The 56,651-nt window shown below is 49.1% G+C and carries 54 protein-coding genes (1 of these 54 running past the window's edge); 23 read left to right on the top strand and 31 right to left on the bottom strand.

Going from position 1 to position 56,651, the window contains the following annotated elements:
• Positions 1-586, top strand: partial view of an L-piperidine-6-carboxylate dehydrogenase gene (gene amaB, locus JUB14_RS22830; protein WP_207509177.1) — the 3' portion only. It extends 941 nt beyond the left edge of the window; the window shows 586 of its 1,527 coding nt (coding positions 942-1,527); the start codon falls outside the window, past its left edge; its stop codon occupies positions 584-586.
• Between the two features lie 89 nt (positions 587-675).
• Here the strand turns inward: amaB and JUB14_RS22825 are convergent, their stop codons facing one another.
• Positions 676-1,377, bottom strand: coding sequence for a hypothetical protein (locus tag JUB14_RS22825; protein WP_207509176.1), 702 nt, complete (start codon positions 1,375-1,377; stop codon positions 676-678).
• 447 nt (positions 1,378-1,824) lie between these two features.
• Between JUB14_RS22825 and JUB14_RS22820 the strand changes: the two genes are divergently transcribed.
• The gene (locus JUB14_RS22820; RefSeq protein WP_207509175.1) at positions 1,825-2,070 is read left to right on the top strand and encodes a YtxH domain-containing protein; all 246 of its coding nucleotides are present in this window, start codon (positions 1,825-1,827) and stop codon (positions 2,068-2,070) included.
• Positions 2,071-2,189: 119 nt separating this feature from the next.
• On the opposite strand, the gene JUB14_RS22815 is transcribed toward JUB14_RS22820, so the two are convergent.
• Positions 2,190-2,897, bottom strand: coding sequence for a hypothetical protein (locus JUB14_RS22815; RefSeq protein WP_207509174.1), 708 nt, complete (start codon positions 2,895-2,897; stop codon positions 2,190-2,192).
• Between the two features lie 115 nt (positions 2,898-3,012).
• Positions 3,013-3,732 carry an SAM-dependent methyltransferase gene (locus tag JUB14_RS22810; RefSeq protein WP_207509173.1) on the bottom strand — a complete coding sequence of 240 codons (720 nt, stop codon included), beginning with the start codon at positions 3,730-3,732 and terminating at the stop codon, positions 3,013-3,015.
• 183 nt (positions 3,733-3,915) lie between these two features.
• On the opposite strand from JUB14_RS22810, the gene JUB14_RS22805 reads away from it, so the two are divergent.
• Both JUB14_RS22805 and JUB14_RS22800 read left to right on the top strand, forming a co-directional pair.
• Entirely contained in the window at positions 3,916-4,353 is a 438-nt protein-coding gene (locus tag JUB14_RS22805; RefSeq protein WP_207509172.1) for a hypothetical protein, read from the top strand.
• Positions 4,354-4,415: 62 nt separating this feature from the next.
• Positions 4,416-4,841, top strand: coding sequence for a hypothetical protein (locus tag JUB14_RS22800; RefSeq protein WP_207509171.1), 426 nt, complete (start codon positions 4,416-4,418; stop codon positions 4,839-4,841).
• Between the two features lie 64 nt (positions 4,842-4,905).
• Here JUB14_RS22800 and JUB14_RS22795 read toward each other — a convergent pair whose 3' ends face one another.
• The gene (locus JUB14_RS22795) at positions 4,906-5,676 is read right to left on the bottom strand and encodes an alpha/beta fold hydrolase (protein ID WP_207509170.1); all 771 of its coding nucleotides are present in this window, start codon (positions 5,674-5,676) and stop codon (positions 4,906-4,908) included.
• A gap of 62 nt (positions 5,677-5,738) precedes the next feature.
• Entirely contained in the window at positions 5,739-6,782 is a 1,044-nt protein-coding gene (gene selD, locus JUB14_RS22790) for a selenide, water dikinase SelD (protein WP_207509169.1), read from the bottom strand.
• 360 nt (positions 6,783-7,142) lie between these two features.
• Here selD and JUB14_RS22785 point away from each other — a divergent pair, with 360 nt between their 5' ends.
• Complete coding sequence (locus JUB14_RS22785; RefSeq protein WP_207509168.1) at positions 7,143-10,415, top strand: TonB-dependent receptor; 3,273 nt, start codon at positions 7,143-7,145, stop codon at positions 10,413-10,415.
• Between the two features lie 85 nt (positions 10,416-10,500).
• Here JUB14_RS22785 and JUB14_RS22780 read toward each other — a convergent pair whose 3' ends face one another.
• Complete coding sequence (locus JUB14_RS22780) at positions 10,501-11,424, bottom strand: patatin-like phospholipase family protein (RefSeq protein WP_207509167.1); 924 nt, start codon at positions 11,422-11,424, stop codon at positions 10,501-10,503.
• Between the two features lie 309 nt (positions 11,425-11,733).
• Between JUB14_RS22780 and JUB14_RS22775 the strand changes: the two genes are divergently transcribed.
• Positions 11,734-12,708 carry a polyprenyl synthetase family protein gene (locus JUB14_RS22775; RefSeq protein WP_207509166.1) on the top strand — a complete coding sequence of 325 codons (975 nt, stop codon included), beginning with the start codon at positions 11,734-11,736 and terminating at the stop codon, positions 12,706-12,708.
• 12 nt (positions 12,709-12,720) lie between these two features.
• Here JUB14_RS22775 and JUB14_RS22770 read toward each other — a convergent pair whose 3' ends face one another.
• Positions 12,721-13,452, bottom strand: coding sequence for a fatty acid desaturase (locus JUB14_RS22770; RefSeq protein WP_207509165.1), 732 nt, complete (start codon positions 13,450-13,452; stop codon positions 12,721-12,723).
• Positions 13,453-13,615: 163 nt separating this feature from the next.
• Between JUB14_RS22770 and pafA the strand changes: the two genes are divergently transcribed.
• Positions 13,616-15,292, top strand: a complete 1,677-nt coding sequence (pafA, locus tag JUB14_RS22765) for an alkaline phosphatase PafA (protein ID WP_207509164.1) — start codon at positions 13,616-13,618, stop codon at positions 15,290-15,292.
• A 126-nt stretch (positions 15,293-15,418) separates the two neighbouring features.
• Here pafA and JUB14_RS22760 read toward each other — a convergent pair whose 3' ends face one another.
• The 3 genes from JUB14_RS22760 to JUB14_RS22750 form a co-directional block, all read right to left on the bottom strand.
• A complete protein-coding gene (locus JUB14_RS22760) occupies positions 15,419-15,856 on the bottom strand; it encodes an NfeD family protein (protein ID WP_207509163.1) in 438 nt (145 codons plus the stop codon).
• Between the two features lie 65 nt (positions 15,857-15,921).
• On the bottom strand, positions 15,922-16,833 hold the full coding sequence (locus tag JUB14_RS22755) for an SPFH domain-containing protein (RefSeq protein WP_229368167.1): 912 nt from the start codon (positions 16,831-16,833) through the stop codon (positions 15,922-15,924).
• A gap of 187 nt (positions 16,834-17,020) precedes the next feature.
• A complete protein-coding gene (locus JUB14_RS22750) occupies positions 17,021-18,163 on the bottom strand; it encodes an acyl-CoA dehydrogenase family protein (protein WP_207509162.1) in 1,143 nt (380 codons plus the stop codon).
• A 296-nt stretch (positions 18,164-18,459) separates the two neighbouring features.
• Between JUB14_RS22750 and JUB14_RS22745 the strand changes: the two genes are divergently transcribed.
• The 3 genes from JUB14_RS22745 to JUB14_RS22735 all read left to right on the top strand — a co-directional run bounded on the left by JUB14_RS22745 (position 18,460) and on the right by JUB14_RS22735 (position 21,719).
• A complete protein-coding gene (locus JUB14_RS22745; protein WP_207509161.1) occupies positions 18,460-19,797 on the top strand; it encodes a UDP-glucose dehydrogenase family protein in 1,338 nt (445 codons plus the stop codon).
• Positions 19,798-19,833: 36 nt separating this feature from the next.
• Complete coding sequence (locus JUB14_RS22740; RefSeq protein WP_207509160.1) at positions 19,834-20,823, top strand: UDP-glucuronic acid decarboxylase family protein; 990 nt, start codon at positions 19,834-19,836, stop codon at positions 20,821-20,823.
• Between the two features lie 290 nt (positions 20,824-21,113).
• A complete protein-coding gene (locus JUB14_RS22735; RefSeq protein ID WP_207509159.1) occupies positions 21,114-21,719 on the top strand; it encodes a DUF4136 domain-containing protein in 606 nt (201 codons plus the stop codon).
• 96 nt (positions 21,720-21,815) lie between these two features.
• Here JUB14_RS22735 and frr read toward each other — a convergent pair whose 3' ends face one another.
• The 5 genes from frr to dusB all read right to left on the bottom strand — a co-directional run bounded on the left by frr (position 21,816) and on the right by dusB (position 25,684).
• Positions 21,816-22,376, bottom strand: a complete 561-nt coding sequence (gene frr / locus JUB14_RS22730; RefSeq protein ID WP_207509158.1) for a ribosome recycling factor — start codon at positions 22,374-22,376, stop codon at positions 21,816-21,818.
• Between the two features lie 40 nt (positions 22,377-22,416).
• Positions 22,417-23,139: a UMP kinase gene (gene pyrH / locus JUB14_RS22725; protein WP_207509157.1), complete on the bottom strand. Its 723-nt coding sequence runs from the start codon at positions 23,137-23,139 to the stop codon at positions 22,417-22,419.
• 61 nt (positions 23,140-23,200) lie between these two features.
• On the bottom strand, positions 23,201-23,701 hold the full coding sequence (locus JUB14_RS22720; protein WP_207509156.1) for an acyl-CoA carboxylase biotin carboxyl carrier protein subunit: 501 nt from the start codon (positions 23,699-23,701) through the stop codon (positions 23,201-23,203).
• 40 nt (positions 23,702-23,741) lie between these two features.
• A complete protein-coding gene (locus tag JUB14_RS22715; RefSeq protein ID WP_207509155.1) occupies positions 23,742-24,689 on the bottom strand; it encodes a DMT family transporter in 948 nt (315 codons plus the stop codon).
• Entirely contained in the window at positions 24,686-25,684 is a 999-nt protein-coding gene (gene dusB / locus JUB14_RS22710; RefSeq protein ID WP_207509154.1) for a tRNA dihydrouridine synthase DusB, read from the bottom strand. Before dusB ends, JUB14_RS22715 begins: the two co-directional genes overlap by 4 nt.
• A 132-nt stretch (positions 25,685-25,816) precedes the next feature.
• Between dusB and JUB14_RS22705 the strand changes: the two genes are divergently transcribed.
• The 4 genes from JUB14_RS22705 (at position 25,817) to JUB14_RS22690 (ending at position 28,731) form a co-directional block, all read left to right on the top strand.
• A complete protein-coding gene (locus tag JUB14_RS22705; protein ID WP_207509153.1) occupies positions 25,817-26,776 on the top strand; it encodes a CPBP family intramembrane glutamic endopeptidase in 960 nt (319 codons plus the stop codon).
• Between the two features lie 41 nt (positions 26,777-26,817).
• Positions 26,818-27,039, top strand: a complete 222-nt coding sequence (locus JUB14_RS22700) for a putative signal transducing protein (RefSeq protein WP_207509152.1) — start codon at positions 26,818-26,820, stop codon at positions 27,037-27,039.
• Positions 27,011-27,844 carry a phosphatidate cytidylyltransferase gene (locus JUB14_RS22695; RefSeq protein ID WP_207509151.1) on the top strand — a complete coding sequence of 278 codons (834 nt, stop codon included), beginning with the start codon at positions 27,011-27,013 and terminating at the stop codon, positions 27,842-27,844. Before JUB14_RS22700 ends, JUB14_RS22695 begins: the two co-directional genes overlap by 29 nt.
• A gap of 155 nt (positions 27,845-27,999) precedes the next feature.
• Positions 28,000-28,731, top strand: a complete 732-nt coding sequence (locus tag JUB14_RS22690; RefSeq protein WP_207509150.1) for a carboxypeptidase-like regulatory domain-containing protein — start codon at positions 28,000-28,002, stop codon at positions 28,729-28,731.
• 3 nt (positions 28,732-28,734) lie between these two features.
• Here JUB14_RS22690 and JUB14_RS22685 read toward each other — a convergent pair whose 3' ends face one another.
• On the bottom strand, positions 28,735-29,538 hold the full coding sequence (locus JUB14_RS22685) for a UDP-2,3-diacylglucosamine diphosphatase (protein ID WP_207509149.1): 804 nt from the start codon (positions 29,536-29,538) through the stop codon (positions 28,735-28,737).
• A gap of 327 nt (positions 29,539-29,865) precedes the next feature.
• Between JUB14_RS22685 and JUB14_RS22680 the strand changes: the two genes are divergently transcribed.
• A complete protein-coding gene (locus JUB14_RS22680; RefSeq protein WP_207509148.1) occupies positions 29,866-30,741 on the top strand; it encodes a hypothetical protein in 876 nt (291 codons plus the stop codon).
• 88 nt (positions 30,742-30,829) lie between these two features.
• Here JUB14_RS22680 and JUB14_RS22675 read toward each other — a convergent pair whose 3' ends face one another.
• Entirely contained in the window at positions 30,830-31,327 is a 498-nt protein-coding gene (locus tag JUB14_RS22675) for a DUF4494 domain-containing protein (RefSeq protein WP_207509147.1), read from the bottom strand.
• 171 nt (positions 31,328-31,498) lie between these two features.
• On the bottom strand, positions 31,499-31,699 hold the full coding sequence (locus JUB14_RS22670) for a DUF2188 domain-containing protein (RefSeq protein WP_207509146.1): 201 nt from the start codon (positions 31,697-31,699) through the stop codon (positions 31,499-31,501).
• Positions 31,700-31,886: 187 nt separating this feature from the next.
• On the opposite strand from JUB14_RS22670, the gene JUB14_RS22665 reads away from it, so the two are divergent.
• Together JUB14_RS22665 and JUB14_RS22660 are read left to right on the top strand one after the other, a co-directional pair.
• Positions 31,887-33,713, top strand: a complete 1,827-nt coding sequence (locus tag JUB14_RS22665) for a hypothetical protein (protein WP_207509145.1) — start codon at positions 31,887-31,889, stop codon at positions 33,711-33,713.
• 55 nt (positions 33,714-33,768) lie between these two features.
• Positions 33,769-34,398, top strand: coding sequence for an LEA/WHy family protein (locus JUB14_RS22660; RefSeq protein WP_207509144.1), 630 nt, complete (start codon positions 33,769-33,771; stop codon positions 34,396-34,398).
• A 15-nt stretch (positions 34,399-34,413) separates the two neighbouring features.
• Here JUB14_RS22660 and JUB14_RS22655 read toward each other — a convergent pair whose 3' ends face one another.
• A complete protein-coding gene (locus tag JUB14_RS22655; protein ID WP_229368165.1) occupies positions 34,414-35,763 on the bottom strand; it encodes a PQQ-dependent sugar dehydrogenase in 1,350 nt (449 codons plus the stop codon).
• A 134-nt stretch (positions 35,764-35,897) separates the two neighbouring features.
• The gene (gene msrA, locus JUB14_RS22650) at positions 35,898-36,569 is read right to left on the bottom strand and encodes a peptide-methionine (S)-S-oxide reductase MsrA (protein WP_207509143.1); all 672 of its coding nucleotides are present in this window, start codon (positions 36,567-36,569) and stop codon (positions 35,898-35,900) included.
• A gap of 320 nt (positions 36,570-36,889) precedes the next feature.
• Here msrA and JUB14_RS22645 point away from each other — a divergent pair, with 320 nt between their 5' ends.
• Both JUB14_RS22645 and JUB14_RS22640 read left to right on the top strand, forming a co-directional pair.
• On the top strand, positions 36,890-37,420 hold the full coding sequence (locus JUB14_RS22645; protein WP_207509142.1) for a gluconate 2-dehydrogenase subunit 3 family protein: 531 nt from the start codon (positions 36,890-36,892) through the stop codon (positions 37,418-37,420).
• A 47-nt stretch (positions 37,421-37,467) separates the two neighbouring features.
• Positions 37,468-39,183, top strand: coding sequence for a GMC oxidoreductase (locus JUB14_RS22640; RefSeq protein ID WP_207509141.1), 1,716 nt, complete (start codon positions 37,468-37,470; stop codon positions 39,181-39,183).
• 225 nt (positions 39,184-39,408) lie between these two features.
• Here the strand turns inward: JUB14_RS22640 and JUB14_RS22635 are convergent, their stop codons facing one another.
• Positions 39,409-40,002 (bottom strand): YceI family protein, encoded by a 594-nt coding sequence (locus JUB14_RS22635; RefSeq protein ID WP_207509140.1) that lies wholly within the window; start codon positions 40,000-40,002, stop codon positions 39,409-39,411.
• Positions 40,003-40,080: 78 nt separating this feature from the next.
• A complete protein-coding gene (locus JUB14_RS22630; RefSeq protein WP_207509139.1) occupies positions 40,081-42,624 on the bottom strand; it encodes a TonB-dependent receptor domain-containing protein in 2,544 nt (847 codons plus the stop codon).
• Between the two features lie 347 nt (positions 42,625-42,971).
• Here JUB14_RS22630 and JUB14_RS22625 point away from each other — a divergent pair, with 347 nt between their 5' ends.
• Positions 42,972-44,012: a sensor histidine kinase gene (locus JUB14_RS22625; protein ID WP_207509138.1), complete on the top strand. Its 1,041-nt coding sequence runs from the start codon at positions 42,972-42,974 to the stop codon at positions 44,010-44,012.
• Positions 44,009-44,749 carry a LytR/AlgR family response regulator transcription factor gene (locus JUB14_RS22620; protein ID WP_207509137.1) on the top strand — a complete coding sequence of 247 codons (741 nt, stop codon included), beginning with the start codon at positions 44,009-44,011 and terminating at the stop codon, positions 44,747-44,749. Before JUB14_RS22625 ends, JUB14_RS22620 begins: the two co-directional genes overlap by 4 nt.
• A 54-nt stretch (positions 44,750-44,803) precedes the next feature.
• Here the strand turns inward: JUB14_RS22620 and JUB14_RS22615 are convergent, their stop codons facing one another.
• The 3 genes from JUB14_RS22615 to mgrA form a co-directional block, all read right to left on the bottom strand.
• Positions 44,804-45,640, bottom strand: a complete 837-nt coding sequence (locus JUB14_RS22615; RefSeq protein WP_207509136.1) for an ATP/GTP-binding protein — start codon at positions 45,638-45,640, stop codon at positions 44,804-44,806.
• Positions 45,641-45,866: 226 nt separating this feature from the next.
• Positions 45,867-47,105 (bottom strand): PQQ-dependent sugar dehydrogenase, encoded by a 1,239-nt coding sequence (locus JUB14_RS22610; RefSeq protein ID WP_207509135.1) that lies wholly within the window; start codon positions 47,103-47,105, stop codon positions 45,867-45,869.
• Between the two features lie 66 nt (positions 47,106-47,171).
• A complete protein-coding gene (mgrA, locus tag JUB14_RS22605; protein ID WP_207509134.1) occupies positions 47,172-48,191 on the bottom strand; it encodes an L-glyceraldehyde 3-phosphate reductase in 1,020 nt (339 codons plus the stop codon).
• A 182-nt stretch (positions 48,192-48,373) separates the two neighbouring features.
• Between mgrA and JUB14_RS22600 the strand changes: the two genes are divergently transcribed.
• Positions 48,374-48,961: a Crp/Fnr family transcriptional regulator gene (locus JUB14_RS22600; protein WP_207509133.1), complete on the top strand. Its 588-nt coding sequence runs from the start codon at positions 48,374-48,376 to the stop codon at positions 48,959-48,961.
• A 48-nt stretch (positions 48,962-49,009) separates the two neighbouring features.
• Here the strand turns inward: JUB14_RS22600 and JUB14_RS22595 are convergent, their stop codons facing one another.
• From JUB14_RS22595 to fumC, 6 genes are all read right to left on the bottom strand, one after another.
• Positions 49,010-49,912, bottom strand: coding sequence for an NAD-dependent epimerase/dehydratase family protein (locus JUB14_RS22595; protein WP_207509132.1), 903 nt, complete (start codon positions 49,910-49,912; stop codon positions 49,010-49,012).
• 73 nt (positions 49,913-49,985) lie between these two features.
• Positions 49,986-50,714, bottom strand: a complete 729-nt coding sequence (locus JUB14_RS22590; RefSeq protein WP_207509131.1) for an aspartate/glutamate racemase family protein — start codon at positions 50,712-50,714, stop codon at positions 49,986-49,988.
• Positions 50,715-50,718: 4 nt separating this feature from the next.
• Complete coding sequence (locus JUB14_RS22585; RefSeq protein WP_207509130.1) at positions 50,719-51,036, bottom strand: hypothetical protein; 318 nt, start codon at positions 51,034-51,036, stop codon at positions 50,719-50,721.
• A 205-nt stretch (positions 51,037-51,241) separates the two neighbouring features.
• Positions 51,242-51,601: a hypothetical protein gene (locus JUB14_RS22580; protein ID WP_207509129.1), complete on the bottom strand. Its 360-nt coding sequence runs from the start codon at positions 51,599-51,601 to the stop codon at positions 51,242-51,244.
• Positions 51,602-51,676: 75 nt separating this feature from the next.
• Positions 51,677-53,029 carry an amidohydrolase family protein gene (locus JUB14_RS22575; protein ID WP_207509128.1) on the bottom strand — a complete coding sequence of 451 codons (1,353 nt, stop codon included), beginning with the start codon at positions 53,027-53,029 and terminating at the stop codon, positions 51,677-51,679.
• Between the two features lie 158 nt (positions 53,030-53,187).
• Positions 53,188-54,591: a class II fumarate hydratase gene (gene fumC / locus JUB14_RS22570; protein ID WP_207509127.1), complete on the bottom strand. Its 1,404-nt coding sequence runs from the start codon at positions 54,589-54,591 to the stop codon at positions 53,188-53,190.
• Between the two features lie 195 nt (positions 54,592-54,786).
• Here fumC and JUB14_RS22565 point away from each other — a divergent pair, with 195 nt between their 5' ends.
• Positions 54,787-55,887: a BamA/TamA family outer membrane protein gene (locus JUB14_RS22565; RefSeq protein WP_207509126.1), complete on the top strand. Its 1,101-nt coding sequence runs from the start codon at positions 54,787-54,789 to the stop codon at positions 55,885-55,887.
• Positions 55,888-56,651 lie beyond the last annotated feature (764 nt).

The following is a 56,651-nucleotide window of genomic DNA, read 5'->3' as shown; positions in this document are numbered from 1 at the left end:
ACTAGCCAAGGCGTACTCCCAGCTTCGGATTGGAAATCCGCTGGATGAAACCAATCACGTAGGTCCCCTTATTGATAAAGCCGCCGTAGAAGGCTACCAGGCTGCGGTGGAAGAAGTTAACAAAGCGGGAGGCCGCTTTGTGGTAGAGCCCCGGGTACTAGAAGGCGCGGGCTATGAGTCAGGCTGCTACGTAACACCCTGTATAGCCGAGGTAGAGAATCAGTACGCCATCGTGCAGCACGAAACTTTCGCCCCCATCCTGTACCTGATCCGGTATAGTACCATTGAAGAGGCCATTGAGCTGCAGAATGGCGTTCCGCAGGGACTGTCCTCGGCTATATTCACCCTCAGCATGCGGGAGTCGGAGCTGTTCCTGTCGTACGCCGGCTCCGACTGTGGCATTGCCAATGTCAATATAGGGACTTCCGGGGCGGAGATCGGCGGAGCCTTTGGTGGAGAAAAAGACTCCGGCGGCGGGCGCGAATCCGGCTCCGATGCCTGGCGCGCCTACATGCGACGGCAGACCAATACCATTAACTATAGTACCACTTTGCCTCTGGCACAAGGGATTAAGTTTGATATTTAGTACTTCGTAATACTTTCTAAATAAGGAGAGCCTCCCGGCCTGGTGCTTAGCACTTACCGGGAGGCTCTTTCAGTACCGCGTAGCTTTTACTACTTGATCACCGCTTTGATCTTATCGTAATACAGGGTAGTTTTTCCTTCGAACCCGGAGTCGGTACCTACGCACAGCCAGATCTCGCCGTTGGCGTTAGGCTTTACCGAAACAGGCACCTCGCCGGTAGTACGCTTTACCAGCTTGTAGACAAAGTCTTCCACGCCGTTGCTGACGTTGCCAATAACGACCATTTCTTTGCCGCCGTTGGCCTGCTGGCCTTTGTCAATGGTCACCGTGTAGAAGTCGCCTTCCAGCTTCTTGACGGGCTCATTGGGCGAAGCACCGGCTTTCAGGTACACCGAGCTACCGGGTGATCCACCGATCCCTACGCTGTTGGCGGGGTAGTCGGTACCCAGGTCGATCTCATACGATACTTTGTAGGTACGGTTAGGATCGAGGCCGGTTACCTTTCTTTTCAGGAACATAAACATATCGTCACTGCGGTTCATGCCTTCAATCTTCATGGCCTTCTTAGAGGCATCAAGGGCGGTAGGAAGCGAAGCCCGTTCCAGCTTGAACTCCATGATGGAGTCCTGCGCAGTGGAGTAATCGGTAAATCCACCGGTCCATTCGTCTGTACCGGTTTCAAAGTCTGAAATAATTGTTTTTTCGGCATCAACTGTGTCTTCCTGGTTGTCACAAGCTGATAGACTTACTACTGCAAGGGCGGTGAAGCCCAACCACATCCATTTCTTCATGGCGTTGAGTTGTTTGTTGAGTTAGGTTATTAAAAAATTTAAAGAACTACCTAAAAGACTCGGACCATAGGGGGGAGGTTGGAATAGCAGGTCAAAAAAAATTACACTATTTTATAAGACGTTGACTATCTGACCTGGTGCAGGACAAAATTTTTAGGCGGTAAAAGAAGGGGAACAGGAAGGTAACTCCTCCGGGATTACTCATTGCAGTTGGGAGGTAGCGAGGGAAAATGGCCTCAGGTAGCGGCGGAGTATCCTTAATGACACCAGGTCAAACAGCAGTAGTACCGCGCCCTGCTAATCGTGGCAGTTAGCTGGCCGCTGAAACTGTAATGCTACAAGCTGAGGGAGATCAGTTTGTAAACTAACCGGCGTCAGCAGAAACGCGGCACCGGCACCGGATATTTGTAGTCGATCATACGCATAAACCATAATCAGATTATTCCTATGAAAACAAGTAACATACTAGTAGGTATAGCATTGGCCGCAGCGGCCGGAGTAGCCATCGGAGTACTGGTCGCTCCCGAAAAAGGTCAGAGAACCAGACGAAGAATTAAAGAAAAAGGGGAGGACTTGCTGGATGACCTCCAGCACGAATATGACCGATCGGTCAGGCAAATCAAGCGTAAGGTGGAGACGGTGTATGATACGGTAACCTCAGAGATAGGTCAATTGGAAAATACCACCGCCTGAGCCACCCGACATAGATTAGTGGCCTGTAATCCTGATGAATATCCTCCGACAGTTCACCAGGATTACAGGTTTTGCTTACTCCTGACTGTATTTTTTTAAATATATACGCCCGGTAACGATTAGCGTAGTATAGCCGTAACCTGGTCGTAGTAGAGGATCGTCTTTCCTTCAAAGCCCGAATCAGTACCTACTACCAGCCAGAGTTCGCCGTTGGCATTGGGCTGTACCTGTACCGGATTTTGTTCGTTGCTACGTTCGATAATCTGATACTCCTGCACATCTTCACCGGCTCCCACATGGCCTAGTACCGTCATTTCGTTGCCACCCTGGGACTGGCCTCCCTTGTCAATATTGATCATGTAGTAGTTATCTTCCAGGTACTTCACGGGTTCGTCGGGCGAGGCTCCCGCTTTCAGAAATACCGAAGTGGCCGGTGAGCCGCCAATCCCCACACTATTAGTGGCGTAGTCAGAGGCTAGTTGTATTTCGTAGTATACCGAGTAGGTACGGGAAGGGTCCAGGCCGGTCAGCTTCTTTTTAATAAACATAAATAAGTTGTCGCTCAGGTTACGGCCCTCTATTTTCAGGGCCATCCGGTCCTGGTCCAGCGGGGCAGGCAAGGAAGAATGACTCAGGTCAAACTCCATCCGTCCGTCCATAGAAGTAGAGTACTCCGCAAAGCCGCCTGTCCAGCCATCCGGGCCGTTTTCAAAATCGGAGGAAACCACCATTTGGGCGGGTACCTCATTGTCTTTGGGAGCGCAGGCTATTATAATCATCAAGAGTAGCAGGGGGCTACTCCACATCCATTTCTTCACGTTCTTCATAGTTGTAGGGTTAAATGGTAAATATTAAGTACCCTTATTATCCCTAAAATACTATTCCTTTAGCAGCTACGACAGGTGGTCCTATCGGACCTGAACGTGATAGTGAACGAATAGATTAGCCCAATATAAAGATAGTCGGCTTCTTGTGCAGATCCGGCTTTTGCTGCTTCCATGACTTGACCGGAAGAGTCCGGATCAGCTCATCCGGAGCCGTGAGGTGGCAGGCTATACAGAGGCGGGTGTCGGGGTGGCAGGCCTCCAGGACTGCTTCCAGCAGTTGATTGTTCCGGAAGGGAGTCTCCATGAATAGCTGCGTCTGGTGGCGCTGGCTGGCTTCCCGTTCCAGTTGCTGGATGGTCTTGCGGCGCTGTACTTTATCAATGGGCAGGTACCCATGAAAAGCGAAGGACTGTCCGCTCATACCCGAGGCCATCAGGGCCAGCAGGATGGACGAAGGCCCCACCAGCGGGACTACCGTATATCCCAGCTGATGCGCCAGCCCCACGGCTACCGCGCCGGGATCGGCCACACCCGGACAACCCGCTTCGGAGATAATACCGGCCGTACTACCAGCTGGTAGCTGGCGGAGTTGCTCATACGTATCAAATTTGGGAGTATCTTTGGTCAGCTCAAAAAATGTCAGCTCATCAATGACCTTACCCAGCCTGAGGCTACTGATAAAGCGACGGGCCGTGCGCACATTCTCCACAAAGAAGTAGTCTACCTGCCTGATTACCTCCAGTACCTGGGGGCTGAGTACCTGATGAGCAGTACCTTCGGCCAGTACAGTAGGGATGAGGTAGAGGGTAGTGGTGGGTGTCTGTTGAGCGGGCATATAGAGATCAGATAGTAGATGATACCAAATAAGTTTGCAAAGGTAAGGCTTCTGCATCGAAGGCTGGCACGTTACTTTGGCTATTGTACGAGTGATGGCAGGCGGAATAACTACACTATTGACTAATCCAATTCCAACCAATCAGGGGTTAGCGGTCTCTTACTTATATAAACCTGGTGACGTATGAAGTATATCAACTATATAATATTTGTCCTGCTGATATGGGGATGCACTACTAAGGAGGATGTATCTCCGGAAGTAGTAAAGCCTCTGGTAGGTACCTGGCGAGTGGCTGCTTATGAGAAGACTGTTAACGATGAGATGGAATGGGTTGAACTACCGATTGAGAATACCTATAAGCTGCAGTTCAGAGAAGATGGAGTAGTACTTGACGAAGCGGGGCTACCCATCTGCTGCGGGCCATCGGCCTTGCGTATCAACGGAACTTTGTTTCAAATAAAGCCTGCCACTTCCTTGCCCGACAACCCTACCTGCCAGTTGGTCAATTGTGCCATTTGTGAAGTCTGGGACATTACTTTAAATCAGGGAGGGCAGGAGTTTATCTTTGAATGCCCTTCATTAGGCAGTTCACATAAAACAAGATACGTACGTAGTAATTAGGTGATACTACTCCACCCGCTCTGTACATATTTTGGCTTTAAAATTCACTGACAAATCAATCAATGAAGTATATCAGGTATGCACTGCTGGTTCTGCTAATTGGAGGATGTGCAGATAGAAACGTTTCACCGGAGTTGATAAAGCCGCTGATGGGGCAGTGGAAACTGGTGGCGCATGAGCAGACACTGAATGGTGTAACCCAATGGGTAGATGTGCCCAATGATCAGAAAAATACCCTCCATTTTAGGTATGACGGAGTAGTGCTGAACGATAAGGGGCTGCCCAAATGCTGTGGCCCCTCCGCTCTCAGGATAGATGGTCAGCACTTTAAGATTGAGCCTAAGGAGCCACTACCCAATAATCCTGACTGTGCGCTGATCTTTTGTGGTACCTGTGAAGAATGGAATATTCTGGTACAGGGCGATGAGTTTATACATAGCTGTCCGGAGAGCCAGTCTGGCAGAAGCCGATATATACGGGTTAAGTAATAAGGAAGCCCCTGTCTGGAAGACCCCACCAGTAGGTAGGACCTTCCAGGCAGGGCCTGTGTACTTATTTTTTCAGGAAGCTGATCAACGACTCCACAAAAGCTTTGGGTTGCTCTGCGTGAATCCAGTGACCTGCTCCCGCAATGGTATCCAGCTCTGCATTAGGGAAGATTTCCTGAATCATATCCCAATCCGAATCCAGTACGTAGTCTGATTTTGCCCCGCGCATAAATAGGGTAGGAGCGGTAACGGCTTCGGTAGCAGTAACAGGTACCCCTACCTTTTCGATGTCCCGGGTCAGCACCCGTAGGTTAAATCGCCACTCGAAGCTATCGTCTTCCTTGCGGTAGAGGTTTTTGAGCAGAAACTGTCGTACACCCAAGTTAGGCTCGTGTTGAGCAAATACCTCATCTGCCTGATTCCGGCTCTCCAGTTCATGCAGAGGCACCGCGTTTAGCCCTTTCAGGATATCGTCGTGGTGTACCGGGTAGGCTTTGGGCACCATATCTACCACGACCAGTTTATCAAAAGTACCCGGATAGCTAACCGCGTACTGCATCACGGTTTTGCCGCCCATCGAGTGCCCTACCAGTATAGGATTCGATAGCTGCTGCTGATCCAGTAACTCTTTCAGGTCAGCCGCCATGTGTTCATAGGAAAACTCATCGTCGTGGGGCGAGCGTCCGTGATTGCGTTGATCTACAAGAAATACGGTGTAACCCTGGTCAGCGATAGCCTTACTGAGCGTAAGCCAGTTGTCCAGCGACCCGAACAATCCGTGCAGGATGATGAGGGGCTGACCTGATTCACCTACTTTTTTATAATTAAGCGTCATACGTCAATGGAGTGATAGAGTGAATGAGTAATGTGATCTAGAATCTTTCTCCCTTTCCTCCTCTAACTAATATACACCACCTTTTCACGAGGGGCAACCAGTTGACCAATAGGTTCGGCCTCAATGCCATATTCAGCTAGGGTCTTCTCCACCTGCTCACGTTCGGCCGGATCAACGGCTATCAATAGGCCACCACTGGTCTGGGGATCGGCCAGGATGTAGCGCTGAATTTCGCTCAGCTCAGCAACCTTGTGCCCGTAACTGTTCCAGTTGCGCGTGGTACCACCCGGAAACGACTTCTGGGCCAGGTACTCCTCTATATAAGGTAGTTTAGGTACTTTATCGAAGGAGACTTCGGCAGTGAGGCCGCTTCCGCCTGCCATTTCAATCAGGTGGCCCAGTAGTCCAAATCCGGTCACGTCGGTAAGTGCTTTGACACCGGGTAACATGCCCAGCGCAGCGCCTACCTTATTGAGCTGTCGCATCTGATCTGGGGCGATTTGCGCATGCTCCGGCTTCAGGAGCCCCTTCTTCTGGGCAGTGGTCAGTATACCTACTCCCAGTCTCTTGGTCAGGTACAGCACATTGCCTTCGGTAGCTGTATTGTTCTGTTTGAGATGTTCCACCCGTACCTTACCGGTTACGGCCAGTCCGAATATAGGCTCGGGACTATCGATGCTATGCCCTCCTGCCAGCGGTATACCCGCTTCGGCGCAGATCGCACGACTGCCCTCCAGTACCTGCTGAGCTACCTCGGCCGGTATCTTGTCAACGGGCCAGCCCAGGATAGCAATGGCCATAAGGGGAGTGCCACCCATGGCATATACATCACTGATGGCATTGGCAGAGGCGATGCGCCCGAAGTCAAAGGCATCATCTACGATGGGCATAAAGAAGTCCGTAGTACTGATGACAGCCTCTCCATTTCCCAGGTCCAGCACGGCCGCATCATCACGGCTGTCGTTCCCAACCAGCAGGTTCTGAAACGTTTGGACGGGGGTAGTACTGTGCAGTATTTTTTCCAGTACAGAGGGAGCGATCTTACAGCCGCACCCTGCTCCGTGACTGTATTGGGTAAGTGCAAAGGAAGAAATTTCTGTATTCATAAAAAGTCGGGAAATCCGGTCAGAGATCAAAACCGGAGGATTTTTAGGTGTACTATGAGCGGGCAAAATACCACTTTATCATTGAAAAATTAGATTATATCACAAACCTTTTTTACGCTTTCAGGTTCAAACAGGTGAAATGAATTTCTTAACAAAAACTTAACATTACAAATATTGAATTAATGGGGTACTATTCTGGACTATTCCAATAGATCAACGGGTTACGATTGTTGAGATAGTATTTTAGTAGGAAGTGTGCCGTTGTTTAGTAAGTAAAAATACGCTTATTTTGCGGGCGAAAATTCAACTTATAACGTTGTGTTCAGCCTCCAACAATCTCAAACCAAATCCCAAAATCCAATGAACAGGAAAAGTTTACTTTTCAAGGCAATGGGTGCCACGCTATTTGCGTTCATGTTGTCGCTTTTGAGCGTACAATCCTTTGCGCAGGTAACGTCGTCATCCATTACTGGCCAGGTAACTGATGCTAAAGGTGAAGCGCTACCGGGTGCAACGGTAGTGGCCGTACACCAGCCATCAGGTACCCAGTATGGTACAATTACCAATGAAGCAGGACGCTATGTGTTTCCGGCAGTGCGTGTAGGTGGTCCTTATCGGGTTACTGTTACGTATGTAGGCTACACTGATTTAACCAGAGAAAATATTTCGGCCAGCCTGGGTACTGCGGCTAACGTTGACTTCAGACTAACCGACGAAGGTACTCAGCTAGGCGAAGTAACAGTAGCCGGTTCGAGAAGTGATGTATTCAGCTCGGATCGTACCGGTGCGGCTACTACCGTGACCAAAGAAGTACTGAACAGCCTGCCAACCGTAGGCCGTACGATCAGCGACTTTACGCGTCTGACTCCTCAGGGTAACGGACGTTCGTTTGGTGGTCAGGACAGCCGTCTTAACAACATTACGATTGACGGTGCCGTATTTAACAACGGTTTCGGATTGGGTGACCAGCCGGGTGCCCGTACAGGTGTAGCTCCTATCTCGCTGGATGCTATCGAAGAAATCCAGGTTAACGTAGCTCCTTTCGACGTACGTCAGTCGGGCTTTACCGGTGCTGGTGTTAACGCTGTAACCCGCTCAGGTACCAACGAAGTAACAGGTTCAGTATTCCACCTGTGGTCTAACAACAATCTGGTAGGTACTCAGGCCGGTGATCAGAAGGTAACTGTACCTAGCTTTAACAAGCAGATCACGGGTTTCCGGGTAGGAGCTCCTATCATCAAAAACAAACTGTTTATCTTCCTGAACGGTGAGTTTGAGAAGCGGGTTGACCCTGCTGACCAGAATAACTGGGTAGCTAACCGCGGCCAGGCTGGTGATAACGTAACGCGTGTACTTGCCAGCGACCTGGATGCCGTGAGCGCTCTGGTGAGACAGAAATTTGGTTACGAAACCGGTGGCTACGAAAACCTGAGCCTTAACACTACCGGTAATAAGTTCCTGGCTCGTGTAGACTGGAACATCAACCGCAACCACAAGTTCAACGTACGTTTCTCGTACCTGGATGGTGGCGCTGAGAACCTGATCTCAAACAGCTCGTCGGCTGGTGCCGGTAACCGTCGTACCAATGCCAACTCGATGTCGTACAAGAACTCAGGCTACATCCTGAACGAAGACATCGTCTCGGTAATTGGTGAATTGAACTCGACCTTCGGCAGCAAAATGTCAAACAGCCTGATCGTAGGTTTGACCAGCAACAATGAAGACCGTTCTTACCTGACACCGGGTCTGTTCCCAACCATTGACATTCTGCAGAGTGGTAGTACCTATATTTCAGTAGGTATGGATCCATTTACTCCTTACAACCTGTTGAACTACAAGACGTTCCAGTTTATTGATAACCTGTCGTACTTTGCGGGTAAGCATACTATCACCGCCGGTATCAGCGTGGAGCGCTTTACTTCAAACAATTCATTCTACTCAGCCGCTAACGGTGTGTACGTATTCAACTCACTGCAGGATTTCTACACTGCGATGAATACAAGCGACCCCGTTACCCTGAACCGCTTCCAGTATCGCTACTCGCTTCAGGGGGAGGGGCAACCACCTCTGCAGCAGATCAAAGTACTTTACCCTGGTGCCTATATCCAGGATGAGTACCAGGCTACGCCTAATCTGAAACTGACGGCTGGCCTTCGTGTGGATGTACCTATCTTCGGTAACACCGCCCTTGAGAACCCACTGGTATCGGCTTTGAACTTCCGTGCTCCGGATGGAACTACCCTGCGTACCAACACGGCTAACCTGCCCGACGCGCGCCCGCTGTGGTCACCACGCTTTGGATTTAACTGGGATGTTACCGGCGAAAAAACGACGCAGGTACGTGGTGGAACGGGTGTATTCACCGGTCGTCCTCCCTTCGTATGGATTTCTAACCAAGTGGGTAACAACGGGGTGCTGAGTGGATTCCTGGATGTACAGAATACCAGCAATTATCCTTTTGTAGTAGATCCTTCGGTGTATGCGCCTACTACTACGGATCTTTCGCGTGCTACATTTGACCTCGCTAATACGGACCGCAACTACAAGTTCCCACAGGTATGGCGTACCAACATTGCGTTGGATCAGCGTCTGCCACTCGGTCTGATCGGTACTCTTGAGTTCATCTACGACAAAAACGTGAACTCTACTATGTACTGGAACATCAACCAGAAAGAAGTAACAGGCAACTTCGCCGGACCTGATACCCGTCCTCGCTACGCTGGTACTGCTGCTGCCAACCGTCTGAACTCCAACGTGACCCGTAACATCTACCTGACCAACACCAACCTGGGTGGAGGTACGCTGATCACTGCCAAGATTGAGAAGCCGTACACAAGAGGTTTCTACGGAATGGCTGCCTATACCTACGGTAATACCAAGGACATCACCAGCGCAGGTTCAATCGCTTCTGGTTCATTCGAAGGTAACCCAATTGTAAACGGGGGTAACTTTGCGCCGCTTTCGTACTCAAACAACGACCAGCGTCACCGGGCTATCGCTTCGGTATCGTACCGGATCAACTACGGAGGCCAATTTGGTGGATCTACCCAGATTGGTCTGTTCCTGGAAGGCCGTAACCAGGGACGTTATAACTTCGTATACGCCGGTGATATGAACGGTGATGGTATCTCTAACAACGACCTGATCTACGTACCTAACAGTGCCAGCGACATTCGTTTTGCCAGCCTTACCGCCAGTGGACAGACTTTCTCTCCTGAGCAGCAGGCAGCCGCTTACGAATCATTCATCAAACAGGATCCTTACCTGAGCAGCATCCGCGGTCAGTATTCTGAGCGTAACGGTGGTATTGCTCCCTGGAGATTCACCGCTGACCTGAGCATTGTTCAGGAGATTTACCTGATGATCGGTGGTAAGCGTAATACCTTCCAGCTCCGTGGTGATATCCTGCGTGCAGGTAATGTCATCAACAACAACTGGGGTATTGGTGACAACCAGGTTAATAACCGCCCGTTGTCGTTCGTACGGGTTGATCCGGACGGAGTACCTGTATTCCGTATGGCTACTCAGCAGAAAGCCGGTCAGACGGTACTGCTGCAGGATACTTTCGTGAAGAGCGCTGGTATCAGCGATGTATGGCAGGCCCAGATTGGTGTTCGCTACATCTTCAACTAAGCGATCTTAGTACTTATAAATACGAGAGAGGCCCGCTTTGCAGCGGGCCTCTCTCGTTATGTAGATGAAGAAGTAAATGCAGTTACTACGCAGGCTTATTATTCACCTCCTCGGCCCGCTTCATGGCCTGCAGGCCTTCCTTGTAGCCTTCTACGATCAGGCGCGAAATATCTTTTTCAGTAAAGTGCTGCAGATTCAGGATCAGCGGTTCGCTGGGCCGGATCACCGTAAGCTTCATGTTTTTACCCCGTAGTATGGACCGCTCGGCGTAGTTTTCGGCCCAGTTGATGTCATTATTCACGATCTGGTTGACGGTGATATCCCGTACCCGCTCAAACAAGCTAACCAGATTGCGGTGGCTGAAGCCTTCCTGGTGGTAGATCTTCTTGGAGTGACAGGCTATGATTACCACCTCCGTAGCTCCATCCTCAATGGCCTGTCTGACGGGGGCTACTTCCCGCAGTCCACCATCCATGTAGATATCCTTAACGCTTCCGATGGGAATGGCCGGCATAAGCATGGGTAATGAAGCACTAGCCAGTACATACTCCATAAAGAATTCGTCCTGCGGCGATGCATAAATTAGTTCGCCACTGGTGATATTGACTGCTCCCACTTTCAGCTTAATAGGGCTGTTGCGCAGGATAAATCCTTCCACGTTCTGACGGATGGTATTATGCAGGGGAGTTGGGTCAAGTACGCCGTCATACCGGCTCATCAAGGTATATACGCCCAGCGCCATGCGTGACCGTAGCAGAGCGATGTCCTGGGGCTGAGCAATGTTCTTAATCCAGAATTCCAGTAGCTTACGGCCTACGGTAGACCATTTGATGGCTTTTTCTTCGATAGCTTGGCGTCCGGCTTCATTGACCAGAAACGTAGAGTTCAACGCGCCGACTGATACACCGTAGATCATATCTGGTTCATAACCGCTTTCCAGTACTGCCTGAACGGCACCTACCTGATAGGCACCTTTTATAGATCCTCCTCCGAGTATTAATGCTTTCATAAAGTAATGATTCCCTAAGTAGAGTAGATGTCTGATTAATAATTCCTGTACAGCTTTACCGGTGAGTTGTGGTAAATATCCGGGTAATAAAAGAAGAGAGTTGTATAAAAACAACTACTAAGCTTTGCTTATGTTTATTTTGATCGGGTTAGTCAATTAAACATTTTCATTCATATATAGGTATAAACAGAAGATTTTGTAAGAAATTTGGGCGTTCATTGCACTGGAAGCTTTTTCAGGGGCAACATGTCGTACCTGCCGCTATTGATACCCACTAGCTACGACCTGCGGCGGTCGAAATTTTTTAATATGACCCTTTCTATACGCGAGATACAAGCTCCCATTGCCGACGAGATGAAAGTTTTCGAACAGAAGTTTCGTCAATTTATGAAAAGCGAGGTGATGCTTCTCGACCAGATCATGAATTACATCGTGCGTCGGAAAGGAAAGCAGCTCCGGCCCATGTTTGTGTTCCTGTCGGCGGGGGTCTGTGGTACCATTGACGAGTCAACCTACCGGGGGGCAGCCCTGATCGAACTGCTACATACCGCTACGCTGGTACACGACGACGTGGTAGACGACTCTAACTACCGGCGTGGATTCTTCTCGGTCAATGCCCTCTGGAAAAACAAGATCGCGGTACTGGTAGGTGACTACCTGCTGGCCCGTGGCCTGTTGCTCTCCGTGGATAATAAAGATCACGGCTTGCTCAGAATTGTATCCACGGCTGTACGCGAAATAAGCGAAGGTGAACTGCTACAGATAGAAAAAGCCCGTCGGCTTGATATCACCGAGGATGTGTACTATGAGATTATCCGCCAGAAGACCGCTTCGCTCATAGCTTCCTGCTGCGCGACCGGAGCCTGCTCAGTGGGTGCCGACGAGGAAGTAGTAAAGCGCATGCATCAGTTTGGTGAAAAAGTAGGGATAGCTTTCCAGATCAAAGACGACCTGTTTGACTACGGCGATGCGGAGGTAGGGAAGCCACTGGGTATTGATATCAAAGAAAAGAAAATGACCCTGCCGCTGATCTATGCACTCAACCAGGCCAGCTGGATCGAGAAGCGCCGGATCATTAATATTATCCGCAATCAAAGCCACAAACCTAAGAAGGTAGCCGAAGTCATCGCTTTCGTGAAGGAGTCGGGGGGGATTAGCTACGCGCAGCAGGTCATGCAGCGCTATGTAGAGGAAGCCCGCCTGCTGCTGTATCAATTCAAAGAGTCGCCCTTCCGTACTTCACTCGAGCACCTGGTTCAGTACACCATCGAGCGCAGCAAATAAGCTTTCCGGCGCTTACTTCTGATTAACCGAGTAGGTTAGTTCCCGTGCCTTGGGTAGTTTCCACCAGGGCAGGTACGGGTAGGCGTGGTGCTCCATGTGGTAGCCAAAGAAATAGCACGTTATAAATGCCCAGGCGTGATTGAGAGCCTGACTGCGGGCATTAAGCGGTGGATTGTGGTGCTCGCCGCGGTGGGGCAGATACGTACCAAAAAAGAACAGTTGAAAGGTACTAAGCACCGCCGGAGCCATCCAGAATACCACCAGGTTCTCCCAGGGAAACACCAGCTTCAATAAGTTATAGGTTACTGCCATCAGCAGGATCTGCTGCCACGATATATATTCTTTCAGAAAGCTGTAGTACCAGGCTAGGAAGGAGGCATTGCCTTCGTGAAAATCCGGATCGTCGTCGGTACCGGAGTGCCGGTGGTGGAGGTGATGCTTACCAGAAAGCTTCTTATAGTTGTTGAAGGCGAAAAGAGTTGCTGACAGCCAGCCGATGGCTCCATTGAGCCGCTTATTATGCGGTGCTACTACACCATGAATGGCATCGTGAGCCGTAATAAATACTCCTGTATAGAGATGCATCTGCACCAGTACAAACAGGTACACCAGCGGATCCCTGAAGTCGACGGGATAGTGCAGCAGGTACATCAGACTACCCGCCCACAGCAGCAGAACGGTGCAGGCGATCAGGAGGCCTTTGTTGCCAATAGATACGGGTGCTATGCGCGGTAATGATTGCATAGAGAGAGAATGGTCAGTTGCTTTGGAAACGTAGTGTTGATGAGATTGGTTTGGATACGGGATATTATCTGCAGTCAATTTCTTATTAAGTTACCTCTACTTTACCTTTTTTGAATGATAGCTTCTAACTTTAACGGCATAAACAACAACATCTAAGTACCTGATGAAAAGCAACCCTGTAAAAGTACTTTGCTGCTGGATAGTTAGCCTGGCTCTGGTGGGCTCGGCCGCTGCTCAGTCAGCTAAGAAATCAACCCCTAATACTACCTCCTCCCTGCTGGCTCGCCCTAAATTAGTTGTAGGTATCGTAGTGGACCAGATGCGCTACGACTACCTGTACCGATTCTATGATAAATACGGTGAAGGAGGGTTCAAGCGCCTGATGAATGAGGGATTTAACAGCCGTAATCATCACTACCATTATGCACTTACGGTAACTGCGGCCGGTCATGCGGCTGTATATACCGGTTCTATACCTGCTATTAATGGGATAGTAGGGAATGAGTGGTACGACCCTATAGCCGGACAGGGCGTATACTGCGTAGAGGATAGTACCGTGACTACCGTAGGTAGCACCAACACCTCTGCCGGTAAAATGTCTCCCCGCAACCTGCTGACCAGTACCGTTACGGATCAGCTGCAGATCAGTACCAACTTCCGCTCTAAGACCGTTGGGGTGGCCATTAAAGACCGGGGGGCTATCCTGCCCGCCGGGCATACCGCTAACGGAGCGTATTGGTTTGACTCCAAAACCGGCAACTGGATTACAAGTACCTTCTACGGCACAGAGCTGCCTCAGTGGGTAAAGGAGTTCAATGCCCGCAAACTCCCTTCGGAGTACATGAAGCGCGGCTGGAACACCTTGTTGCCTATTGATCAGTACATCGAAAGTACCCCCGATGACCAGCCTTACGAGCGGAAGCTTACCGGGGCTGCGAAGCCTGTGTTTCCGTATGATCTGGCCGGGATAGCTGGTGATGCTTTTGGTGTGATTGCCTCTACCCCCTGGGGTAACACCATGACGAAAGATATAGCTATCGCGGCGGTGAAAGGAGAAAATATGGGTAAAGGGCCCGCTACGGATTTCCTGGCCGTTAGCTTCTCTACACCCGACTACGTAGGTCATGCTTATGGTCCCAATTCTATCGAAGAGCAGGATATCTTCCTGCGTCTCGACCGTGAACTGGCAGACTTCTTTACCTTCCTGGATGGCTGGGTAGGCAAAGGTAATTTTACGGTGTTTTTGACTGCTGACCATGGGGTAATGGATGTACCCGCGTTCTGGCAGCAGCATCGCCTGCCGGCCGGTCTGCTGGAGTCAAGTAAGATCAACGCTGCCGTAAACAAAGCTCTGACTGATAAATTCGGAGAAGGAAAATACGTCCGGGCCAGCGAAAACTACCAGCTCTACCTGGACCCCAAGGTACTTAATGATAAGAAGATTGAGGTTGAGGATGTGTACAAGGTAGTGAGACAGACACTCTTGCCGATACCCGGTATTGCCGACGTGCTAAACGTGAGAGAACTCGGTGAATCACATCTCAACCCCTACCAGCTTGAGCTGTATAAGAACGGGATCAACGTAAAAAGGAGCGGGGATATTCAAATCATTCCGCAGCCGGGCTGGTTTTCGGGAGGAATGACAGGTACTACCCACGGTTCACCTTACAACTACGATACGCAGGTACCCTTCCTGCTGTATGGATGGGGAGTGAACAAAGGCGAGACGTTACGCCGTACTACCATTGCTGATATAGCACCTACTATTTCAGCTCTGCTACGGATCCTGCCGCCGGATGGCTCAGTAGGTCTTCCGGTAGAGGAGGCTTTGAAGAAATAATACAAAAAGGAACGGGTGCCTAAATTAGGTACCCGTTCCTTTTATAAGTTTAAGCAGGAGTGTAACAGTATTTGCTGTTATCAGGAGCACTTTCCTCCCTTCTTCCTTTACTGCTTCCTCCTTCAATCAAGATTCCTCTACGACCAGCTTGATACCCTCTGTCCGGCGAATCACTACTTTACTACCTGCTTCGATGGGGGAATGAGTAGCGGAAAGAGCGGCCCATTCCGCGCCCCGGTAAAAGATCTTTCCTTCACCCGTAGCCGGTATGTCTTTGATGACCATGGCGGTTTCGCCAGCGTACTCATTATACTCCTCACTTTTGCCCCGCTGATCGAGTATATGTTTGGCCCGTTTCCGGAAAAACACCAGCGACAGGAGTGACATAATTGAAAACGCGAATAGCTGTGAGTCCAGATCCGGAGCTATGCCCAGAGCTGCCAGAACGGCGGTCAATAAGGCTCCGATTGCGAAAAAAGCAAAAACGAGCACTACGCTTACTAATTCCGCGAACAGCAGCAGAAGTCCGATGATCAGCCATATGTGCGGAAGCGACAATTCCATATTCCTTATATTGGTGTAAAGTTTACTAACGGTCTATCAGAGACGACCGTCCCAGGTAGGGCTATTTATTTTCTGGTTTCCGATTTTACTACACTCATAGCTGCAGCAATAAGCGAGCCCATGTCAGCAAAATTGGCCGGAAGAATAAGCGTATTGTTTTCTTTTGCCAGCTTTCCAAACTGATCTACCAGGTTATCGGCTACCCTCAGTTGGACCGCCTCCATGCCACCTTCGGTTTGAATGGCCTGTGCTACCAGCCTAATACTTTCAGCCGTAGCTTCTGCTACCGAAAGAATAGCCGAAGCCTCTCCCTGGGCTTCATTGATAGCCCGGGCGCGTAAACCTTCTGATTCGAGTACTACTTTTTGTTTTTGTCCTTCGGCCACATTAATAGCTGCCTGCTTTTCTCCATCTGATTGCAGAATGACTGCCCGGCGCTCGCGTTCGGCCTGCATCTGCTTTTCCATAGCCATAAGTACACTCTGAGGAGGTGTGATATTCTTAATTTCGTAACGTAGTACCTTCACTCCCCAGCCGGTGGCCGCTTCGTCAATGGCCTCTACCACGGCCCGGTTAATGGTCATACGCTCCTCAAAGGTCTTGTCGAGAGCTAGTTTCCCTATTTCGCTACGCATGGTGGTCTGGGCCAGCTGGGTGACGGCAAAGGTATAGTCAGCAATACCGTAGGCCGCTTTTTTAGGATCAATGACCTGAATAAAAATAACACCATCCATCCGTACCTGTACGTTGTCATTAGTAATACAGATTTGTTCGGGGATGTCTATGGCTGCCTCTTTAAGTGTATACTTATAGGCGACACGGTCAAAAAAGGGTATAATGAAGTTAATACCCGGCTGAAGAACAGCATAGAACTTACCCAAACGTTCTACTACGTAGGCAGTTTGCTGGGGAACTACCTTTACCGTCATCAAAACGGCCAGTACTACCAGCCCCAGTAGGACATACAGTGCAATCATAGTTGATTTTGGAAATAGATTGAGGGTGATGCTATAGTACGAAAGTAGCGAGTACTATTACATGTTGCAACATATGTCGGACAAGCGCTCTGCGGTGCGGGGCTGTCGGCCTTTTGTGGGGATAAGTGGTAAGCTGGATATTTACCGCTGCCGTTTTGTTGAATAGCGGCAGCGGTAGGAGCAGTTTTTAATCGCGAAGTATATCTCTGGAGATAACCAGTTTCTGGATTTCGCTGGTACCTTCGCCGATGGTACACAGCTTGCTGTCACGGTAGAACTTCTCGGCGGGGTAATCTTTGATAAAACCATAACCACCAAATATCTGTACGGCATCGTTGGCTACCCGAACGGCCGTTTCGGAGGAGTGGTACTTGGCAACTGAACTGGCCAGACTTACTTTTTCTCCCCGGTCTTTTCGGTCAGCGGCATCAAACGTAAGTAGAGTAGAGGCTTGTAAATCAGTATACATATCGGCCAATTTGAAGGCTATTCCCTGAAAGCTGGAGATAGGCTGTCCAAATTGTTTACGCTCCTTGGAATAAGCCAGGGCCGCCTCGTAAGCTCCCAGGGCTGTACCTACTCCCAAGGCCGCGATAGATATACGACCTCCATCCAGTATCTTAAGGGACTGGATAAAGCCATCGCCCACTTCGCCCAGCCTCTGGCTGTCGGAAATACGGCAATCCTGGAAGATAAGTTCGGCGGTTTCGGAAGCCCGCATCCCCAGTTTATCCTCCTTCTTTCCGGCGGAGAAGCCCGGCGTTCCTCTTTCAACGATAAAAGCGGTGGAACCGTGCTTATCGCCGGGTTCGCCGGTACGGGTTATGACTACGGCTACGTTGCCACTTTTCCCGTGGGTAATAAAGTTTTTGGAGCCATTCAGCACCCAGTGATCACCATCACGCACGGCCACAGTACGCATATTCCCGGCATCGGAGCCGGTATTGGGCTCGGTAAGTCCCCAGGCTCCAATCCATTCACCCGAAGCGAGCTTGGGTAGGTATTGTCTTTTTTGATCTTCGTTACCGAACATCAGAATATGATTAGTACATAGTGAATTATGGGCTGCCATGGAAAGTCCGATAGACGGGTCCACTTTGGAAAGTTCTACGATAGCGGCCACGTACTCGCGGTAGCCCAGGCCGGCGCCACCGTACTCTACAGGAACCAGGACCCCCATTAGTCCTAGCTCGCCCAATTTATGAAACACTTCTGCCGGAAAGTGCTGGGCTTCGTCCCACTCACGGATATGAGGACGGATATACCTTTCGGCAAAGTCTCGTACCGTTTGCTCAATGAGTGCTTGATTTTCGGCTATTTCGGTTGTCATAGGAATACTTCGATTTAGAGTGTTGATGCGCTACTAATGTAGCTATACTTGCTATTATATAACGATTATAAGAACTCTTTGTTGGTAAGCAGTATATAATACTACGTAAGTGGGTTTCCTGTTAAAATGACACTTAAAATCAGGGATTAACCACTTGCTAATATGTGACGAATGGAGGTTTGAAATCTGTAGAAAACAACTATTTTTGGGCAGAGTTAAGGAAACAATTCCTTGAAAACAGTTTAAGGAACAGTTGTAATATAATATCTCACACTTATCAAACTAATCAACAAAATATGAAGATCGCAGTAGTAGGAACCGGCTACGTGGGGCTGGTAACCGGGACATGTTTTGCCGAAACCGGAAACCAGGTGTGTTGCGTAGACATCGACGAAAATAAAGTAGCCCGCCTCAACCAGGGCAAGATCCCCATCTATGAGCCCGGCCTGGACGTGTTGTTCGACCGCAACGTGGCCGAAGGACGCCTCAAGTTCACCACCAATCTGGCCGAAGGTATTGCCGGCGCGCAGGTGATCTTCCTGGCGCTGCCCACTCCTCCCGGTGAGGACGGCTCTGCTGATCTGAAATACATCCTGCAGGTAGCCAATGATCTGGGCCCCATCCTGGACCAGTACGTAGTCGTTATAGATAAGAGTACCGTACCCGTAGGTACAGCCGAGAAAGTACGTGCGGCCATTGCTCAGAATGCTAAGGTAGACTTTGACGTTGTCTCCAATCCCGAGTTCTTGCGTGAAGGCGTAGCCGTGGAAGACTTCATGAAGCCGGACCGCGTGGTAGTAGGTACTACCTCTGATAAAGCCAAGAAGGTGATGGAGAAGCTCTACGCGCCGCTGGTGCGCCAGGGCAACCCGGTCATCTTCATGGATGAGCGCTCGGCCGAGATGACCAAGTACGCCGCTAACTCCTTTTTGGCCATGAAGATCACCTTCATGAACGAGATCGCCAACCTGTGCGAAAAGGTAGGAGCCAACGTAGATGATATCCGCCGCGGTATCGGTACCGACAGCCGCATTGGCAAGCGCTTCCTTTTTGCCGGTATCGGCTACGGGGGGAGCTGCTTCCCCAAAGACGTACAGGCGCTGGCCAAGACGTCGAGAGACTACGACTACGACTTCCGTATCTTAAAGTCAGTGATGGAAGTAAATGAAGATCAGAAGAAGAAGCTGCTGCCCCGGGTGAAGGAGTACTTCGGGGGAGAGCTCAGAGGCAAGACCATTGCGGTATGGGGACTGGCTTTCAAACCCTACACCGATGATATACGCGAGGCACCCGCTTTGGAGAACATCAAGGCGCTGCTGGCCGAAGGAGCCAACGTAACGGCCTACGATCCGGAGGGGATGGAGAATGTGAAGCGTCAGCTGCCGGAGATCACCTACTGCCATACGCCTTATGCCGCCCTGGATGATGCCGATGCGCTGATGATCTTCACGGAGTGGCCGCAGTTCCGTACGCCGGACTTCGAGAAGATGACACGCCTGCTGAAGAACAAGGTCATCTTTGACGGACGGAACCTGTACGAACTGGAAGTAATGCGTGAGCAGGGATACACCTACTACTCAATAGGTCGTGAGGCGGTTAATGATATTGTAAGTCAGGCTGAGCCAACTTTGTAAGAATCTAATTTTTATACACTACCCATACCTTAATTAATGAAACGCGTACTTATAACCGGAGCAGCGGGATTTTTAGGGTCGCACCTGTGCGATCGCTTTCTTAAGGAAGGCCACTACGTGATTGGCATGGATAACCTCATCACGGGGGACATGCGCAACATCGAGCATCTGATGCCGAACCCAAACTTTGAGTTTTATCATCACGATGTAACCAAGTTTGTGCACGTACCTGGCGATCTGCACTATATCCTGCACTTTGCTTCGCCAGCCAGTCCGATTGACTACCTTAAGATCCCTATCCAGACGCTGAAAGTAGGCGCTATGGGTACGCATAATCTGTTGGGACTGGCCCGGGCCAAAGGAGCCCGGTTCATCATTGCCTCTACCTCGGAGGTATACGGTGATCCGCTGGTACACCCACAAACCGAAGATTACTGGGGACACGTTAATCCGATCGGACCACGTGGCTGCTACGATGAGGCCAAGCGCTATCAGGAAGCCATTACTATGGCTTACCACCGTTACCACGGCCTGGTGACGCGTATTGTCCGTATATTCAATACGTACGGGCCGCGCATGCGCCTGAACGACGGACGGGTACTTCCGGCCTTTATCGGACAGGCTCTCCGTGGTGAAGACTTAACCGTATTTGGCGATGGTTCACAGACCCGTTCTTTCTGCTATGTTGATGACCTGGTGGAAGGAATCCATCGGCTGCTTCTGAGCGATTACCCGTATCCGGTCAACATCGGTAATCCGGCTGAAATTACGATCGGAGAGTTTGCCGAGGAGATCATCAAAATAACGGGTACCAGTCAGAAGGTGATTTATAAGCCTCTTCCCCAGGATGACCCCAAGCAGCGCCAGCCGGATATAACAAAGGCCAGGGAAATACTGGGCTGGGAGCCCAAAGTACTTCGTGAAGAGGGACTACGTATTACGTATGACTACTTCAAAAACCTGCCGGAAGACCGCCTTTATGAGGAGGCCGGGCACCGGGCTTTTGAAGATTTCAAAAAAGACTAATACCAGGAAATATAAGTCCTGGCCAAGCAAAAAGCCTCCCGTTCCGGGGGGCTTTTTCAGTTTATGATATTTGTAACCACAGTAGTCTTAGCCGTAGAATAGATTACGCACTGCTACTGGGGAGTAAGAGGGACACTATCTTTTATATAGCTAATTAACGCGGTTTTCGGGCCTAGGTATGACTTTTTAACTTTATACATCGAGCTTTGATATTGATAATGAACGTGTTAATGTATATACGTGTAAATCAAAGCTTGTTACTAGATGTCGAACTAAAACATACACTAATTATGAAAGAGTTAAGAAAAGTGTTTATTGTATTGCTAGCCTTTATTACGACGCCGCTATTAGCGCAGAACTATACAGTTACTTCAGATAAGGATCTATCAGCTCCTTTTGATCAATATAAATCATATACATGGGCAAAATCGATAAACTCAGCCAAGAGTCTGGCGTATGCAATAAATGACGCGGTACTCCATAAAGCTATAAAGGATGCCGTTGCTCATGAAATGGCTGCGCGTGAGTTTAAAATGAGTTCGCAGAGTCCGGATTTACTGGTTAATTTCCGTGTATTTGATAAGCCGGTAGAAATGACTGGATATGAAGGATACTTCCGTGACGCTGACTATTGGGGTACAGACGAAGTTCGTAACGGTCAGTTAGGACTTATCCGTCGGGTAAACGATGATGACCGTGGTCGTCCGGGAACCCAATATTATTTTGACAAAGGTACTATCCTGATACAACTTGTAGACGCCAAAAAAGGGGTTGTAGTGTGGCAGGGATACGCCAGCGGGTTAACTGATGGAAATGTATTTGATAAAAATACAGACCATGTAGCCAAAGCTATAAACCTTGTTTTTGAAGAGTTAGACCTGGTTTTGAATGAGTAGTAAAAAGTAGAGACGATAATATTGCCATGAAAACAAGAGAGGCTCTCCCAACCGGGAGAGCCTCTCTTGTTTTATATATAGGAGTGAAGAAGAGTGTTACACTTCCATGATATCCTTCTCCTTGGCCACAAATACCTGCTCCACACGGGTAATGTAGCTGTCCGTGATCTTCTGTACCCGCTCTTCGCCTACCTTAACTTCATCTTCCGAAACACCTTCTTTAGTCAGTTTACGGATAGAGTTGTTAGCATCCTGACGGATGTTACGGATATTGATCTTAGCGGTTTCGGTCTCTTGCTTGGCGCGTTTTACCAAATCCCGACGGCGCTCCTCAGTCAGTGGCGGGATATTGATACGGATAAGTTCTCCGTCGTTGGATGGAGAAAAGCCCAGGTTACTGTTACGGATTGCTTTGTTAATCTCGCCAATCATATTTTTTTCGAAAGGTTTGATGGCAATTGTACGGGCATCAGGGGTATTGATGGTAGCTACAGTATGCAAAGGCGACATTGAGCCATAGTAGTCTACCTGAATTCCATCCAGCATCTGAGGAGTAGCCTTTCCTGCGCGGATTTTTGATAATTCAATGTTCAGGTGCTTTAGGGCTCCTTCCATCGTATCTCTGGCGTCTTCCAGATACAATTCTATTTCTTCCATGAGGTTTGGTTAAATAGTTGTTTTTATGAACGTTACTTTACTACTCACTAGTTACGAGGGTACCTACTGATTCACCCATAACCAAGTCATAAAGGTTACCATTCTTATTCATGTCAAACACAATTATGGGCAGGTTGTTCTCTTTGCAGAGCGTGAAAGCTGTCAAGTCCATGATCTTAAGGTTTCTGGACAAGGCCTCATCAAAGGTAAGGCGGTCGTATTTGGTGGCGGTGGGATCTTTCTCAGGATCAGCCGTGTATACACCATCTACGCGGGTACCTTTGAGTACTACGTCCGCTTCTGATTCGATAGCCCGTAGGCTAGCGGTGGTGTCGGTAGTAAAGTAGGGATTACCGGTACCTGCTCCGAAAATAACGATCCGACCCTTCTCGAGGTGTCGGATGGCGCGGCGACGGATCAGCGGCTCACTAACCTGCTCCATCTTGATAGCTGACATCAGACGGGTGTACATGCCGTGCTTCTCGAGCGAGCTCTGAATAGCCATGCCGTTGATCACAGTAGCCAGCATACCCATATGGTCGCCTTGTACACGGTCTATTCCGGACTTCTCAACAGAGGCTCCTCTGAAGATATTTCCTCCGCCGATTACAATGGCTATCTGAACGCCGGTATCGGCTACGCGCTTGATTTCATTTGCGTAATTATCAAGGATATTGAAGTCTATGACCTGGGTTTTGTCACCGCCATTAAGGGCTTCCCCACTAAGTTTTAGAAGAATGCGTTTGTATTTAGGTTCCGGCATGATGTACGTGTTGGAATGGATTTGTAAAAATAAGGACAGGGGGGGCAGAATTACAAGCTATTTACTCAAACTCTACCAATACCTGATTCTTTTCTACGTTATCTCCTGCTTTTATACGTAGCGCTTTTACCTTGCCTTCGCCGGGAGCTTTGATGGCATTTTCCATTTTCATCGCCACCAGTACCAGTAGTGTATCGCCTTTCTGTACCTCATTACCAACTTGTACACTTACCGACTGGATCAGGCCGGGCATAGGTGCTTTGACATCATTGACCTTAGTACTGGCGGCCTTGCTCATACCCATGCTTTCGAGCAGGAGGTCAAAGCGATTCTGTGCAGAGGTAGTATACAACTGTCCATTAATACGAAAGGTACAGGTCTTGGCAGCACGGTCTGACTCTACTAATTCTACGTTGTAGGACCTATCCTTCCAGATCACGTGGTAACGATTGCCTTGTAGATTGACGATGTCTCCATCAAACGCCGTGTTGCCCAGCCACCACTGGTCTTTTTCCTGGCGTAGTTCGAATGGTGCTGACTCATTAACAGTGATCTTGAGCATAGGTAGGTAGTATAGTTTGTGATGTTTATTTAGTGACAGATTATTCTGCTGCTGATGATGGTGCCTGTGTAGGCTCGGTCCTTATTTTTCGTTTACGATTGATCAGGTATACCCCCACCAGGATCACCAGCGTACCCAGCCACTGCTGGGGGCCTACATTTTCATGATCCAGGATGCCCCACGAAAGAGCCACAATAGGCATTATGTACGTAACGGAGGCCGCAAACACAGCACTGGAAAGCTGGATGAGCCGGTTGAACAGAATGGACATGAGGCCCGAAGATAACACACCCAGACACATCAGAAACGAGGACGGGAGCAGATAGGCCGGATTGGACATCTTACCGAAAAAGCCGGTAAAAAATAAGATACCTAAAGCCAGTGGCCCTACTCCCGCGAAGATCCAGGCGGTAGATACCAGAGCAGGCAGGCCGCTCAGGTGTCTGGCTATTATATTGATGTTGGTACCGTAGAATATAGTAGCGGCTATCGCAAATAAGGCATAGGGATTAGTAACGGACACGGACGAGCCGCTTCGGGTAAGGATTAGCATGAGCGCCCCACCCAGTGCAATTAGCAGGCCCAATACCTGCATCCACCGGGGGCGCTGGTTAAAGAATAGGGTACCTATCAGCATGGTAAACATGGGGCTGAGGGCATTGAGGGTACCAGCCATAGCACTGCTTATATGCTTAGCTGCTTCGGCAAATAGAAAAGCCGGTAACAGATACCCCAGTAATCCTGACAGAAAGAGGTACTTCAGCAGGGGGCGAGGTACTTCTTTATAGGTACGTAGTAGTACAGGAATAAAGAATGCAAAGGCCATAAATACCCGGCCGGCTGCCACCTCTGCTACGCTGTATACCTGAAGGCTTTTCTTGATCAGGATAAAAGAGCTTCCCCATATCAGGGCCAAAAACAGGAGCAGTCCCCAGGTAGTCAGGGGAGTAGCTGTCTGTGATTTGGGCAGGGTGGTAGTACTACTCATGCAGTGACAGGTTCGGCCTGGCTAAATACATCAGAGATTTCATCCAGGATACTATTCAGTTCGGGATACGACAGGCTCTCAACCAGCCTCATACGATACGGCTTAAAGTGGTTGAGTCCCTTGAAGTAGTTGGTATAGTGGCGGCGCATTTCCAGTATACCCGTTATCTCGCCCTTCCAGCGTACCGAGAACTCCAGGTGCTTGCGGCAGGCTTCTACCCGCTGAGCCAAAGTAGGAGGGGCCATCATCTCACCCGTTCGGAAGTAGTGCTTGATCTCATTAAAGATCCAGGGATATCCGATGGAAGCCCGCCCGATCATGATGCCATCCACGCCAAAGCGATTGCGGTACTCAAGGGCTTTTTCGGGAGTGTCAATATCACCATTCCCGAAAATGGGGATTTGAATCCGTGAATTTTCTTTAATCCTGGCGATGAGGGTCCAGTCGGCGGAGCCCTTGTACATCTGTACCCGCGTGCGGCCGTGTACCGTCAGGGCTTGTATGCCTATATCTTGCAGGCGTTCGGCTACTTCTTCAATATTTTTTGTGCTTTCATCCCAGCCCAGACGGGTCTTGACCGTTACCGGCAGATGCGTAGCTTTGACTACGGCCTCGGTCATTTTTACCATCTTTGGAATATCCTGAAGCAGGGCGGCTCCGGCTCCCTTGCAGGCTACATTCTTAACCGGACATCCATAGTTAATATCAATCAAATCCGGGTTGGCCCGGGTGGCAATCTCCGCGCAGGAGCGCATGGTTTCGATATCGCTACCGAATAGCTGTATACCAATCGGGCGCTCATATTCAAATATATCCAGCTTTTGTACGCTCTTGGCGGCGTCACGTATCAGGCCCTCCGACGAAATAAACTCGGTATACATCAGATCCGCACCATTCTCCTTACACACGGCACGAAACGGGGGATCACTTACGTCCTCCATAGGAGCCAGCAGCAGTGGAAACTCACCCAGTTCGATTTGTCCGATCTTTACCATTCTATAACTAGTTTATTAGATTTTTTATAACTTGACAGGCCTCCGCTTGGCTTCCGGCAGGCCACTAATTCAAACACCTCACTGAAGAAACTTGTTCTCAGATATGAAATTAGCCGTAAATTTACACCAATTATGGCAGAAACTAACCATCCCCCGGTACGTTCACGCGTGCCCAACACCTGGCGAAGTATGCTGGTACTGATAGGATTTATCCTGATTGGTATGTCAGTAGGTAATATCCTGGCGGCAGTGCTACTCCTGGCTTATCTGGCTACTCAGGGAGACTTTTCAATGGACGTAGTCAGTACCCTGCTACAAAATCCCCAGCAGGTACCTAATGGCTGGTATGCCCTGATGATCCTGCAGAGTACCGCCCACCTGTTTACGTTTCTGGTGCCCTCGCTGGTGTACTGGTACTACATAGAGCGTCGCAAAAATGAGGACTTCAACTTCCGTGAAGAGGCCAGCGGTCGGATATGGCTACTGGTACTGATCGTAGTGATTGCGTTCATGCCCTTTAACAGCCTGATCATAGAGTGGAACGCCGACATGAAGCTGCCCCACGCGCTACAGGGGCTCGAAAACTGGATGAGAGGTAAGGAAGATCAACTGGCGCGCCTGACAGAGTTCCTGACGGATTTCCAGTCTTTCCCACAGCTCATCATTGCGCTCCTGGTGATAGCGCTGATCCCGGCCATCGGTGAGGAGGTACTTTTCAGAGGAGTGCTGCAGCGCAAACTGGCCGAGTCGTGGTCCAATGTACACCTGGCTATATGGGTAACGGCAGCTATTTTCAGTGCTATCCATATACAGTTTTACGGCTTTTTGCCGCGCCTGCTACTAGGAGCCTTGTTTGGGTATCTGTACTTCTGGTCGGGTAGGCTATCGATAGCCATTTTTGCCCATTTTGTCAACAACGGCTTCACCGTACTGATGGTGTACCTGTACCATCTCCGCACCGTCGATATCAACATTGAGGATACCCGTTCTGTACCCCTTGGAACGGCTGTATTTTCCTTCGCCGCCACGGCTGCCTTACTGTATAGCTTATGGCGCTGGACAGGACATTTTAAAGATAACAGATTAGTATAATATCGGTCGGAACGGGGAGATCCGGACCAAAAAACGAACGTATGGAAGATAACTGGGAAAAGATATTTGCGACCAACCAACTTGTAAGAGCTGAAATAGCCAGGTCGGTGCTGGAGCAGCATGGTATAAACGCCGTAGTACTTAACAAGCAAAGTAGTAGTTATCCACTATTTGGACTTTGTGAAGTGTATGTACCAACCGAAGATGCCAATAATGCCCGAAACCTACTTGATAATGAGTCAGCACTTAAAGAATCTGAATAATTTACAACAAAGAGTAATAGCCGCAGTGGTTGGCGTCACGATTATCGTTATGTCCATCATGTACAGTGATCTGTCATTCATGCTGTTATTCTGTACGCTAAGTGCGCTTACACAACTTGAGTTTTATAAGCTTTTGGGACTGGATGGCAACCAGCCGCTTATTCACTACGGTACCTTGTGCGGGGTAGTACTTATTATACTTACCTACATTATCGAGAAGGGCATTGTACCGTATGAGAATTACTTCATCATCAGTCCGTTGTTGGCTATGATCTTCTTTATAAAGCTCTACAAGCGGAATGATCTGAAGCCCTTTACTAATATTGGTTTTACCTTTTTGGGGCTGATCTACGTGGCCTTGCCTTTTTCGCTACTCATTGTGGTCGCTATGCGCGGAGGTATCTATAACTACGAGATTGTACTCGGAAGCCTGCTGCTCCTGTGGGCCAGTGATATCGGAGCCTACTTTGCTGGTACCAAGTTTGGCCGTCGTAAGCTGTTTGAGCGGGTATCTCCCAAGAAGTCATGGGAGGGGGCCGTCGGAGGGGCCGTCTTTGCAGCGGTGGTGGCGTTTTGTTTGGGCTTTTACTTCCGTACTTATGAGCCCTGGAAGTGGTACTGCATCGGAGCTATTATCGTTGTAACAGGTACCTACGGCGACCTGGTGGAGTCACTCTTCAAGCGGAGTATAGCTATCAAGGATTCGGGGAGTACCATACCCGGTCACGGGGGATTTCTGGACCGGTTTGATGGTTTACTGCTATCCACTCCATTTATCGTGACATTCATTAAGCTGTTTTCTTAGGATGGCACTCTTTTTTTTCTTAAATTTTCTTAATTACAATTCGTAAGAAAGAAGGGCGTTTATCTTTGAGGAGGAATTAAGAAAATCAGAATAAACAGCAGGCTCTTTCTTGATCGATGGAGCAATATCGAACCCACAGAAAAAGAAAAGCAGTCATGAGGTATAGAATAATCATGTTATTGATCGTGTTGCTGGGTTGCCTTGGTGGCAAAGAAGCGGCTGCACAAGGTCAACAAAAGGCAATTATATTTAATGGTATCGTTGTAGCGGGTAGTAGTACCGAGCGCCTGCCGGGTACATATATATTCATTCCCAAGGCCGGAAAAGGTACGCTGGCAAGTAGTTCGGTCTTAAACCCTGGCCACTTCTCCATTCCGGTTTTTCCGGGAGATAGCATAGTGTTCAGCTACGTTGGTTTCAAAACGCAATACCATGTAATACCCCGTAATTACAATGCCGAAACCTATTCGGCCATTATAGCCATGCGCGAGGATGTACAGATGCTGGCCGAAGTACGGGTATATCCCTATGCTACGGAGGAAGACTTCAAGAAGGCATTTCTGGAACTGAAACTGCCCGACCAAGCCGAACGGGATGCTTTGGCCCGTAGTACTGATCCTGATTATATCAACCGCTTAGCGGCCCAGACGCCTAATAACGCGCAGACCAACTTCAGGTACACCATGGACCAGCAGTTGTTTGGGCGGGAATCAGCGGCTAACAAGGGCTTCGCTACAACATTCCCATTCCTGAACCCATTTGCATGGGCCAACTTTATTAAGTCTGTTCAGAATGGCGATCTGAAACAGAAAGACTGGCGCAAGGAACTGAACCAGACCCCCCGCGAGAATATGACGCGGCAGGACTTTATGCGGAACAAAGAATAGAAGTTAAGGCTGGTAGCTCAGCAATTCTACACTAGATCCGTCTGATACGGCGTAGTTTTGCTGAGTAACCCATTCGCCCAGATTGATATACCGGCTGTGCTGATTGACGCGCAGGTTGAGGGGGAGGTGGCGATGCCCGAATATATAGTAGTCGTGATGCTGGATCTTCTCCATGGCCACACAGTACTGAAACAGCCACTCCCGCTCTTCTCCCAAAAATTCGTCTTCTCCTTTTTTATTATTCGAAACACGGCTTCTGCGCGACCAGCCGGTAGCCAAACGTATACCCAGGTCAGGGTGAATCTGCCGGAATGACCAGCGTGCCAGCGGATTTTCAAATACTTTTTTGAGCTGTTTGTATACATGATCGCCCGGTCCGAGTCCGTCACCGTGTCCGACCAGTAAGGTTTGTGATTGTCCGGTATGGGTAGTGATCTCGTAACGTACGGGATCGCGATGTACCTCGGCGTGTAGTTCAACTGTCAGGTAATCCGACATCCACATATCGTGATTACCAGTGAATATAACTAACTTGATTCCCTCGTCCGACAGCTCAGCCAGCTTGCCCAGTAGTCTGACAAAGCCCTTAGGTACAGCGTGCTTGTATTCAAACCAGAAGTCAAAGATATCTCCCACCAGAAAGATCATTTGAGCATCATGCCGTATCGACTCCAGCCAGGTTACTATTTTTTTCTCCCGCTCCCGGCTGACGGCAGCGTTGGGAGCCCCCAGGTGAAAGTCGGATGAAAAGTATACGCGTTTACCTGCTTGCAGGTGTACTGTCTGAGAGGGTATGGTTAGCTTCATACAAGGATATTCCAAAAGACGCGCAAGTTACGATGTCCGGCTGAACTGTGCTACAGGTAAGGCGTTAATAGTTGCATGTTTAGACACAAGTAAAGTTGGCACTCTATTTGCAGTGAACTCGGGCGATGGTAACAAAGAGGTGCCTGATTTAGCCTCTGGCGGCAGTGTAATGGTGTATTTGACTGGTACCTGCGGGCATACTATACTCCGTACGCGCAGGTGTTAGTGTCAGACAAGGTACTTTGGAGCCCAACTGCGGCACGTTTTCAATGATCGGCAGGCAGTAGTCGTCATCTCTTGCTGCATCATCTATACACTAGCACTACTATGAGTCATTACCTATACACCACATCTCCACTAAGTCGGCTGGCCCTCTTTATACTATGCCTGGTATGTGGCTCCGCAGCTATGGCTCAGAATGGACGATTTGATCTGCGGCTGCGGCAGCAGTCTTCCGACTGTGCCACACGTAAGGTGGTGTTTGCACTTGAAGTGAAGGCCTCAGATGCTGATCATACTTTTACTCTGGCTTCGTCTGACCTGCGTTTTGCATATCCTACCGATGTACTGACCAATCCGATACTGAGCTCGCAGGCTAACTATGCAAGTGGCAACTATGGGTCTCAGACTTTTGTCAACCAGGATGGCATCATTACCGTCAATATCAACTACCTAGGAGGTGTACACACCGATACTATCAACGTCAATACCTCCTGGCGCACAGTCTCCCACATTACATTTGATGTCCCTCAGGCCTCGACCGGCTGCTATACCCTTACCTGGAATACTACTGACTTCCCAAGTCTTAATGTGTACCAGTTAGGTAGTACCCCCGGAAGTAAAGTGTCGGCAACACTGGGAATCGCTAGTAATGCTACGGGATGTGCTTTCACGGCTCCTACGGCTACTCTGAGCGGTACCCAGAGCGTGGATAAAGATGAATCGGCTATGCTGACCATCACACTCACAGGGATCGCCCCCTGGAAAGTAACGTTGTCTAACGGCAATACCTATACCAGCAGCAATACTATGCAGATGATCGAGGTATATCCTACGGCTTCAACTACCTATTCGATCACTAAGGTTGAAGATGCCTGCTCAGTCGGGACGGTCAGTGGCAATGTGGTAATATCTGTTAAAGATCCGGTACCAGCCTGCCAAACCCTCTGTGCTCCCATTAGTTTTAAGATTGTCAAAAACTAGTAGAACTGAATAACCTACGTTAGTGCTTATAAACAAGAAATCCTCCGGCTAGGACCGGAGGATTTCTTGTTTATTAAAGAGTTTATAATTACTCTGCCGAGCGCTCGGCCATTACCTCCGAAAGAGGACGTAAATTAGCCGGAATCTGCTCTTCTTCCGAATCGCTGCTATACGGGAATACATCCAGTATGGTAGTCAGGTTAAGATCGGTCGTCTCGTAGGGTACCAGCATGGTACGAAGGCTGTCGGTGATGCGCTCCAGTGCCTGGGTGATATCTTCGGCGTTGAGAAGCATGTAGTTGCTTACCTTCTTCTCTTTACCACTCTTCTCGTCTATGGAGTAATATACGACCTTGGCTTTAAACCACTTTTCTCCCTCTTCAAAGGTGAACAGGTCGGCCAGTCGCATACGGGTGATGCTGTTGACGGTAAAGTCAGAAACGCCCGTTACAATCTGCTTGTATAGACGTGCCTCTGCTTCGGTATACGAAAGGGCATCAACCAGATAGGTCTCATTGATAGTCTTTTGCTTTCCGCTCTCTTCTTCCTTTTGGTATCGGATTTTTCCTAGGTACCAGCTTGCCATGATTTATTGATTTGAATGTTGAACTTCGTAGTCAGGGTCGCAAAGGTAGTTGCTAATGGGGCGCCTTGCAACGGTATTCCCACATCTTTTCACCCACAAAAAAAGCATCGTACTCCCGCACGATGCTTCCTCTGAATCTCCTAAATACATCCAAAAATCCTGAGACGATAATCAGGAAGAAGCTCTTGACTTCTTGATCTTCTTGCCTCGGTTTTCGCCCCATTCTTCGGCCTTGGCCGTAGCAATAGCAATGGCTCTGCCTTCTTCGTGTCCATCAGCAAGTAAGGCGTTGGCTATTTCGATGGCCTTATTACGTACAGGTGCCATCAGGTTCTTCATGGAAGCTGGGTAGTTATCTTTGGTCCAGGGCATAGCTGTGAATAGAATTGGTACTTGTATGGGGAGAAAAATAACTGTGCCAGAGAGCCTATATATGCGGTGCGCGATTAAAACCGGATAGTATCAGCCGATGTAGGTATGGCTTTGAGTAAATTTTTTTATTTTAAACAAACAAAGGGCTGGTAATTCAACTTTAATAGGGGTTAAACGAACCTTAAAGATGTTATCCCCCGATACCTATCTATTCCCATACTTTCTCGTTACACTTTTCCTGCTTCTTTTATTTGGCATAGCTACTTTTCGTAATCCTGACTCCTCACTCCGAACATTTTCAGGATACGGGCTGCTGGCCTTACCCATACTTTACTTTTTCTACATCATCTATAGCCACACGGTCAATATTCCCTTTACGGATGACTACGAGCTACTCAAGTCTTTTTACAGGCTCATGCACGCGCCCGAGCCTATGGAGCGAGTTAAGTCCTGGTTTGAGCAGGTCAATCAGCATCGGTTTGCTTTTGAGCGTGTGGTCATGCTGAGTATCTACCAGGTGATGGGGTCCGAAGATATAAAAGCGCAGATCATCGTGGGGGATCTATTCCTGCTGGGAATCCTGTACCTGCTGTATCGGCTCTGGAAGGCGGAGGGGCTGTCGTTCGCTGCTTTTTTGCCGGTACCTTTTCTGGTCTTCAATCTGATTTACCACGAAAATGCCATATGGGGTATTGCGGCTATTCAGAATACTGCCCTGATCTTCTTTGCTATGCTGGCGGCTTATGCCCTGAGCTTTAACAGTACCCGAAGCTACTATGGGGCACTGGTGTGTACCATAGTTATCACTTTTGTGAGTGGGAGCGGCATAGCTGTCTGGCTGATCGGATTAATAATCATGGGCTTGCAGAAGCGCTACAGGCAGATGATAATCTGGGTGGTTGTGGCTGGCCTTGTTGGTCTTTTCTATTTCCTGTTTGACTACGTATACCTCGAAGGAGATAACTCAGCCCTGTTCAATAACCTGTTCTATAACCTGATTTACGGGCTTAGTTTTATGGGGGGAACATTCTATATGGACAGGCCGCATCCGATGCCATCTGCCTACTACCTGGATGTACTGGTTTCTGTACTGGCAGGGGCTGTTCTGGTAGCTATATTCATATGGTTTTCGCTACGGATTATTCTGCAAAAGTCTACTACGGTTCGCTGGACCTACTGGTTTCTGCTGGGGAGCATGCTCTTTCTGCTGGCGACGGGGGCCATGCTGGTTTTGAGTCGACCCGTTAGTATCAACATCATCTGGGGCGGCGAGATCTTTGCCCGCCGGTATATGATATTTGGTATGATATTCATGGCCTGCTGCTACCTGGCGGTTGTAATGCTTCTCAGGAATAATGCAACAGTCTCAAGACTATTTGTTGGCGTCTCGCTTGTACTGGCGGTAGGAATAAATCTGGCGAGCTATTATATATCGCTGCAACATGTTAGAATCTACCGCGAAGATCTGCTGATCGATACCTACTACTGGCCTACGCACCGGATGCTCCTGACTACGGGAGAAGATTACGGTCAAAAGTTTTTCTGGAATCACCCTACCATGATGACGAACCTGGTTCAGAACCTGGACCAGAGTGGACTCTACCAGTATCCGGCGCATCCCCTGACGCCCCTGACTACCACACTGGCGTCTGTACCGGTACGGAACAATCCGGCAGATAAAGGGATCATGAATATAAAGTCGGAAAAGAAACCAGGCTGGGAGCGTGTAATCAAGAATAGAGTAACTCTAACATATAAGCTGCCGGATGAGCCTGCTGAAGAACTCAAATACGTAGCTTTGCGTTCTGACAAGCACCTGTTCTTGTTGCCGGCGGTACCTGAGCCCAGGCCTTTTCTGGATTTTCTGAGAACAGGCAATTATTATAGTTCAGAATATACCTACTCCTTCTGGGGGACCAAATTCTTAAAGGGTACGTACGAAATCTGGTTATTGTATGTAGATGGATCCGGAAAATGGAGCCGAACTCCGACCGAACAAACATTAAACCTTTGAATGGATGGCGCATCTAACTTTAAAATGCGTCACCGAAATAAATAGACTAGCTTATATGAAAAAAGTACTTTTTGGAATACTGGCCCTTATGACCGCGGTAGTATTCACCCAATGCAGTGTAGGAAGACAGATCAAAGAAGCAAAGGCTCTGGCCGATTGCAAGTTTCAGATCACCTCCGCCGATAGTATATACCTGGCAGGCATTGATGTGCGCGAATTCCGGACTATTTCCAATCCCAGTGAATTGGATCTGGCTCGTTTTCCGCGTTTGGGCGTGGCGCTGCTGCGGCGTGAAGTGCCCCTAAGCCTGCGACTCAACCTCAGCATCATGAACCCTACCAATAGCGTAGCCGCCGTAAACCAGCTGGAGTATAAGATACTGTTAGCAGACACGGAGCTGTTTCAGGGATTACTGGATCGTCGTATTGAAGTGCCAGCTGACTCCGGTAGAACTACTATACCCATCAGCCTAAGCACCAATGCGTATCAGTTGATCTCTAATCAGCAGACGAGGGATGACTTCCTGGCCATGATGCAGGCCCTTGCGGGTAAGGCTGATGCCAAGCCGGCTGTACTGACTATACAGGTGAAGCCTACGCTGGCCGTGGGAGATAAGCAGGTAGACTATCCCGGTTATATTACCATTAAGCAGGAAATCACCAGCAAGACTTTTCTGGGATACTAAAAGTACCGAAAGCTTTCAGTCGGTCAGGTGAAGTTTACTCTCGTTGAGAAATTCTATCTGACCGACCAAATGTATCCCTTTTACCTGTGGGCTCTGGTCCTGAATTGTAACGGTATGGCCGGGGCTGACAAGTACTTTTTCAGAACCGGAAGGAATGCAGTGGCAGGACCAGGTTGAGGGACTACCCCAGTTGCCTGACTGTACACTCTCGGTTTCACCGGTTTTGATCCGGTATATTTTTCCTTCAAAAAAAGTGGCTACGTAAAGTTCCCCCGCCTGATCTTCCCCAAAGGCAACCGGATTTGTTAACTGTACGCCGTGGTCAGCTATAGTAATGGTCTGGTCCGGATTTCGGTAGATACTCCCAATTTTTCCGGAAGCATTGTCAGTAAACAGGTACCTGCCGTAAAGTGAGGGGTACCTCTGTCCCCGGTACACGTATCCACCTATTACCGATGCTGATTGATTTCCGTTGTTGTTATACCCCGGGTACTCAAAGATCGGGGCTGTGAAGCTACTATTGCCCTGACATGGGTTATAGGGGTGAGTACCCTCGTAACAACTCCAGCCATAATTAGCTCCCCCAGCAGCTCCGGGCGGAGTAAAATTAATTTCCTCCCATCCATCCTGGCCGTTTTCTCCGAGCCACAAATCACCCGTTTGTTTGTCAAAGCTAATCCGCCAGGGGTTCCGTAAGCCCGATGCCCATATTTCATCCGGAATATTATCTCCATTACTAACATAGGGATTGGTAGGTGGTATGGAATAAGGGGTACCCTGGTCCACATTAATTCGAAGTATTTTGCCTTTTAGGGATTGGAGGTTTTGGGCTACGCCTGTAGGGTCTCCTACTTCGCCACGCCCACCGGGTTCTCCGTCGCCCGTAGGAATATATAAGTACCCATCAGCCCCAAACGCGATATTCCCGGCCCGATGCCCGCCCTGGTAGGGTACCGTAATAATAACCTGCTCACTGGCCGGATTAGCAAAGTTTGGGTTGTTAGGATCTCTTTGAAAGCGGGAAACGGAAAAGCTTTGGTCCTTCTGGATGTACTTGACAAAAAAGTAGCCATTGGATGCATAGTTGGGATGAAAAGCCAACCCAAATATTCCATTCCATTCCAGATCACTTACCTTGTGACTAATGTCCAGCAGGGGTGAGGGGAGCAGGGTTCCGGTAGAAGAAATAATTCTGATTTTACCTCCTACCTCAGCTACATACAGTCTGCCGTCATGGGCGGAGGCAATATCGGTTGGTCGGGTCAGGCCGCTGACATACTCCTGTACCTGCACAACGGCCGGTTGTGCCATGACTGTACTGCCCAATAAAATAAACAGGAAGATGGTGTGTAGAAAGTGTCTCAAGGTAGTAGTGTGTGTTAGGTACCTTATTCAGGTAGAAATATACTAAACCGGCTGCTTTTTACTTGCTACTCAAGATAAGAAAAGCCAGCGAATAAGGATTTCGCTGGCTTTTCTATATTACTGACAGTAAAGGGTTAATGCTTCTCCTTCAACTTTCCAGTATAAGTTTCCTTAAATTTATTAAATCGGGGTATAGATACCTGCTGTACATACGGATTATCCGGATTATGTTCGATATAATCCTGGTGGTAGCCTTCGGCCCGGTAAAATAGGTCCAAGTTCTTAAGCTCCGTAACGATCTTTCCATCAAATCGTTCCTGGTTCATACTCGCTGTCACGCGCTCTGCGATCTGTTTCTCTTCGGGTGATTGGTAGAAAAGGATAGAGCGGTATGATGAGCCCCGGTCTGGCCCCTGGCGGTTAGGGGTGGTAGGGTCATGAGAGAGATAAAATACCTTTACTAACTCTTCGTAGCTTACCTGCTCCGGATTGTAGTACACTAGTACTGTTTCGGCATGGCCGGTCGTTTCGGTATTGACCAGATCGTACGTAGGGTTTGGTGCAGTACCTCCGGCATAGCCTGATATCACCGAGTCGACACCTACGACTACTTCAAATATTTCTTCGGTACACCAGAAACAGCCCGATGCAAAGGCGGCTACGGCTTTTCCTTCGGGGGCTGCCAGCTCAACCTTACGGACGGCGCTGGTGTCACCATGACCTTTGTTGGTATTCTTGGAAGTATTACAGGCTGTAAAAGCTACAGCTAGAGCGATAATGCAAATACGAGTGATTAAACTTTTCATGTGGGTTATTCGACTGATCTATGTATCCAACAGTCTGTTTGGAAATTATGTTCGTAAGAGCCTGATTCTATACAGGAATAAGGTCCGAGGATACTTTTTCAACCTGTTCCGATACTTTTATAACTTAAGAAGCGTAATGGAGGGTAAACTCTTGTAAGAATCGTCTTTTATTTTGTAATTGTTCGTAGCCTAAAGGAAGTTCCTCCTCTTATGAAACAGGCATCTTTCCCTAACGCGGGGATCAGGATATCCAGGAGTACTTCTCTTCCGGTGCAGATACATTTCAGTCTTTTCAACACTCAAATCTTTACTAACTACTAATGAATAGAAGAGAAGCTGTTCAGCGAATTGCACTGCTGATGGGAGGAGCCCTGTCGGCTCCGGTCATGGCGGGTGCTATGGGAGAGAAAATCTACGATGGTCCCAGTCTGAATGTAACGGCTGAGCAGGAGGCTCTGCTGGCCGAACTAGCCGATGTCATTATCCCTACTACCAAAACTCCGGGAGCCAAAGCGGCCGGTGCGGAGAAGTTTATTGTACGGGTGATGCGTGACTGTTTTCCGCTGAAAGATCAGGAGACCTTCTACAATGGCCTGGCCAGGTTGAATACTGAGAGTAAGACTAAATTCGGAAAGAGCTTTGAGGAGCTACCTCTTCCCCAAAAGAATGAGATGGTGAAACACACTATGACCAGCGATACGCCTTTCTTCCGTCGTATGAAAGAGCTTACCGTAACGGGGTACTTTACTTCAGAGATCGGAGCCACGCAGGCGCTGGAGTACCTGCCTATACCGGGTCGGTTCGAAGCCTGCAGACCGCTGAAGCCGGGACAGAAGGCCTGGGCTATCTAATGTTTTAATTCCATCTCTATCATTATTCCTAAGCAAGTACATAACCAATGGCAAATCTTAATATAGATGCTGTAAAAGACATGACCTACGATGCCATCGTCGTGGGGTCGGGAGTATCAGGTGGCTGGGCGGCCAAAGAACTGACCGAAAAAGGGCTCAGAGTACTCATGCTCGAAAGAGGTAAGCAGCTCGATCACGTAACGGGCTACGAAAATGCCCTGAAGGCTCCCTGGCAACTGCAGTATAACGGTAAAATAACTGAGGAGCAGAAGGCGACGCACCCAAAGCTATCGCGTGACTACCCTTACAATGAAATGACCGAGAAGTACTGGATGAAAGATGCCGATTCTCTTTATAAAGAAAACAAGCGGTTTGACTGGTTCCGGCCCAATATCGTAGGAGGGAAGTCCATCATGTGGGGACGTCAGTCTTACCGGCTTAGTGATATTGATTTTGAGGCTAACGCCAAGGAAGGTATCGCAGTAGACTGGCCTATTCGCTACAAAGATATTGCACCCTGGTACTCTTACGTAGAGAAGCACGTAGGTATATCAGGTGAAAAGCTGGGACTCCCCCAGTTGCCCGATAGCGAATTCCTGCCTCCGATGGATATGTTCTGTGTGGAGAAGGAGGTACGTAAGCGCATTGAGAAAAACTTCCCCGGACGCGTAATGACCATCGGGCGGGTAGCTAACCTCTCGGCTGCCGGTAAGGCACAACTGGGCATCGGACGCTCGGCTTGTCAGTACCGCAACCAGTGTGCGCTTGGCTGCCCCTATGGAGCCTACTTTAGTACGCAGTCATGTACGCTGCCACCAGCCGCCAAGACAGGCCGCCTCACGCTCCGTCCTGACTCAATGGTGACCAACATCCTGTACAATAAGGAGACTCAGAAAGCTACGGGAGTACGGGTAGTTGACGCCGTGACGCTGGAAGAGCGGATCTACAACGCCAAGATCGTATTCGTATGTGCCAGTGCCCTGGGCTCGACAGCCCTGCTGCTCAACTCTACTTCGGAGCGTTTTCCGGATGGTATGGGTAATGACTCGGGTCAGCTGGGCCATAACCTCATGGACCACCACTTCCGCATCGGAGCGAGTGGCGAATGGGAAGGAGACCTCGACAAGTACTACTACGGACGCCGGGCCAATGGTATCTATATACCGCGCTACCGCAACATCGGCAACGATAAGCGTGACTACCTGCGCGGCTTTGGGTACCAGGGACGCGCCAGCCGCGAAAGCTGGCAAAGGGGTATTGCTGAGTTGAGCTTTGGTGCCGACTTTAAAGAAGAAATGACCACACCGGGTCATTGGCAGATGGGTATTGGTGGCTTTGGTGAAACGCTGCCTTACTACGAAAACAAGATGTACCTCGACAAGACGGAGAAGGATAAGTGGGGCATGCCGTTGGTAGTGTTCGACGCGGATCTTCGTGAAAACGAAATTAAGATGCGCGAGGACATGAAGAATGACGCCGCCGAAATGCTGGAAAAGTCAGGTCTGAAAAATGTGAAAGCCTACGACCGGGGCTCGTACCTGGGTATGGCTATTCATGAAATGGGTACTGCCCGCATGGGACGCGACCAGAAGACATCGGTACTCAATGGCAACAACCAGGTATGGGGAGCCAAGAACGTATTCGTAACTGACGGAGCCTGTATGACCTCGGCTTCCTGCGTCAACCCATCGCTTACCTACATGGCGCTGACGGCCCGGGCGGCTGACTTTGCGGTGAAGGAGCTGAACAAAAAGAACCTGTAAGTATAAGTTACTGATAGTTAATAGAGAAGGGGCTGCCTCGTACGAGGCAGCCCCTTTCTTGTGTTCGTTTCTATCGAAAGTTGATTCGCTTAGAAAAAAAGCTTATCGAAATTCAATAAGCTTTTCTGACTTAACCAATCAATCTTCTATGATAGAAGAAGTCTTAGATATCTTTGAATTATTATAATAGCTCTTTATAGTAATAGTTAACTATGTAGCTAACTATTAAGCAGTTGTACCAGTTACGATTTTTACGTCTACCGTAAAAGTATCATAAATCATTTTATCTCCCAAATTCTCGAAGAACGAGCCAGAGCGGTACTGCAGGCCAAACTTGGTACGATCTACGTCAAACTTAGCCTCGGCTGATACATTACCTTTGGCGTCTACTTTTACTATAGCCGGGAATGTTACGCTCTGTTTCACGCCTTTAATGGTCAGGTCGCCGGTGATGTCGTACTTGTCTCCTCCCTTAGGTACGGCCTTTGTAATTTTGAAGTTGGAAACAGGAAATTTTTCTACGTCAAAGAAGTCAGGCGACTTCAGGTGCGACACCAGACGCTGGTTAGGAGCATCGCCGTCAGTATTGGTCAGCGTGTTCATCTCTATCGCAAACTCACCCCCAGTCAGCTTGCCCTTGTCTACCATCAGGGTACCGTCCTGGATACCAATGGTACCGTAGTGCTCACCTGTTACTTTTTTGGCCAGCCAGTGGAAGGTACTGGCTTTGGTGTTGACTTTAACCGGTGTAGGCTTGGCAATGGCAGCCGTCAGGCTCATCACAAATAGCAACATCAACAATAGATTCGTCTTTTTCATAGAGATTGAGATTGATTTGGGTTATATAAATGGATTGGATTGAAATTACTGTTGCGATCACTCTTTACTATTGAAGGCTTAGTTCATACCTTCACCACCACCCATTACGTCATCGTTACGAACGCCTCTGGTTCTCTTCTTCTCGACGAAGCTCATCTTACCAATCTTATAGCTGAATGTCATCTTGATATTCTGATTGTAGATGTAGTTGACACTTTGCTGGTTGAATAGGGGAGAGTTCAGGGAGCTAACTATGCGCATACCACCAAAGAAGTTGTCTGCGGCCAGTCCGAGGCTTCCTTTCTTGTTGGGGAAGTCTTTTCTGATACCCACTGAGTACATACCCATACCTCTTTGGGAGCCTTGCAACTGTACCCGGTTGCCACGGTAGCCACCAAATGCCTGAATACCCCAGCCGTGAGGTAGCTGTACCTGCGACTGCAAACGGCCGCTTACCACAAAGCCAGAGTTACTTACTGATTCAGAAACCCCGCTCAGGTTCTGCTGCATACCTTCGAGGTAGTTGTAGAACAGATCCACACCTCCGTTAAGGGTCCACTTGGGAGTCAGGTATACGTTACCAAATACGTTGGCTCCCGTAGCTAGCTCCCGGCCAATATTCTCCCAGGTAGTAATGATGGCTCCCGGCAGAGTATCTGAAGGCGTAGCCAGGCGGGTAATCCCGTTGTTGGTTGAACGGCTGAATGCTGAGATACTCAGGTAGGTCTTCTTAAAGCTGGTGCTCAGGCTCAGTTCAACGTTATCAGTGAGTTCAGGGCGAAGCAGAGGGTTACCAATATTGATGTTCTGCGGGTTAGCCGCGTTGAAGTTGGGATTCAGCTGCTGCAGACCCGGACGCTGAATACGACGGTTGTAGGCCAGCTTCAGGGTTGAGCTTTTGCTCAGTGCCTTTGAAATATTAACGCTGGGTACCAGGTTGGAGTAAGCAGGAATATCAATAGTACTATTCTGATCGAAAGCATCAATAGTTGTATGCTCAAATCGTGAACCTACCTTGAAGGTATACTTATTACTGGTAGTAAACATGTAGGATAGATAACCGGCCGCTATGTTCTGGTTATAATTGAGGTAACCAGCCGGGTTGCGGGCATCCGAAGAGAACAAGCCCGTAGGACCTGCTATCTGGTACTGGAAGTCAGAGTTTACCTCGCGGAAGATTCCTTTCACCCCAAACTCGATCTGCTGGTTTTTGCCAATGGGATTTACGTAGTCAGTTTGTACGGTCAGCTCGCTGTTGGTGTTGCCGTTTATGTTTTTCTGACGGCTGGTCAGGCTGCCCGATTCGCTCAGGATATCAGCGTCGAAGTTGTTGGTCAGGTTACTGGTGCTGTACAGCGTAGATACCGACCACTCTTGCCCTGGCTTGAAGGTACGGATGTAGTCCAGGTTGATATCAACTGTGTTAGAGAAGTCCCGGCTGTCAACATTGCGGTAGGTAGTAGCGCTAAGCAGGTTATCCCGGAAAATGTTGGTAGTAAAGTCCTGATCGCGCTGAAAGTTGCGGGTACCGAAGTTAATACCGGCAGTCAGCGACTGATTTTTAGCCAATTCATAATCAAAGCCCAGATTATAGCGTCCAAAGAGGCCATTGTCGTACGCGTCAGCAGACTGGCGGGTTAGTACGCTACTCCCGTTCTGAATGGTACTCTGGTCAAGTTCAATGCGTGCCTTATTGTAGAAAGCACGACCAAATCCACCCAGTGTTACTCCCAGTTTACCTGTACGGAAGCTTCCATTCAGGCCCAGATTAGAGCCCCGCAGACCGATACCCGTATCGACGTTCAGGGTAAGACCCTGTAGGGTAGACTTCTTGGTAATGATATTAATGATACCGCCCGATCCTTCGGCGTCGTACTTGGCCGAGGGCGAAGTGATCACTTCTACGGTCTTGATCAGCTCAGCCGGGATCATTTTAAGCGCGTCAGCAATGCTGCTGGCTACAATGGTAGAAGGCTTGTTGTTGATCAGTACGCGGATATTAGAGCTACCACGCAGACTGACGTTTCCGTCCAGATCCACCGATAGCATAGGTACCTTCTTAAGGATATCTGCTGCGTCACCTCCCTGAGCGGTCATATCTTTTTCGGCATTGTATACCAGGCGGTCTACCTTTTCCTCGATCAGCGCCTTCTCGCCGGTTACGTTCACTGCATCCAGCATCACGGTATTCTCAGAGAGCTTAATTACCCCCAGATCCAGATCTTTTCCCTTCTCTATCCTGATGTTGTCAATATACTTCTCGTTGTAGCCAATGAATGTAATCACTAGGCGGTACTCTCCTTCGGCAATGCGATTCAGGCTGAACTTTCCTTTTTCGTCGGCTACGGTACCATCTATGGGCTTCTTGGTATTTTTATCTACCAGCGCTATGGTAGCGTACTCAACGGCCTTGGTCAAGGCTGAGTCAACTACGAAGCCGCTAATCTTGGAATTACCTCTGGGGCCGTTGGACTCCATATTAAAGCTGGGGGCGTCGTTGGAAGGGCGGCTCCGACCGTTGCCATCTCCCGAAGGCCGGCCTCCGGGGCCACCCGGAAACTGTGCCATGGCCAGGCTACCTGTCAGAAGGAAAAGAAGAGTAAGAGAATAAGAATTCTTCATGGATGATAAGATGGGTAAAAGTATTTATGGGAATAAGTGTCGTATAAATGAACAGGACATTACTTTATAATGCAGTACAAAGGAATAGTACATTTTTAATATAAATTCAGGAAATAGACCATCAGGCTGTTTTCCTCGACAGTCGGCCCCCTTTTGCCCAATTTCCCGGATATAGACCAAAAAGGCCTGATTATAGACCAGAATGGGAGAAGAGTCGAAAATACCCTTATATAGATCTGCACAGGTACCTAAAGTTCGTAGTTTGCATCCCTTTTGAGGAGCAATAGGAATATAGTAGTTCACTGCTTGTATTACTCTTCACCCGACCGGCCTTTGATCATCCAGCTATGCAACCCAATAGTCAGCGCAAGCGAATCTTCTTACTGCACCTGTCATTCTGGTGTCTTTATTTCTCTTTTTTCTTCTACCAGATCTCGGGGAGCCGCCATGGCGAAGAGCGTAATCTGGGGCTGGCCGTATGGGATGCTTCTACGCACGTGCTGCTGATGGCGCTTATTTCTTATCTTAATTACTTTTTCTTCCTGCCGCGTTTTCTGGAACACAAGAATACCGGCCGGTACTTAGTCGAATTCCTTCTCCCTTTTGTTCTTATTGTCACAGGGCACATCTGGTTGAAGCGCTTTATATACGAAGGCACTGTTAGCAAGGGATTTCTTTACAGCGACCGGTTTATTATCCAGCATGTACTCACTACGTTGTTCATTGTCATCTTTGTGGGGATGCTCAAATTCGCGGAGGACTGGTTCGAGATTCAGGCCAGAAGGAAAGAGATTGAAAACGAACGGCTGAATGCCGAACTCCGGTTTCTGAAAGCTCAGATCAACCCGCACTTCCTGTTCAATACGCTCAATAACCTGTACTACCTGGCGTTTACCAATTCGCCCAATACTACTACGGTCATCGAGAAGCTGTCGCAGATGATGCGGTACATGATCTATGACTCCAACCAGACTAAGGTACCTCTCAGCAAAGAGATCGAGTACATGAAAAACTACATAAGTCTGGAACAGCTACGGCTCAACAACCAGATACCGATCTGTTTTGAGGTGGAAGGCAATACTGGTCATCAACTGATTGTACCCTTTATATTTATTACCTTTCTGGAAAATGCTTTCAAGCATGGAGTAAGCAATTCTTTTGAGGAAGCATGGGTACACGTAAGGATTGTGGTCGAGGGCAATGCATGTACCTATACCGTAGAAAACAGCAAACTACCCCAAAAGGAAGAAGAGGCGCTCGAGAAGTCGGGGATAGGCCTGCAGAATGTACAGCGCCGGCTGGAGCTAAGCTATCCCGGTGCCTATACGCTCCAGGTCGATAACCAACCGGAGCGCTATGCTGTACAACTCCAATTGACTCTGCTATGAGCTATACCTGTATAATCGTGGAAGATGAGCCACTGGCACGGAGCCTACTGGAGCAGTATATCCAGAAGGTACCTTACCTGAAGCTGGTCAACTCGTTTTCAAACGCGCTGTCGGCCCTGGATTTTCTGCACAACAACTCCGTGGATATCCTGTTTTCGGACATCCAGATGCCGGAAGTGACGGGAATCGCCATGCTGAAGATACTACGGCGAAAGCCGCTGATCATACTCACGACGGCTTACTCGGAATACGCACTGGAAGGCTACGAACTGGATGTGGCCGACTACCTGCTGAAGCCCATCACTTTTGAACGGTTTATCAGATCAGTTGAAAAGGTAACGCGGAGGCTACACATAGCAGCGCCGTTGCCCCTGCCGGAGGTACCTGCCCCCTCCCGGGCGGCGGAGCCACAGCAGTCGTTTATATTTGTAAAGGATGGGACCCGGCTGGTGAAGGTACGCCTGGATGAAATCACCTATATCGAAGGCCTGAAAGACTACGTAGCCATCCATACACATAACAAGAAGATAGTAACCCTTCAGACCATGAAGTCGCTGGAAGCCCAACTGCCGGACGACCGGTTTATCCGTGTTCATAACTCCTACATTGTAGCCCTTGAGGCCATTGAGAGTATCGATCGGGAGAAGGTACAGATTGGAACCCTGTACCTGCCTATCAGTGATACCTACCGCAAAGCTTTTCGCGAATTTATCGAGCGCAATCAGATAGGGGAGTAACAAAAAAGGCGCGGAAGTAACTCTCCCGCGCCTTTAATCTTCATTTTACAACCCTTATTTGAGCTGATAGGCTGCTACATTGTTTTTCATGAATGTAGGTATGTATACAATCTTTTTGGCTGGATCGTAACCTATATCCGCTGAGTTGATCTTTTCGCTACGGGTGTCCAGCAGGGTTTCTTTTGTACCATCCGCCTTCACATGATATACTACCCCTGACCAGCAGGATACCAGGTATTCGCCCGGACTAACCTGCTCTATACCGTCTGTACTGGCGTCCATCCCTTCGGCCAGGATGGCCAGGTTCTTCTTCGCGTCCAGTTTCATCAGCTTTCCGCCGATCGCCATGAGCAGACCATCCTCCACTGCCAGTACGCCATTAGGGTTAGCTGTAGTTTCGTAGTAGGTACTTGCCTTGCCCCCTTTAATCAGGTGAATCTTGCCGGTTTCCATGTCCGATACGTACACCTCACCTTTTTTATTGGCAGAGACATCGTTGAGGTGCTTACCTCCTTCAATGGCAATCCGCTGCGTTACTTTGCCCGACATACGATCAATGACTACCACCTCGTCCATATCGGCTACGAACAGCTGGTTGCCCACTATACCCATTCCCTTGGGGGAATGAAGGCCCGTCACCCAGGTATTACTAATTACTTTTCCGTCCAGTCCTACCTTGGCTATGCCCCCCTGACCATCCTTGTCCCAGGGCTTTCCGTCAATAAGGGACACGTACAATACTTTGTCAGTAGGGCTGTATAGTACTGATTCGGGTATGGGTAGGTTCGACTCGCTGGTCCACAGGTGCGTTAGGGAGTGCTGCTGAGCCTGAGCCACAGAGGCACATAACATAGCAGCCAGCAGAGAACCTAGTAATTTTCTAGTCTTCATAGTGAATAGAGTTAGTGAAAATTGAATACTAATTCAGTAACACAAAAGTACATAAAGCCGACTTTTTTACTGAAAAGTGTAGTTGTAATGAATTAGGGTACTGCTCCCGCCCCTGATACCCAGCCCATAAAATCTGTGGGTGACAGAGGAGTGAATAGCAGTTTCTAAAGTGAAATACGGAACCTCCTAAGAGATTCCGTATGATTTGAATAAGGCAAGCTCAGGCTTACTTCTTAGATATCTTATACAGCCTTCCCTGGTCAGTTACGGCATAAAGGGCACCGTCTTTACCCTGAGTTACGTCGCGAAAGCGCTGGCTTTGATCAGCCAGCAGGCGCTCTTCACCTACTACGCGGTTGTTTTTGTCAAGTACCAGTCGCGCAATGTGCATACCGCTCAGGGTCCCGATGAAGAGATTATTCTTCCACTCGGGAATCTGGTTGCCGGTGTAGAAGGTCATACCGCTGGGCGATACCGATGGGTCCCAGTAGTACATGGGTTGTTCCAGACCTGCTTTCTGCTGTATGTTATCTCCAACGGTTTTTCCGCTGTACTCAATACCATAGGTAATAGTAGGCCAGCCGTAGTTTTTGCCAGCCTGGATGCGGTTCAGTTCATCACCGCCACGGGGACCAAACTCATTCTCCCACAGGTCGCCTGTTACGGGATGAAAAGCAAGTCCCTGCACGTTGCGGTGCCCGTAGGAGTACAGCTCAGGACGGGCTTCTTCCTGCTTCATGAATGGATTACCGGCTGCGGGTTTGCCTTCAGTTGTGATACGAATCACCTTACCCAGGCCCGACTCAAGCGACTGCGCCTGGGGGCGGGTAGCCAGGTCAGAGCGCTCACCGGTACTTATGATGAGGTTACCCTGCTTGTCGAAGAGGATACGCCCGCCGTAGTGCAGGTTGCCTTTGTAGTAGGGAGTTGCGCGGTAGATCACCGTAGCACCTTCAATGGTTTTCTCGTCGGCCGAAAGTTTGCCTTTGGCTACGGCCGTGAGATTGCCCTCATCCGTAGGCTCGGAAAAAGTCCAGTACACCATCCGGTTGCTGCTGAAGTTGGGGTCCAGCGTAATACCCAGCAGACCGCCCTGGCCTTTGTGGTGTACTTCGGGCAGGCCCGTGATAGGCTCGCTCACCTTTCCGTCCTGCGTCACGATGCGTAGGGTACCAGCCTTTTCGGTCAGGATCAGGCGTCCGTCCGGCATGCTGGTGATACCCCAGGGCGACTTCAGGTCTTCGGTTAGTACTTTGCCTTCGTAGGGGGTAGTCGTTTTTACACCGGCTACACGAGTCTGACCTTTGAAAGCAGGAGTGTTATTGGGCGAGTTGGGCGCCTTGGTTTCAACGGGGGGCAGGTTGCCAGCCTTGGTGGAGGCGGACCCATTCTGAGCGAAAGTAGCGGTACAGGTACTCAAAACCAGCGCAGCGGCTGTTGTGTACAATGAAATGGATTTTGTCATGGGTTCTGTGGTTATTAGGCTTCCTAATAAAGTCGTAAATATAAGTACTTGGCGTCGATAGTCTACCTATAGAGTATCGACAGACTGATTTCCAGCCAGGATGGCTTCGATTTCGTTCAGTTCCTGCTCCGTAAATTGCAGGTTCTGCAGGCACTGCAGCGAGTCGGTGATCTGCTGCGGCTTACTTACACCAAGTATAACGGAGGTAATCCTTGGGTCTTTAAGCACCCACGAAAGGGCCATCTGCGCCAGGTTTTGTCCGCGTCGGGCGGCTACTTCGTTTAGCTTTATCGCCTTATTTACTTTTTCCTCGGTGATCTGCCCTTCTTCGATTGCGCCATTACCCCGGTGGGTAGCAGCACGGGAGTCGGCGGGGATACCCTTCAGGTACTTGTTGGTCAGCAGGCCCTGTTCGAGGGATGAAAACGGTATACATCCTACACCTTTCTGCTCCAGTACGTCCAGCAGTCCATCTTCTACCCAGCGATCAAACATCGAGTACCGGGGCTGGTGAATGAGGCAGGGGGTACCTAACTCTTTCAGGATGTCGACGGCCTTGGCCGTTTCGAGAGGATGGTAGCTACTGATCCCTACGTACAGGGCTTTGCCCTGGCGTACGATATGGTCCAGAGCGGTCATGGTTTCTTCCAGGGGCGTGTGCGGGTCGGGGCGGTGGTGGTAGTAGATATCTACGTAGTCCAGTCCCATGCGCTTCAGGCTCTGGTCCAGACTCGCTACCAGGTACTTGCGTGACCCCCAGTTGCCGTAGGGACCTTCCCACATGGGCCAGCCTGCCTTGGTAGAGATCACCAGTTCATCACGGTACCTCCGGAAGTCATCTTTATATATTCGGCCGAAGACCTCTTCGGCGGAGCCCGGAGGCGGGCCGTAGTTATTGGCCAGGTCAAAGTGGGTGATGCCCTTGTCAAAGGCCAGCCGCAGCATGGCACGGGCATTTTCGAGGCTGTCTATATGGCCAAAGTTGTGCCAGAGGCCCAGCGACAGGGCAGGTAGCATCAGGCCACTGTTTCCGCAGCGCCGGTAGGTCATATCCTCGTAGCGTTGCGGAGAAGGTAAGTAGGTCATGAGTCAATATGGGTTTGGTAATGTGTAAAAAGTAGTGCCGTCCGGTACTCCACTGGGCACTGCCGGTACAAAAGTCCGAAAAGGCGAGGCCACCGCGCATTGAACTAGGACAAGAAATGGCTGTCCCCTATATTCGAAAGTTGTTTCTACACGTAAGTAGCTGAACCCCCATTAGCAGCAGGATGTTTCAGAATATTCATAACTACATAGCCCGCTACGTCCAGCTCACGCCAGAGGAGCTAGTACTGGTTCAGGACAGCCTGGAGTATAGGCAGGTACCTAAGAAGACGATACTACTGCGGGCGGGTGAGGTGTGTGATTTTGAAGCCTATGTTAACAAGGGCTGCATCCGGGAGTACCTGCTGGACCGCCGGGGCACGGAGCTGACCCTCGAGTTTGCCGTAGAGGACTGGTGGGTGAGTGATATCACCAGCTTCGAAAATGGGACCCCCAGCTTCATGTACATCGAAACCCTGGAAGACTGCGAGCTACTGCTGCTATCCCGGGCCTCCAAAGAGCGGCTACTGGAGCAGGTACCCAAGCTGGAGCGGATGTTCCGTCTGATGATTCAGCGGCACCTGTCGGTTGTACAGGGGCGCCTCTTCAAAACAGTCGTCTACTCAGCTCTGGACCAGTACCAGGAGTTCCTGCGACGCTATCCTACCATACCCCAACGTGTCCCCCAGCATTACATCGCCTCCTACCTGGGCATCACTCCCGAGTTCCTGAGCAAACTCCGCAAGCAGCAGATGAAGAGGGAAGGGGAGTGAGGGGGAGGCCAGGTACTGTTTTACAGATAGAATATATGTATCATAGCGTTACTCCAGTTGCACGTACTTCTGCCAGTTATGCTGTTCCTTGAATCCCAGCACTTCCCGGATTTTACGATTGGAAAAAAGGGCTTCGTGTTCCTCTAGCTCACGGGTAATAGGTACACCGGGGAAAAACTGTTCAGCCAGTTCTTTGCTGGGGATAACCGCACCGTTGTGATCGTTACCGGCATTAAAGATCTGAAAGCCCAGACCATCTTTTTGCAAACACAGATCTACAATCTGTCCCAGATCACGCGCATCAATATAACAGAATGCATTCCGGCGGCGTACCTCCGGATGTTTGAAATAGTGCGGAAACAGTTCAGCGTACTCGTGCGGCTCAATCACATTACCGATACGAAGGGCATAAATATCGAAGCCTGACCGTCGCTGGAAGCTGCGTGCCGTTTTCTCGTTCACCACCTTTGATAATCCATAGCTATCCATGGGATTAACATCATAATCCTCCTCCAAAGGCAGCGCATGCGGGTCTGTTTTGCCATCTGAAAAACAGATACCGTAGGTAGTTTCTGACGAAGCAATAATAATCTTCTTGATACCCAGCTTAACCGCCGCTTCAATCACATTATAGGTACCTATGGTATTAACCCGAAACGTTTCATTATCCGGTTTGATCAGGATCCGGGGTACAGCCGCAAAATGTACTACCGCATCAAATGGGGGTACGCCATTACCTGGCTCCAGCTCATCTAAGGCAGCATATGAACTCATGGCGTTGAACATCTGCCCCGAATCCGTGATATCAGCGATCAGATTATCCACCCCTGGATGCTCCAGAGGCACCTGGTCTACATTCATTACTCTGTGTCCCTGGTCAAGAAGGTAGGCTATTACGTGCTTTCCCGCTTTTCCCGATCCTCCCGTAAATAGTATCCGCATTTTAGTCATGTATTCTTCTGATGTATAATGATTGTAATTTTTCTAGCTCAACAAGATTTCACTATGTACTTATTCATAGAAGCTAGATGTTCTTTTTGCTAGCAGAAGGTACTTCACCTTGTTGCAATGCAAGTTCAACCGCTTTCTCTGCGTGAATTTTCGTTGTTTGAAACAGGTCCACTCGAATATCTCCTGGCTTGATTAGTAGTTCTATCTCTGTACAACCTGAGATAATCGCCTCTGCTCCGTTTTGAACCAGCTTGTCAATGATTTCCAGATAACGTTGCTTGGACTCGGCTGTGATGATTCCCTTTACCAGCTCTTCATAAATAATCCGGTGAACATCCTTCCGGTCTGCTTCATCAGGGACAATAGTCTCCATGTTGTATTTGCTTTTGTACCGCGACTTCAGGAAGTCTTCTTCCATGGAGAATCGGGTCGCCAGCAAGCCTAGTTTCCTGTACGATTTCTTTTGGATTTCCTCCGCTGTCGCATCCACAATATGTAAGAAAGGAATGTGGATGTTGTTCTCAATATCGACTGCTACCTTATGCATGGTGTTCGTACAAAGCACTATCAGATCAGCACCAGCCAATTCAAGCTTTTGAGCAACCGATACCATTTTTTTAGATAGTAAATCCCATTGCCCCTGATGTTGTAAGTCGGCAATTTCGGCAAAGTCTACCGAGTACATAAGGCAGTTGCAGGAATGGACACCTCCTAGTGTAGCTTGTACTTTCCTATTGATGATTTGATAATATAAATCCGAACTCTCCCATGACATCCCCCCGATTAGCCCGATGGTCTTCATTTTATTAGTATGTTTTTAATCTTGTTCTTACATCTTCTATCTCACCATCCAGAAACAGTGTGAATAGCTCCTCAACTTCTTCCCAACTCTTAGCTTTGAATTTGATTTGCTCATCGAGCTCAGTGCCGAATACTCCAGTCAGGTTTAGATCCTTGTCGGCTTCCAGTATAAATTCATCTTCGTCGAATATCCCTACCCAAAAGGCGACGTGCTCACCCTCTATTTCCTGTACTTCAGAAATAGCTTCCCTTACATCATCGATGGATATAGATTCGATGGAGTCACTCCATGTTTTATGAAGATAGTTTTCTTCTGTATTCATAGGGTATAGTAGATTTTTTATAGCCACTCTGTAAATGACCTTGGTTACATTTATTGCCGAGGTAGGGTGGTATTTGATCCTGCCTGGGCATCACCTCCATCCTGGGCTAGCTCCCAAAGCAGCAGATAAGGCGGGCAGGGGAGTATATCCTCGTTGTCGATCGTTTGTGTGTTGTAGTATTCAGAGGAAGCTTTCTACTGTAAGCTCAATACATGTTATAAGATTCAGATGAGCTTTTCTTTACGAGCGGGTAATTTTCTTCATCAATAAATTCCACTACTCCCATTGTAAAGAATTCTTTATTTTCTCTGAGGCTATTTGCCAGCTTTCCAATATCACGGGATATGCTTACTTTTTTATCAGAGCTATAATCATCGAACTTTGAATCTTTGAGCAATACCTTTAACGCAGTTTTATTTACGATAGTAACTTCAATGTCTTTCGTCTTATAGGCTTCGGATATAGAGTTCTTTAGATCATGCATAAATTTAAGATCTCCATTTATTTCAGAACAACCGAAAAGTGATACCAGGCTAACGGTCAGGATTACTGCGATTCTTTTCATTTTATTTATAGTTAGATCTGTGGGTAGTGTTATTGGCTTTGGCAATCTAATTGGCAAACCTGATTTCTCCCTCTACTACTTCGCCAGCTTCTTCAACTCACCCTGAATGAAGTCCTTTGGCAGCCAGCGGCTGTCCAGGAGTACTCCCTCAATACGGCGGGTCTGGCCTATGTTATCTAATGGGTTTCCTTCCAGCAGGACCAGGTCTGCCTCCTTACCTACCGCTATGGTACCCATGTCGGAGCGGCCGAGGTATTGAGCTACGTTGACAGTGCCTGTCTGAAGTGCCTGGTAGGGGGTAAGTCCGGAGTCGACCAGGTACTGCAGCTCATGATGTACCGAGAAGCCCGGCACGTTAAACACCTGTGGTCCGTCGGAGCCAAGCAATAAGCCCACACCGTTCTGCTGGCAGGCTTTGATGAGGTCGCGGCGGAGCTTGAGGTAGTTGTTGATCTTGTCTTTATTGTAAGATGGATTAGCCAGCAGGTCCTGCTTGGTCTTTACCCAGTTGTTGCGGGTCTGGGCATTCATGTACACCATCTCGGGAGCACTGTTAAGCTCCTCCACGGGAATAGGCGACAGCCACCTTTCGGCCAGCGCCTGCGTGGGTACTACCCATACGTTTTTTGATTTGAGTGCCTGCATTAGCTTCGGGATCTGGCTCTGATCCGCTTTATCGGCTATGTACATCCCGAAAAGGCCTATCTGCTTCTCATCCATGGATTCGATACCGGGCACCATGCCTTCGATAAAACCATCGAGGTGATCAATGGAAGAATAACCGGCATCGATAGCCCGCCATACGCCTACCTCATGGGACACGTGTCCCACAAACGGAATCCCTACTTCTTTGGCTGTTTTGGCAACCGATTCAAAGTTTTGGCGGGTAAGGCCGGGGTGTAGTTTCAGGTAGTCATAGCCCGCCTGCTTTTGGGCTCTGACCATTTCGGCTCCCTGCGAAGGAATCTTAACGGAGTAGCCGTTGAAGGAGGGGCCGGTACTATAGAGGTGCGGGCCGAGCAGTTCACCCTTCTTCAGGCGCTCGCGTACGTCGAGGTGGCGGGGGTGGCCCAGCATACCCCGAATAGTAGTGACCCCGTTGGTAACAAAGAGCGTCAGTACCTCCCGGATGGGATCCATGTCATCCACTGGTGGTACGTGCGCGTGCATCTCGGCAAGGCCGGGCATCAGGTACTTGCCTTTGGCATCAACTATTAGGGCATCTTTCTTATAGGTAGTCTGCGCGGCCGGGGTGATCGCCGCTATCTTTCCATTCCTGACCACCACATTCTGATTGGTAAGTACCCGTTCCTGATCCATGGGTATGACGTTGACACCTCGGAATACAATCTCCCGGTCTTTCAGATCGACCTGAGCCTGTACGGGGAGCGTAGCGATGAGTAGTAAGAGGCAGAGTAGGTTTTTCATAGCGGCGTATAGAAGTTTAAGTCCTGCCACAGAGATAGGTGGAGCTTTGGCAGCACTCACTATCCTATGTGGTTAGGATGAGGTAGTAAAGTCGGAACTAAGGTACTTAAATCTACGAAAGCAAAAAAGCCCCGCCCGAAGGCGAGGCTTTGCAGTAATTACAGGTCAATCTTACCGACCATATCTTCGGGTTTTACCCACTCGTCAAACTCTTCGGGAGTAACATAGCCCAGGGCAACGGCCGTCTCTTTCAGGGTTGAGCCGTTCTTATGCGCTGTCTGTGCAATCTCAGCCGCTTTATAGTAGCCGATCCGGGTATTCAGAGCCGTTACCAGCATCAGTGAGTTATTCACATGCTTCCGGATGTTGTCGTGCAGCGGCTCGATCCCCACGGCACACTTATCGTTGAACGCCACACACACATCACCGATCAGGCGGGCCGAGTGGAGGAAGTTGTACGCCATCAGCGGCTTGAACACGTTGAGTTCAAAGTGTCCGTTGGCACCACCGATGTTGATGGCTACGTCGTTACCCATAACCTGAGCCGCTACCATGGTCATGGCTTCGCTCTGGGTGGGGTTTACCTTACCAGGCATGATGGAGCTACCGGGCTCGTTGTCGGGGATAAATATTTCACCGATACCTGAGCGTGGTCCCGACGACAGCATCCTGACATCGTTACCTATTTTCATCAGGCTTACCGCTACGGTTTTCAGCGCACCGTGTGCTTCTACTATAGCGTCGTGAGCGGCCAGAGCTTCAAATTTATTCTCCGCCGTTACGAAAGGCAGACCCGTCAAGTCAGCAATGTGACGGGCCACGTTCTCGGAATAACCTTCGGGAGTATTGATACCTGTACCCACCGCGGTACCTCCCAAAGCCAGCTCCGACAGGTGAGCCAGTGTATTTTTAATAGCCCGCAGACCGTGATCCAGTTGCGACGCATAACCCGAAAACTCCTGTCCCAGTGTCAGAGGCGTCGCATCCATGAAGTGCGTACGACCAATCTTCACAACATCCTTGAATTCCTGAGCTTTGGATCTCAGGGTATCGCGCAGCTTGGTGATACCGGGGATCGTTACTTCCACCAGGATCTTATAAGCCGCGATGTGCATAGCCGTGGGGTAGGTATCATTCGATGACTGCGACTTGTTTACATCATCGTTGGGGTGCAGAAACTTCTGCTTGTCGCTTAACTCACCGCCCTGTACTACATGTCCGCGGTAGGCCACTACCTCATTCACGTTCATATTAGACTGCGTACCTGAGCCGGTCTGCCATACGACCAGCGGAAACTGGTCGTCTAGCTTTCCTTCCAGAATCTCATCACACACGCGTCCGATCAGGTCTGACTTTTCTTTGGGGAGTACGCCGGCCTCGTAGTTCGTGATAGCGGCGGCCTTTTTCAGGTATGCAAATGCCTTGATGATCTCTTTAGGCATCTTATTAATGTCCTGCGCGATCGGGAAGTTCATGATCGAGCGTTGCGTTTGAGCGCCCCAGTACACATGAGCCGGTACCTGTACCTCACCCATGGTGTCTTTTTCTATGCGGTATTCCATTAGTTATAAATAGATATAGAAAGTAAAAAAGAACCAGATTGTCCGGGTAAAATTAGGGCAGGCGGGGGAGTTTTGGTATTTTTTATGGATAAATGTTTCCTGCTGCCGGATATTCTTTGCCTCCACTTTGGCCCCGCCGAAACAAAAAGATGTATCAACAGGTACTCTTAGGATAGATCTGAGAAAAATATCCTGATGAAAATAGGCTTCTGGTTCCTGGTAATGATAGTTTGTTCTCCCTGGGCAATGGGTGCTGTACAGGATACCCTACAACCCCAAAAGCGGGAGTTCCTTCGTGACAAGACCATTGTACCGGTACCGGTAGTGTTCCGTTTGCCCGAGACAGGTTTTGGGGCCGGGGCGGTGGTGGCTTCCACCTTTTCCTTTGCACGTGATTCCGTCGGAGCCAAACCCTCGCAACTATCGTTCGGCGTTACTTATACCCAAAAGAAGCAGATCCTGGTGTTCCTGCCTTTTACCATTTTCTATGACAACAACCGCTACTACTTCAGTGGAGACAACGGCTGGTACAAGTACAATTACTTCTACTACGGGATAGGGGAAGATCGGATAGAGCAGGAGATATTTGATGTGCAGTACCCACGGGTGCGACTCCTGGCATCCCGCCTGGTTGCCCCCAATACCTACCTGGGCCTGCGGTACCAGTATGAGGGATACAATGTGACAGGTACCCGACCTGGTGGCGAACTAGCCTCCGGTCGGATCGAAGGAAGTGATTTCAGCCGTACCTCCGGCCTTGGCCTATCCATACTACGTGATACACGGGATATAGTATTCTATCCCCGTCGGGGCATATTCGCCGAAGCCTATGTGTTACCTACCTCCCGGATCTTCGGTGCCGACCGCAACTTTACCCGGTACTACCTGGATCTGTCCCACTACAAGTCCCTCCACAAAAAGGTAGTACTCGCTACCAATTATGTAGCGAGCGCCACCGTTGGTGACAGAGTACCTTTTAGCCAGTTATCGTTTCTGGGAGGACAGAAAAAAATGCGTGGCGTCTACGAAGGCTTCTTCCGGGACAAGAACGCTCTGATCGGACAGGCCGAAGCGCGCTGGGAAGTGTGGCGATTTATAGGATTAGTAGGCTTTGGAGCCGTGGGCGTCATGGGTGATGAAAAAGATATAATCCGACTCAACAAGCCGAAGTATACCTACGGAGTAGGACTGCGTGTGACCGCCCAGAAAAAGAACCACCTCAATATCCGTATTGACTACGGCATGTCTCCCTACGGTCATGGCAACCTATACGCTACCATCGGCGAAGCTTTTTAATACTTTATAAATAATAGTATCCTCTATTGGCTATATCCTATATATATAGGAAAGTTGTCAGAGCTTCAAAAGTGAAATAGCCTGTTATCCTATCGATCCATATACCTCTATAGTAGGATAATTATATAGTAAAGTGCTACTAGAAGATACCTACATACCTAACGAACTCCTAGCAACTTCCTGGATGTTCTATAAAAGGCTCTACTTCCTGGTAGTACTGTTCATTTGTTAAGTAGGAAATATCTACAAAACTCCCGTCCAAAGGAACAACCAGAGCTACCACGAAGTTATATCTAAGGCTTCGGATCGGAAGCATCAGCCAATCAACTGCTTAGGAAAACCTGAAAAAATAATTTACAAAACACTTGCAGAACAGGTAGTGCATCTACTACTTTTGCACTCCCAATCAACGGGAATCAGGCACAGCAGACGGCTGACCCGGGGCCGCAAGAAGCCCCTGAGTAGTGAAGCAAAAAGTTCTCTCCTTTGTGAGGAACTAACAAGACTCCCGGTGCCGTTATAACCAGGTGCCCCCAGGTAAAGCGACCTTTTACAAGGTCCCACTTCCCGAGCAAGATTGACCAGAGGTGTCTGACCCATCCACAGGATACATAAGCCAGAGAGGCTGAGCAAAAAACTCAGAAAATATTTCGGCGTCTGGGTTTGGAAATACGGAAAGCTTCTACTACTTTTGCACTCCCATTCGGGAACAAGAAAGGGAAACACAGTAAAAAAGAGTAGCATACACAGGTAAGACAGACGGT

The sequence above is a fragment of the Telluribacter humicola genome (genome assembly GCF_017355935.1).
GTDB classification, from domain to species: Bacteria; Bacteroidota; Bacteroidia; order Cytophagales; family Spirosomataceae; genus Telluribacter; species Telluribacter humicola.
Note: the sequence above shows the minus strand (reverse complement) of the source record. Positions and strands in the feature narration are given on the sequence as shown.

Excerpts from the sequence above, each read along its gene's own strand:
- JUB14_RS22715 (WP_207509155.1), bottom strand. The coding sequence starts at position 24,689 with ATGAGTAGTACTACCACCCTGCCCAAATCACAGACAGCTACTCCCCTG.
- JUB14_RS22670 (WP_207509146.1), bottom strand. The coding sequence starts at position 31,699 with ATGCCCTGGACCAAAGATAACTACCCAGCTTCCATGAAGAACCTGATG.
- JUB14_RS22610 (WP_207509135.1), bottom strand. The coding sequence starts at position 47,105 with ATGACAAAATCCATTTCATTGTACACAACAGCCGCTGCGCTGGTTTTG.
- JUB14_RS22700 (WP_207509152.1), top strand. The coding sequence starts at position 26,818 with ATGGAAGATAACTGGGAAAAGATATTTGCGACCAACCAACTTGTAAGA.
- JUB14_RS22795 (WP_207509170.1), bottom strand. The coding sequence starts at position 5,676 with ATGACGCTTAATTATAAAAAAGTAGGTGAATCAGGTCAGCCCCTCATC.
- JUB14_RS22785 (WP_207509168.1), top strand. The coding sequence starts at position 7,143 with ATGAACAGGAAAAGTTTACTTTTCAAGGCAATGGGTGCCACGCTATTT.
- JUB14_RS22665 (WP_207509145.1), top strand. The coding sequence starts at position 31,887 with ATGTTATCCCCCGATACCTATCTATTCCCATACTTTCTCGTTACACTT.
- JUB14_RS22735 (WP_207509159.1), top strand. The coding sequence starts at position 21,114 with ATGAAAGAGTTAAGAAAAGTGTTTATTGTATTGCTAGCCTTTATTACG.
- JUB14_RS22575 (WP_207509128.1), bottom strand. The coding sequence starts at position 53,029 with ATGAAAAACCTACTCTGCCTCTTACTACTCATCGCTACGCTCCCCGTA.
- JUB14_RS22685 (WP_207509149.1), bottom strand. The coding sequence starts at position 29,538 with ATGAAGCTAACCATACCCTCTCAGACAGTACACCTGCAAGCAGGTAAA.
- JUB14_RS22645 (WP_207509142.1), top strand. The coding sequence starts at position 36,890 with ATGAATAGAAGAGAAGCTGTTCAGCGAATTGCACTGCTGATGGGAGGA.
- JUB14_RS22565 (WP_207509126.1), top strand. The coding sequence starts at position 54,787 with ATGAAAATAGGCTTCTGGTTCCTGGTAATGATAGTTTGTTCTCCCTGG.
- JUB14_RS22675 (WP_207509147.1), bottom strand. The coding sequence starts at position 31,327 with ATGGCAAGCTGGTACCTAGGAAAAATCCGATACCAAAAGGAAGAAGAG.
- JUB14_RS22805 (WP_207509172.1), top strand. The coding sequence starts at position 3,916 with ATGAAGTATATCAACTATATAATATTTGTCCTGCTGATATGGGGATGC.
- JUB14_RS22595 (WP_207509132.1), bottom strand. The coding sequence starts at position 49,912 with ATGACTAAAATGCGGATACTATTTACGGGAGGATCGGGAAAAGCGGGA.
- pafA (WP_207509164.1), top strand. The coding sequence starts at position 13,616 with ATGAAAAGCAACCCTGTAAAAGTACTTTGCTGCTGGATAGTTAGCCTG.
- JUB14_RS22810 (WP_207509173.1), bottom strand. The coding sequence starts at position 3,732 with ATGCCCGCTCAACAGACACCCACCACTACCCTCTACCTCATCCCTACT.
- fumC (WP_207509127.1), bottom strand. The coding sequence starts at position 54,591 with ATGGAATACCGCATAGAAAAAGACACCATGGGTGAGGTACAGGTACCG.
- mgrA (WP_207509134.1), bottom strand. The coding sequence starts at position 48,191 with ATGACCTACTTACCTTCTCCGCAACGCTACGAGGATATGACCTACCGG.
- JUB14_RS22770 (WP_207509165.1), bottom strand. The coding sequence starts at position 13,452 with ATGCAATCATTACCGCGCATAGCACCCGTATCTATTGGCAACAAAGGC.
- selD (WP_207509169.1), bottom strand. The coding sequence starts at position 6,782 with ATGAATACAGAAATTTCTTCCTTTGCACTTACCCAATACAGTCACGGA.
- JUB14_RS22680 (WP_207509148.1), top strand. The coding sequence starts at position 29,866 with ATGAGTCATTACCTATACACCACATCTCCACTAAGTCGGCTGGCCCTC.
- JUB14_RS22815 (WP_207509174.1), bottom strand. The coding sequence starts at position 2,897 with ATGAAGAACGTGAAGAAATGGATGTGGAGTAGCCCCCTGCTACTCTTG.
- JUB14_RS22755 (WP_229368167.1), bottom strand. The coding sequence starts at position 16,833 with ATGATTGCACTGTATGTCCTACTGGGGCTGGTAGTACTGGCCGTTTTG.
- pyrH (WP_207509157.1), bottom strand. The coding sequence starts at position 23,139 with ATGCCGGAACCTAAATACAAACGCATTCTTCTAAAACTTAGTGGGGAA.
- JUB14_RS22690 (WP_207509150.1), top strand. The coding sequence starts at position 28,000 with ATGAGGTATAGAATAATCATGTTATTGATCGTGTTGCTGGGTTGCCTT.
- JUB14_RS22625 (WP_207509138.1), top strand. The coding sequence starts at position 42,972 with ATGCAACCCAATAGTCAGCGCAAGCGAATCTTCTTACTGCACCTGTCA.
- JUB14_RS22635 (WP_207509140.1), bottom strand. The coding sequence starts at position 40,002 with ATGAAAAAGACGAATCTATTGTTGATGTTGCTATTTGTGATGAGCCTG.
- JUB14_RS22705 (WP_207509153.1), top strand. The coding sequence starts at position 25,817 with ATGGCAGAAACTAACCATCCCCCGGTACGTTCACGCGTGCCCAACACC.
- JUB14_RS22750 (WP_207509162.1), bottom strand. The coding sequence starts at position 18,163 with ATGACAACCGAAATAGCCGAAAATCAAGCACTCATTGAGCAAACGGTA.
- JUB14_RS22775 (WP_207509166.1), top strand. The coding sequence starts at position 11,734 with ATGACCCTTTCTATACGCGAGATACAAGCTCCCATTGCCGACGAGATG.
- JUB14_RS22745 (WP_207509161.1), top strand. The coding sequence starts at position 18,460 with ATGAAGATCGCAGTAGTAGGAACCGGCTACGTGGGGCTGGTAACCGGG.
- dusB (WP_207509154.1), bottom strand. The coding sequence starts at position 25,684 with ATGGTAAAGATCGGACAAATCGAACTGGGTGAGTTTCCACTGCTGCTG.
- JUB14_RS22640 (WP_207509141.1), top strand. The coding sequence starts at position 37,468 with ATGGCAAATCTTAATATAGATGCTGTAAAAGACATGACCTACGATGCC.
- JUB14_RS22590 (WP_207509131.1), bottom strand. The coding sequence starts at position 50,714 with ATGAAGACCATCGGGCTAATCGGGGGGATGTCATGGGAGAGTTCGGAT.
- JUB14_RS22760 (WP_207509163.1), bottom strand. The coding sequence starts at position 15,856 with ATGGAATTGTCGCTTCCGCACATATGGCTGATCATCGGACTTCTGCTG.
- JUB14_RS22600 (WP_207509133.1), top strand. The coding sequence starts at position 48,374 with ATGTTTCAGAATATTCATAACTACATAGCCCGCTACGTCCAGCTCACG.
- JUB14_RS22615 (WP_207509136.1), bottom strand. The coding sequence starts at position 45,640 with ATGAAGACTAGAAAATTACTAGGTTCTCTGCTGGCTGCTATGTTATGT.
- JUB14_RS22695 (WP_207509151.1), top strand. The coding sequence starts at position 27,011 with ATGAGTCAGCACTTAAAGAATCTGAATAATTTACAACAAAGAGTAATA.
- JUB14_RS22780 (WP_207509167.1), bottom strand. The coding sequence starts at position 11,424 with ATGAAAGCATTAATACTCGGAGGAGGATCTATAAAAGGTGCCTATCAG.
- JUB14_RS22820 (WP_207509175.1), top strand. The coding sequence starts at position 1,825 with ATGAAAACAAGTAACATACTAGTAGGTATAGCATTGGCCGCAGCGGCC.
- JUB14_RS22825 (WP_207509176.1), bottom strand. The coding sequence starts at position 1,377 with ATGAAGAAATGGATGTGGTTGGGCTTCACCGCCCTTGCAGTAGTAAGT.
- msrA (WP_207509143.1), bottom strand. The coding sequence starts at position 36,569 with ATGAAAAGTTTAATCACTCGTATTTGCATTATCGCTCTAGCTGTAGCT.
- frr (WP_207509158.1), bottom strand. The coding sequence starts at position 22,376 with ATGGAAGAAATAGAATTGTATCTGGAAGACGCCAGAGATACGATGGAA.
- JUB14_RS22660 (WP_207509144.1), top strand. The coding sequence starts at position 33,769 with ATGAAAAAAGTACTTTTTGGAATACTGGCCCTTATGACCGCGGTAGTA.
- JUB14_RS22620 (WP_207509137.1), top strand. The coding sequence starts at position 44,009 with ATGAGCTATACCTGTATAATCGTGGAAGATGAGCCACTGGCACGGAGC.
- JUB14_RS22740 (WP_207509160.1), top strand. The coding sequence starts at position 19,834 with ATGAAACGCGTACTTATAACCGGAGCAGCGGGATTTTTAGGGTCGCAC.
- JUB14_RS22800 (WP_207509171.1), top strand. The coding sequence starts at position 4,416 with ATGAAGTATATCAGGTATGCACTGCTGGTTCTGCTAATTGGAGGATGT.
- JUB14_RS22580 (WP_207509129.1), bottom strand. The coding sequence starts at position 51,601 with ATGAAAAGAATCGCAGTAATCCTGACCGTTAGCCTGGTATCACTTTTC.
- JUB14_RS22720 (WP_207509156.1), bottom strand. The coding sequence starts at position 23,701 with ATGCTCAAGATCACTGTTAATGAGTCAGCACCATTCGAACTACGCCAG.
- JUB14_RS22630 (WP_207509139.1), bottom strand. The coding sequence starts at position 42,624 with ATGAAGAATTCTTATTCTCTTACTCTTCTTTTCCTTCTGACAGGTAGC.
- JUB14_RS22585 (WP_207509130.1), bottom strand. The coding sequence starts at position 51,036 with ATGAATACAGAAGAAAACTATCTTCATAAAACATGGAGTGACTCCATC.